50 protein-coding genes (2 of these 50 cut by a window edge) are annotated in these 57,419 nt (G+C 69.6%); 21 read left to right on the top strand and 29 right to left on the bottom strand.

The genetic code is table 11. The features are described from left to right. The 8 genes from SLUN_RS30435 to SLUN_RS30400 form a co-directional block, all read right to left on the bottom strand. Positions 1-1,175: the 5' portion of an aldehyde dehydrogenase family protein gene (locus tag SLUN_RS30435; protein ID WP_108153161.1), read on the bottom strand. Its footprint begins 208 nt before the window's first position; 1,175 of the gene's 1,383 nt are visible here — the first part of the coding sequence; it begins with the start codon at positions 1,173-1,175; the stop codon falls past the left edge of the window. After that, positions 1,172-2,176, bottom strand: a complete 1,005-nt coding sequence (locus tag SLUN_RS30430; RefSeq protein WP_108153160.1) for a proline racemase family protein — start codon at positions 2,174-2,176, stop codon at positions 1,172-1,174. The genes SLUN_RS30435 and SLUN_RS30430 overlap by 4 nt, the downstream gene beginning before the upstream one ends. 29 nt (positions 2,177-2,205) lie before the next feature. Then, positions 2,206-3,114, bottom strand: coding sequence for a dihydrodipicolinate synthase family protein (locus SLUN_RS30425; RefSeq protein ID WP_108153159.1), 909 nt, complete (start codon positions 3,112-3,114; stop codon positions 2,206-2,208). A gap of 71 nt (positions 3,115-3,185) precedes the next feature. Next, the gene (locus SLUN_RS30420; RefSeq protein ID WP_108153158.1) at positions 3,186-4,649 is read right to left on the bottom strand and encodes an FAD/NAD(P)-dependent oxidoreductase; all 1,464 of its coding nucleotides are present in this window, start codon (positions 4,647-4,649) and stop codon (positions 3,186-3,188) included. Further along, the gene (locus tag SLUN_RS30415; protein ID WP_108153157.1) at positions 4,630-4,944 is read right to left on the bottom strand and encodes a (2Fe-2S)-binding protein; all 315 of its coding nucleotides are present in this window, start codon (positions 4,942-4,944) and stop codon (positions 4,630-4,632) included. Before SLUN_RS30415 ends, SLUN_RS30420 begins: the two co-directional genes overlap by 20 nt. A 26-nt stretch (positions 4,945-4,970) precedes the next feature. After that, positions 4,971-6,125 (bottom strand): NAD(P)/FAD-dependent oxidoreductase, encoded by a 1,155-nt coding sequence (locus tag SLUN_RS30410; RefSeq protein ID WP_108153156.1) that lies wholly within the window; start codon positions 6,123-6,125, stop codon positions 4,971-4,973. Positions 6,126-6,304: 179 nt separating this feature from the next. Further along, on the bottom strand, positions 6,305-7,699 hold the full coding sequence (locus tag SLUN_RS30405) for an NAD-binding protein (protein WP_108153155.1): 1,395 nt from the start codon (positions 7,697-7,699) through the stop codon (positions 6,305-6,307). A 440-nt stretch (positions 7,700-8,139) separates the two neighbouring features. After that, entirely contained in the window at positions 8,140-8,706 is a 567-nt protein-coding gene (locus SLUN_RS30400) for an ATP-binding protein (RefSeq protein ID WP_254709872.1), read from the bottom strand. A gap of 406 nt (positions 8,707-9,112) precedes the next feature. On the opposite strand from SLUN_RS30400, the gene SLUN_RS30395 reads away from it, so the two are divergent. The 8 genes from SLUN_RS30395 to SLUN_RS30365 all read left to right on the top strand — a co-directional run bounded on the left by SLUN_RS30395 (position 9,113) and on the right by SLUN_RS30365 (position 18,519). Next, complete coding sequence (locus SLUN_RS30395) at positions 9,113-10,339, top strand: metallopeptidase domain-containing protein (RefSeq protein ID WP_170146621.1); 1,227 nt, start codon at positions 9,113-9,115, stop codon at positions 10,337-10,339. 254 nt (positions 10,340-10,593) lie between these two features. Continuing rightward, positions 10,594-12,255, top strand: a complete 1,662-nt coding sequence (locus SLUN_RS41625) for an ABC transporter substrate-binding protein (protein ID WP_254709873.1) — start codon at positions 10,594-10,596, stop codon at positions 12,253-12,255. After that, positions 12,252-13,196, top strand: a complete 945-nt coding sequence (locus SLUN_RS41620) for an ABC transporter permease (protein WP_257153819.1) — start codon at positions 12,252-12,254, stop codon at positions 13,194-13,196. The genes SLUN_RS41625 and SLUN_RS41620 overlap by 4 nt, the downstream gene beginning before the upstream one ends. Beyond that, on the top strand, positions 13,193-14,185 hold the full coding sequence (locus tag SLUN_RS30385; RefSeq protein ID WP_108153154.1) for an ABC transporter permease: 993 nt from the start codon (positions 13,193-13,195) through the stop codon (positions 14,183-14,185). The genes SLUN_RS41620 and SLUN_RS30385 overlap by 4 nt, the downstream gene beginning before the upstream one ends. Continuing rightward, on the top strand, positions 14,182-15,027 hold the full coding sequence (locus SLUN_RS30380; RefSeq protein ID WP_108153153.1) for an ABC transporter ATP-binding protein: 846 nt from the start codon (positions 14,182-14,184) through the stop codon (positions 15,025-15,027). The genes SLUN_RS30385 and SLUN_RS30380 overlap by 4 nt, the downstream gene beginning before the upstream one ends. Further along, on the top strand, positions 15,024-16,010 hold the full coding sequence (locus SLUN_RS30375) for an ABC transporter ATP-binding protein (protein WP_108153152.1): 987 nt from the start codon (positions 15,024-15,026) through the stop codon (positions 16,008-16,010). The genes SLUN_RS30380 and SLUN_RS30375 overlap by 4 nt, the downstream gene beginning before the upstream one ends. Next, positions 16,007-17,287: an alpha/beta fold hydrolase gene (locus tag SLUN_RS30370; protein ID WP_108153151.1), complete on the top strand. Its 1,281-nt coding sequence runs from the start codon at positions 16,007-16,009 to the stop codon at positions 17,285-17,287. The genes SLUN_RS30375 and SLUN_RS30370 overlap by 4 nt, the downstream gene beginning before the upstream one ends. Positions 17,288-17,322: 35 nt before the next feature. Beyond that, the gene (locus SLUN_RS30365) at positions 17,323-18,519 is read left to right on the top strand and encodes a M6 family metalloprotease domain-containing protein (protein ID WP_108153150.1); all 1,197 of its coding nucleotides are present in this window, start codon (positions 17,323-17,325) and stop codon (positions 18,517-18,519) included. A gap of 99 nt (positions 18,520-18,618) precedes the next feature. On the opposite strand, the gene SLUN_RS30360 is transcribed toward SLUN_RS30365, so the two are convergent. Further along, a complete protein-coding gene (locus SLUN_RS30360) occupies positions 18,619-19,584 on the bottom strand; it encodes a LysR family transcriptional regulator (protein ID WP_108153149.1) in 966 nt (321 codons plus the stop codon). Between the two features lie 289 nt (positions 19,585-19,873). On the opposite strand from SLUN_RS30360, the gene SLUN_RS30355 reads away from it, so the two are divergent. From SLUN_RS30355 to SLUN_RS30325, 7 genes are all read left to right on the top strand, one after another. Then, positions 19,874-22,768 carry an ATP-binding protein gene (locus SLUN_RS30355; RefSeq protein ID WP_254708434.1) on the top strand — a complete coding sequence of 965 codons (2,895 nt, stop codon included), beginning with the start codon at positions 19,874-19,876 and terminating at the stop codon, positions 22,766-22,768. Positions 22,769-23,032: 264 nt separating this feature from the next. Beyond that, positions 23,033-23,503, top strand: coding sequence for a hypothetical protein (locus SLUN_RS30350; RefSeq protein ID WP_108153148.1), 471 nt, complete (start codon positions 23,033-23,035; stop codon positions 23,501-23,503). Positions 23,504-23,715: 212 nt separating this feature from the next. After that, a complete protein-coding gene (locus SLUN_RS30345; protein ID WP_257153818.1) occupies positions 23,716-24,915 on the top strand; it encodes a branched-chain amino acid ABC transporter substrate-binding protein in 1,200 nt (399 codons plus the stop codon). Between the two features lie 15 nt (positions 24,916-24,930). Beyond that, positions 24,931-25,824 carry a branched-chain amino acid ABC transporter permease gene (locus SLUN_RS30340; RefSeq protein WP_108153146.1) on the top strand — a complete coding sequence of 298 codons (894 nt, stop codon included), beginning with the start codon at positions 24,931-24,933 and terminating at the stop codon, positions 25,822-25,824. 68 nt (positions 25,825-25,892) lie between these two features. Beyond that, entirely contained in the window at positions 25,893-26,861 is a 969-nt protein-coding gene (locus tag SLUN_RS30335; protein ID WP_108155018.1) for a branched-chain amino acid ABC transporter permease, read from the top strand. Further along, positions 26,858-27,676 (top strand): ABC transporter ATP-binding protein, encoded by an 819-nt coding sequence (locus SLUN_RS30330; RefSeq protein ID WP_108153145.1) that lies wholly within the window; start codon positions 26,858-26,860, stop codon positions 27,674-27,676. The genes SLUN_RS30335 and SLUN_RS30330 overlap by 4 nt, the downstream gene beginning before the upstream one ends. Next, entirely contained in the window at positions 27,669-28,379 is a 711-nt protein-coding gene (locus SLUN_RS30325; RefSeq protein WP_108153144.1) for an ABC transporter ATP-binding protein, read from the top strand. The genes SLUN_RS30330 and SLUN_RS30325 overlap by 8 nt, the downstream gene beginning before the upstream one ends. Positions 28,380-28,463: 84 nt before the next feature. On the opposite strand, the gene SLUN_RS30320 is transcribed toward SLUN_RS30325, so the two are convergent. The 3 genes from SLUN_RS30320 to SLUN_RS30310 form a co-directional block, all read right to left on the bottom strand. Continuing rightward, complete coding sequence (locus tag SLUN_RS30320) at positions 28,464-29,522, bottom strand: vWA domain-containing protein (protein ID WP_108153143.1); 1,059 nt, start codon at positions 29,520-29,522, stop codon at positions 28,464-28,466. 299 nt (positions 29,523-29,821) lie between these two features. Then, positions 29,822-30,208: a nuclear transport factor 2 family protein gene (locus SLUN_RS30315; protein WP_108153142.1), complete on the bottom strand. Its 387-nt coding sequence runs from the start codon at positions 30,206-30,208 to the stop codon at positions 29,822-29,824. Between the two features lie 173 nt (positions 30,209-30,381). Next, a complete protein-coding gene (locus SLUN_RS30310) occupies positions 30,382-31,329 on the bottom strand; it encodes a helix-turn-helix domain-containing protein (protein WP_108153141.1) in 948 nt (315 codons plus the stop codon). Positions 31,330-31,534: 205 nt separating this feature from the next. Here SLUN_RS30310 and SLUN_RS30305 point away from each other — a divergent pair, with 205 nt between their 5' ends. From SLUN_RS30305 to SLUN_RS30295, 3 genes are all read left to right on the top strand, one after another. After that, on the top strand, positions 31,535-32,314 hold the full coding sequence (locus tag SLUN_RS30305) for a nuclear transport factor 2 family protein (protein ID WP_108155017.1): 780 nt from the start codon (positions 31,535-31,537) through the stop codon (positions 32,312-32,314). A gap of 152 nt (positions 32,315-32,466) precedes the next feature. Further along, positions 32,467-33,222: a nuclear transport factor 2 family protein gene (locus SLUN_RS30300; protein ID WP_108153140.1), complete on the top strand. Its 756-nt coding sequence runs from the start codon at positions 32,467-32,469 to the stop codon at positions 33,220-33,222. 118 nt (positions 33,223-33,340) lie between these two features. Continuing rightward, positions 33,341-33,769 (top strand): PPOX class F420-dependent oxidoreductase, encoded by a 429-nt coding sequence (locus SLUN_RS30295; protein WP_108153139.1) that lies wholly within the window; start codon positions 33,341-33,343, stop codon positions 33,767-33,769. Between the two features lie 127 nt (positions 33,770-33,896). Here the strand turns inward: SLUN_RS30295 and SLUN_RS30290 are convergent, their stop codons facing one another. The 5 genes from SLUN_RS30290 to SLUN_RS30270 all read right to left on the bottom strand — a co-directional run bounded on the left by SLUN_RS30290 (position 33,897) and on the right by SLUN_RS30270 (position 39,737). Continuing rightward, entirely contained in the window at positions 33,897-35,408 is a 1,512-nt protein-coding gene (locus tag SLUN_RS30290; RefSeq protein WP_108155016.1) for a PP2C family protein-serine/threonine phosphatase, read from the bottom strand. 166 nt (positions 35,409-35,574) lie between these two features. After that, positions 35,575-37,125, bottom strand: a complete 1,551-nt coding sequence (locus SLUN_RS30285; RefSeq protein WP_175313211.1) for an MFS transporter — start codon at positions 37,123-37,125, stop codon at positions 35,575-35,577. Between the two features lie 122 nt (positions 37,126-37,247). Continuing rightward, the gene (locus SLUN_RS30280) at positions 37,248-38,093 is read right to left on the bottom strand and encodes an alpha/beta fold hydrolase (RefSeq protein ID WP_108153138.1); all 846 of its coding nucleotides are present in this window, start codon (positions 38,091-38,093) and stop codon (positions 37,248-37,250) included. A gap of 64 nt (positions 38,094-38,157) precedes the next feature. Then, a complete protein-coding gene (locus SLUN_RS30275; RefSeq protein WP_108153137.1) occupies positions 38,158-38,556 on the bottom strand; it encodes a RidA family protein in 399 nt (132 codons plus the stop codon). After that, entirely contained in the window at positions 38,553-39,737 is a 1,185-nt protein-coding gene (locus tag SLUN_RS30270) for an acyl-CoA dehydrogenase family protein (protein ID WP_108153136.1), read from the bottom strand. The genes SLUN_RS30275 and SLUN_RS30270 overlap by 4 nt, the downstream gene beginning before the upstream one ends. Positions 39,738-39,890: 153 nt before the next feature. On the opposite strand from SLUN_RS30270, the gene SLUN_RS30265 reads away from it, so the two are divergent. Both SLUN_RS30265 and SLUN_RS30260 read left to right on the top strand, forming a co-directional pair. Further along, the gene (locus tag SLUN_RS30265) at positions 39,891-41,507 is read left to right on the top strand and encodes an AMP-binding protein (RefSeq protein ID WP_108153135.1); all 1,617 of its coding nucleotides are present in this window, start codon (positions 39,891-39,893) and stop codon (positions 41,505-41,507) included. Between the two features lie 4 nt (positions 41,508-41,511). Next, positions 41,512-42,318: a PaaX family transcriptional regulator gene (locus SLUN_RS30260; RefSeq protein ID WP_108153134.1), complete on the top strand. Its 807-nt coding sequence runs from the start codon at positions 41,512-41,514 to the stop codon at positions 42,316-42,318. 49 nt (positions 42,319-42,367) lie between these two features. On the opposite strand, the gene SLUN_RS30255 is transcribed toward SLUN_RS30260, so the two are convergent. Both SLUN_RS30255 and SLUN_RS30250 read right to left on the bottom strand, forming a co-directional pair. Then, entirely contained in the window at positions 42,368-44,878 is a 2,511-nt protein-coding gene (locus SLUN_RS30255) for a bifunctional salicylyl-CoA 5-hydroxylase/oxidoreductase (protein WP_254709877.1), read from the bottom strand. A gap of 2 nt (positions 44,879-44,880) precedes the next feature. Further along, on the bottom strand, positions 44,881-45,708 hold the full coding sequence (locus SLUN_RS30250; RefSeq protein WP_108153133.1) for an enoyl-CoA hydratase family protein: 828 nt from the start codon (positions 45,706-45,708) through the stop codon (positions 44,881-44,883). A 226-nt stretch (positions 45,709-45,934) separates the two neighbouring features. On the opposite strand from SLUN_RS30250, the gene SLUN_RS30245 reads away from it, so the two are divergent. Continuing rightward, entirely contained in the window at positions 45,935-46,369 is a 435-nt protein-coding gene (locus tag SLUN_RS30245) for an ATP-binding protein (RefSeq protein ID WP_254708296.1), read from the top strand. A 17-nt stretch (positions 46,370-46,386) separates the two neighbouring features. Here the strand turns inward: SLUN_RS30245 and argF are convergent, their stop codons facing one another. The 10 genes from argF to SLUN_RS30195 all read right to left on the bottom strand — a co-directional run. Continuing rightward, the gene (argF, locus tag SLUN_RS30240) at positions 46,387-47,388 is read right to left on the bottom strand and encodes an ornithine carbamoyltransferase (RefSeq protein ID WP_108153131.1); all 1,002 of its coding nucleotides are present in this window, start codon (positions 47,386-47,388) and stop codon (positions 46,387-46,389) included. 102 nt (positions 47,389-47,490) lie between these two features. Continuing rightward, on the bottom strand, positions 47,491-48,723 hold the full coding sequence (locus tag SLUN_RS30235; RefSeq protein ID WP_108153130.1) for an arginine deiminase: 1,233 nt from the start codon (positions 48,721-48,723) through the stop codon (positions 47,491-47,493). A gap of 170 nt (positions 48,724-48,893) precedes the next feature. Further along, a complete protein-coding gene (locus SLUN_RS30230; protein ID WP_108153129.1) occupies positions 48,894-51,431 on the bottom strand; it encodes a polynucleotide kinase-phosphatase in 2,538 nt (845 codons plus the stop codon). Next, positions 51,428-52,921, bottom strand: a complete 1,494-nt coding sequence (locus SLUN_RS30225; RefSeq protein ID WP_108153128.1) for a 3' terminal RNA ribose 2'-O-methyltransferase Hen1 — start codon at positions 52,919-52,921, stop codon at positions 51,428-51,430. Before SLUN_RS30225 ends, SLUN_RS30230 begins: the two co-directional genes overlap by 4 nt. A 219-nt stretch (positions 52,922-53,140) precedes the next feature. Then, complete coding sequence (mmuM, locus tag SLUN_RS30220; RefSeq protein ID WP_217506072.1) at positions 53,141-54,046, bottom strand: homocysteine S-methyltransferase; 906 nt, start codon at positions 54,044-54,046, stop codon at positions 53,141-53,143. 33 nt (positions 54,047-54,079) lie between these two features. Continuing rightward, a complete protein-coding gene (locus SLUN_RS30215; protein ID WP_108153126.1) occupies positions 54,080-55,003 on the bottom strand; it encodes an LLM class F420-dependent oxidoreductase in 924 nt (307 codons plus the stop codon). 85 nt (positions 55,004-55,088) lie between these two features. Continuing rightward, on the bottom strand, positions 55,089-55,679 hold the full coding sequence (locus SLUN_RS30210; protein ID WP_254710345.1) for a DUF6099 family protein: 591 nt from the start codon (positions 55,677-55,679) through the stop codon (positions 55,089-55,091). Between the two features lie 180 nt (positions 55,680-55,859). Then, positions 55,860-56,192 carry a nucleotide pyrophosphohydrolase gene (locus tag SLUN_RS30205; protein WP_108153125.1) on the bottom strand — a complete coding sequence of 111 codons (333 nt, stop codon included), beginning with the start codon at positions 56,190-56,192 and terminating at the stop codon, positions 55,860-55,862. Further along, positions 56,189-57,337, bottom strand: a complete 1,149-nt coding sequence (locus SLUN_RS30200) for an AAA family ATPase (protein WP_108153124.1) — start codon at positions 57,335-57,337, stop codon at positions 56,189-56,191. Before SLUN_RS30200 ends, SLUN_RS30205 begins: the two co-directional genes overlap by 4 nt. 56 nt (positions 57,338-57,393) lie before the next feature. Then, on the bottom strand, positions 57,394-57,419 hold the 3' end of the coding sequence (locus SLUN_RS30195; RefSeq protein ID WP_108153123.1) for a cell division protein SepF. It continues 370 nt past the right edge of the window; the window shows 26 of its 396 coding nt (coding positions 371-396); its start codon lies beyond the right edge, outside the window; the stop codon is at positions 57,394-57,396.

The raw sequence follows: 57,419 nt of genomic DNA, 5'->3' as shown, positions 1-57,419 counted from the left end.
GAGTGGACCGAGGTGACCAGGCCGTACGGGACCAGGTTGGTGATCCGTACCGCGTGGGCGAGATCGTCGGCGGGCAGCAGGGCCGCGACCGGGCCGAAGACCTCCTCGCGCAGCAGCCGGTGACCCGGGGGCACCTTCTCGACCAGCGTCGGGGCCGCGTACCAGCCGGGGAGGTCGGGCACGGTTCCGCCCGTGAGTACCGAGAGCCCGCCCCAGGCACTGCTGACCTGATCGCGAGCATGTTCGTCGATGAGCGGCCCGCACGCGGTGGCCGGGTCGGCCGGGTCACCGACCGACACCGAGCGCAGGGCCTCCGAGAGCGCATCACGCAGGGGGTCGATGGCCGCGCCGACCGCGATCACACGACTGGTGGCCGTGCACTTCTGGCCCGCGTATCCGGCGATCGAGGCGGCGATGTGGACCGCGGCCTGCTCGATGTCCGCGTCCGGGAGGACGATGGCCGCGTTCAGGCCACCCATCTCGGCCTGGACCGGGATACCCCGGGCCGTGGCGGCACGCGCGACCGCCTGGCCGACGGTCGTCGAGCCGGTGAAGGAGACGACATCTGCGGCGAAGACGAGTGCGTTGCCCTCGGTCGCTCCGCCGGGCAGCACGGTGAACACCTCAGCCGGCAGGATCTGCTCGACGATGGAGGCGAGGCGTTGGGCGCAGGCCGTCGCCTCGGGGGCGGGCTTGAGGACCACCGTGTTGCCCGCGGCGAGCGCCGGAGCCGCCTTCCAACTCGGAATGGCGAACGGAAAGTTCCAGGGGGTGATGAGGCCGGCGACACCATATGGACGGCGGCGGGTCAGGAGCAGGCCCGGGCCGACGGCGGTTTCGTGGACGGTGCCGGTGGGTTCGTAGGGGGCCTGGGCGTGGTATCTCCAGATCGCGACGGTCCTGGCGACCTCGGCGCGCGCCTCGGCGAGCGGCTTGCCGACCTCACGTACAGCGAGGGCGGACAGTTCGTCCGCAGCCGCCTCGATGGCGGCGGCGACCGCGCCCAGGGCGGCCGAACGGGCGGCAGCACCGCCGATCAGCCAGCCGGGCTGGGCCGCGCGGGCCCGCTCGACGGCATCCACCGTGGCGAAGGCTCCGGGGGCCGGTATCTGCACGAGCACGTCGGAAGGATCGGCCGGATTGCGGGAGGTGACGGAAGGTACGGTGGTGGTCACAGGAGGAATCCTCCGGGGAAGGGGTCGTCCGGGTCGAGGAAGTACTGGGCGGTGCCGGTGATCCAGGCGCGGCCGGTGACGGTCGGTACCACGGCGGGCAGCCCGCCGACCTCCGTTTCGGCGACCAGTCGGCCGGTGAAGCTGGTCCCGATGAAGGACTCGTTGACGAAGTCACGGTCCAGGGGCAGTTCACCGCGGGCGTGCAGCTGTGCCATCCGTGCCGAGGTGCCGGTGCCGCAGGGCGAGCGGTCGAACCAGCCCGGGTGAATGGCCATCGCGTGCCGCGAGTGGTGGGCGTCCGAGCCGGGGGCGGCCAGATAGACGTGCTTGACCCCGGCGATCTCCGGTTGCTCGGGGTGGACGGGCCGGTCCGCGGACGCGTTGATGGCATCCATGACGGCCAGCCCTGCGGCCAGCAGGTCGTCCTTGCGTGCGCGGTCGAACGGCAGCCCCAACGCGCCGAGTTCGACGAAGGCGTAGTAGTTGCCGCCGAAGGCGAGGTCGTAGGTGACGCTCCCGTACCCCGGGACGTCCACCTTGCGTTCCAGGCCGGCACAGAACGCGGGCACGTTGGTGAACGTGACCGACTTCGCCGCACCGTCCTGTACGCGTACGTCGACGGTGACAAGGCCGGCCGGTGTGTCGAGCCGCACCGGTGTGATCGGCTCGGTCACGGGCACCATGCCCGTCTCGACGAGGACGGTGGCGACCCCGATGGTGCCGTGCCCGCACATCGGCAGCAGCCCGGAGACCTCGATGTAGAGGACGCCGAAGTCGGCGTCGGCGCGGGTGGGCGGCTGGAGGATGGCGCCGCTCATGGCGGAGTGTCCGCGCGGCTCGTACATCAGGAGCGTCCGGATGTGGTCGAGGTGCTCGATGAAGTGGAGCCTGCGCTCGGCCATGGTGGCGCCGGGGATCACACCGACGCCACCCGTGATCACCCGCGTGGGCATGCCCTCGGTGTGCGAATCGACGGCGTGGAAGACATGACGCGTACGCACGATGAGTCCTTTCGGCAGCGGGGTTGCGGTCAGCGGTGGCCGTCGGCGACGGCCTTCTCGGTGTCGGCCCGGACTTCGGCCTCGATCTCCCCCGTGAGCGGGAAGCGCGGCGGGCGGGTGGGGCCACCGCGGCGGCCGACGATGTCCATGGACAGCTTGATGCACTGGACGAACTCCGTCTTCGAATCCCAGCGCAGCAGCGAGTGCAGGGACTTGTAGAGCGGCAGGGCGGTGTCCAGGTCACCGGCGACGGCGGCGTTGTACAGCTCGGCGCAGGTGGTGGGGAAGGCGTTGGGGTATCCGGCGATCCAGCCGACCGCACCGGCCACGGCGAGTTCGAGCAGGACGTCGTCCGCACCGATCAGCAGGTCGAGCTCCGGGGCGAGTTCGGCGAGCTGGTACGCGCGCCGTACATCACCGCTGAATTCCTTGACCGCGACGATGCTGCCGTCCTGGTGCAGCCGGGCCAGCAGCCCGGGCGTCAGATCCACCTTGGTGTCGATGGGATTGTTGTACGCGACGACCGGCACCCCCGCCTTCGCGGCCTCGGTGTAGTGGGCGCGGACGGCCTGCTCGTCGGCACGGAAGGCGTTCGGGGGCAGCAGGAGGACCGATCCGCAGCCCGCTTCGCCCGCCAGCTCCGCCCAGCGTCGGGCCTCGGCGCTGCCGTAGGCGGCGACTCCGGGCATGACCCGCGCGCCGTCGCCCGCCGCATCGACCGCGGTGCGCATCACACGGGCCCGCTCCTCGTCGGTGAGGGTCTGGTACTCGCCGAGAGAGCCGTTCGGTACGACGCCGTCGCAGCCGTGCTCGATCAGCCAGCGGACGTGCTCGGCGTACGCGTCGTAGTCGACGGACAGATCGTCGCGCAGGGGCAGAGCCGTGGCGACCATGATCCCGCGCCAGGGGCGGGTGTTGTTCCAGGTGGTGGCGGTCATGGCAGTGAACCCTTCTATAATATGTGACATTTTACTAGGGCTTTGCGGCGCCCACAAGGGCGGACCGCGGGTCAGTCGTCGACGCCCGGGGCGGCATCGGGCCGGATCCCGGTGGGTTCGTCGAGCGAAGCGAGTGCCGAGAGCGGAACGGGCACAGCGAACGGACGGCGTTCAGCAGGTGGTTCCACGGCGCCTTCGCGTGCCGCGAGGCAAGCCACAGCAGCCCCGCACATCCGCCCCTGGCACCAGCCCATGCCGGCCCTGGTGAGGAGTTTGACGGTGCGTGCGTCGCGGGCCCCGAAGTCGGTGACGGCTTCGCGGATGCTTCTTGCGGTCACTTCCTCGCAGCGGCACACTTCCGTGTCGCCGGTCAGCCAGCCCGTCCAGCCCGCTGCCGGTGCATGACTGATGGCCATCGCATCGGCGAAGGCCCGCATCCGGTCCCGGCGACGTTGCAGCGCGCGAACGCGCTCCTCGCGGACGGGGTGCCCGTACAGTCTGCCGGCTGCCGCGAGCCCGGCCAGCTCCCCCTCCGAGCGGGCGAGCTGCGCGCCACCGATGCCCCCGGTCTCCCCCGCCGCCCAGAGGCCACGCACCGAGGTTTCCTGAAGGCCGTCCAGGGCCAGGGCGGATGTCCCGTCAGCCACGGGGCGGGTGGCGCAGCCGAGTGCGGTGGCCAGTTCGATCTGCGGTGCAAGGCCGTGCCCCACAGCGAGCGCGTCGCACTCGATCTGCCGGCTCGCCCCCCGTACGGGCCGCCAGTCGCGGTCGAGCCGGGTGACGGTGACGGCCTCCACCCGGTCGGTGCCGTGCACCTCGGTGACCGCGCTGCGGGTGCGCAGCCGCACCCGGTGCCGCAGCAGAGCGGCACCGTGGACCGCCGCCTCGACCAGTTTGTGCGGGTTGGCCGCGAGCGCGCGGGGATGGCGTGCGTATCCCAGATAGCCGGACGCCTCGATCACGGCCGGGACCTGCGCGCCGGCGGCGGCGAGCGAGGTGGCGACCGCGAGGAGCAGGGGGCCGCTGCCCGCCACGACAACGCGCTTACCGGGCAGCACCAGGCCGGACTTGAGCATGGCCTGCGCTCCCCCGGCACCCACGACACCCGGCAGGGTCCAGCCGGGAAAGGGCAGTTGACGTTCGTACGCCCCGGTCGCGAGCAGGACCGTTCGGGCCCGCACCCTCACCGACCGCTCCGCGGTGCCGTCGACACCGGTGACGGCGTGCACCGCCCAGGGACCGTGATCCTCCTTGGTGACCGTCCAGACATGGTGTCCGGACAGGTGGCTGACGTCGCTCCGCTCCAAGCGTCGGCGCAGCTCGGCGAAGGCAGCCCAGTCGTGGTGCAGGGCCTCGGGCCGCGCAGCCCCCATACTGGGCGCGGGATGCCGGTAGAACTGTCCGCCGTGCTGCGGCGATCCGTCCAACAGGGCGACGGACAGGCCGAGTTCGGCGGCGGTGACGGCACCTGCGAGACCCGCGGAGCCCGCTCCGATCACCGCGAGGTCGTACGGGTCAGACGCTGAGGCGGGCATGGCCGTGTCCCTCCTGGGTGATGATCACGTCGCCGGGGCGGGCAGGCACCAGGCAGGCCCTGCGGTTGGGCTCCCCATTGATGGTGGCAAGGCAGTCGTAGCACTGTCCTATGCCGCAGAAGGCACCCCTCGGGCGGTCGGTGTGGCGAGTGGTGCGCCAGGCGAGGATGCCCGCGGACCACAGGGCTGCGGCGACGGACTGCCCGGGCAGGGCGGTGACCGGACGGCCGTCCATCGTGATCTCGAACGACGGGCCGGGGTTCGCCCCAACCAGTTCGGCGGGGGTGCGGGCCACTGCGGGCCTCCTCTCATAGCGGACGGTCAGACGGCAACGTCGAAGCGGGCAGGGCTGAACGGCCCCATGTCCAGGGGAAGTTCACCACCGCCCATGGCCAGCGCGATGAGCAGCCCGGTGGCCGGGGCGAGACCGACCCCCGCGCCTTCGTGACCGCAGGCGTGCAGCAGGCCGGGCACCCGCGGATCCGGTCCGATGGCCGGCAGATGGTCGGGCAGGTAGGGGCGGAACCCCGAATACGTCCGGATCGCCCGGACCCGGGCCAGGAACGGGAACAGTGCGGTGGCCTGGGCCGCCAAGCGGCGCAGCACCTCGGTCGACAGCGTGACGTCGAAGCCGACCCGTTCCCGGCTGGCACCGATCAGGACGGGGCCCGCCCGGGTGCCCTCGACCACCGCCGAGGTCTGCAGCGCCGCCGAGCCGCTGGCGACGTCGGCAACATAGTCGGCCGCGTACACCTTGTGCCGCACCACACGCGGCAGCGGCTCCGTGACGAGGACAAAGCCGCGGCGGGGCAGGACGGGGAGCTCGACGCCCGCGAGCCGGGCGAATTCACCGCCCCACGTGCCGGCCGCGTTGACCACGTACGGGGCATGGAGGTCACCGGCCGTCGTCCGAACCCCCCGCACCTCTCCCTCTGCCGCAGTGAGCAGACCGGTGACCTGCTCGCCGAGCCTGAGATGCACCCGATCGCCGCCCGCCCGCAGCAGATGGGCGGCAGCCAGAGCCGGCATGACCTGGGCGTCCTGCGGATAGTGGAAGCCACCGGCCAGGCCGGGGGCCAGATGCGGCTCCAAGTCGTTCAGCCTGTCTTCTGCGACCTCCTCCGCCCGGACACCGGCCTTCTCCTGTCCGGCCGCGAAGTCGCGCAACGCTGCCATCCCGGCTTCACCCGAGGCCACGACGAGGCCGCCTTTGGGCTCGTACTCGATCTGCGGCGGGAGCAGTTCGGCCAGCTCTCGCCACAGCGCGGTGGAGAGAAGGGCAAGGTCGAGCTCGGGGCCGGGCTCCTTGTCGGAGACCAGCAAGTTGCCCTCCCCGGCACCCGTGGTGCCGCCCGCGACGGGGCCACGGTCGATCACGGTGACGGTCAGGCCGGCGCGCGCTGCGTAGTAGGCGCAGGCCGCGCCGACCACGCCCGCTCCGACGACGATGACGTCCGGGGTTCTTTTCGTGGGCACAGCAGTAATATTTCACATTGCACAGCCCATTATCAAGGGTTTCATGCGACCGGTTTCGGATGAACCCTCCGGCAAAGCACCCGTACACGCCTCGACGGCGTCGGGCGCCCTGATACGACGCACGCCCGCAGCGCCCGGGCCGACGCCCTTCTCGCATTGGACGTCCTGGAACCTGAGAACTACTCATGGCCGCACCGGTCCGCCTGTGGCCAGGGCACGAAGTCTCCGTCCGCACGTTCCACCAGGAGGCGCTTTCCGTGTGCCACCACGCCGCGCGGCTGCAGTCCGCACAGGCTTGCGCTCGTGTACGCGGCACACAGGCTGTTGAGGTCGTGGACGAGGCCGATCCTGAACAACGAACGGGTCTCTGCGATGGCCTCGTGGTCGCCTGCGCGCATGACCACGCGCAGATCAGGCGCGACCGCCAGCGCGGCCACGGAAACCGCGATGTTGTCCAAGTCGTCCGAGGCGACGGCGGCCATCGCCTGCGCCTTGTGGAGGCCGAGTTCGCGCAGCACGAACCTGTCCGTCGCGTCCGCGACGACGACGGGCACGCCAAGCGCCCTGGCCAGCCGGAGGTTGGGAGCTGCCGGGTCCCGCTCCACTGCGACCACGCCGATGCCCAGGTCCTGTACCTGGGTGCAGAGCCGCAGACCCACCTGGCCCAGCCCGACGACCACCACATGGCCCGCCCGAGGAAGGGCCCGGGGACCCACGATGCCGACCGAACGCGGAGCCAGCAGACGATCGATCAGGCCTGCGGTGAACACGGCGGTGAACACGATGCTGAGGAGCATCGAGACGCTGGAGAACACCAAATACGCGTCCGAACCGTGCGCGGACACGGGGCCGACCGTCGACACCGTTCGCGCCGCCCCGAACAGGGCCTCGATCGGCGGTCGGTGGTGGAGAGTCACAGACCAGAGCCAGTCCAGGAACAGCACCGCGAGAAGCCCGGCGAGGCCCGTCAGCGTGATCCGCGAACTGCTGTCGTGCGGCCGAAGCTGCCCCCGCATCCTCCCCAGCCGTGCCCGATACCTCAGGGAGCGCGGTGGCCTGTAGGGCTCGAGGCGGACACTGTCCCCCTCCAGGCGGGCGGCGACGTGGCCGGAAGAGGTCCGGGTGAGGGCCAGTAGGCCGGACTCGACGCATGCGGCCAGGAAGGTCGGCGCGACGACATCCGCCGGGGAGGTGACCCGGCAGTTCGGGACCACGCGTACCAGTTGCTCGGCAACCGTCCGGTCGAAGATCGTCACCACCAGCGGGACGTTTGGACGAATATGCTCCACTGCAAGGGCATAGCGCAGGGACTCGACATCGTCATCGAGCAGGATCGCGACGCCTGCCACCTCCCGATCCAGCGCCCGGCGCAGATCCTCGTCCGTGGGCTGAGCCAGGTGGCACACCTGGTGACCGGCCGACTTCAACGAGCCGCAGACCCTGCGCGCCACGTCGCTCCCGACGACGATGAAGCACTTTCCCGGTCCACCTCCCGTCGGGAGTGAGCCACCGGCCGGGTCCTCCTCGGTAGCGGCGCCGCCGCGGGAAGGCTCAGAGGCCGAAGTTGCAGTCATCGGAACGGTAGGGGTCGCAATCAAGGCAACGCAGGGCCTCGCAACCGTCGCAGCAGACCAACCACTGCCCGCAATGGCATGCGGAGTCATGCGTGTCGGCGGATCGGGGTGCAGCGGCGGTGTTCCGAACGTCCGTCAAAGGCCGCTGCCCGCCGGCGCCAGGGCCGGTCTTGGCCGTCTCTGCGGGATCGCAGGCAATGCTCATCGGTACTCCCATCACGAGGTGGTTATGAGCGTCCCGGCCGACCATGGAGGCCAGAGCTTCAGGGACTGCCAGGCAGCCGTTCTCCCTCATGCGGAAGGTACTGTCCGTGGGCGTCGACCTGCCCTCGGCTCGTGGGTGAAACCGGTAAGGAGGCACAGTGTCCGAGCGGCGTGGCTCGCTCAGCATCTGGCCACTGGTGCGCCGTCGGGGAGATCTCGAAAGCCCATAACCGGAGTTATGCGATTGCCGACTGGCACTTCAGCGGCGGGGCCGAAAGCGGTGTCGGGACGGAGGCTTCGGCCAGGCCATGAGCCTGCAGCTCGAACCAGACCGTCTTTCCTCGGTGAGCCGGACGGACGCCACAGCGGTGGGACAGCTCATGAAGCAACTGCATGCCTCGACCGGATTCGTCGTCGGCGCCGGCTGCCTTGGGACAGGGGAAAGCCGGATGCGCATCAGTGACTTCGCACCGCAGTGACGTGCCGCGGACAGTAACACTGAGCAGGATCGGCCCGGCTCCGTGGCGCACAGCATTGGTAACCAGTTCGCTGACGAGCAGCTCGACGGTTTCCGATTCCTCAAGGGGCTGTTCGACCAGGGTGTCGCGGGTGAAACTCCGAGCGGCGGCCACGGAGGCCGGGTGGCGATCGAACCATTGAGACCTGGTCTCACCTCGGTATGGCCTGGGAACCAGGCGGGTGAGGTGGGCCAGGCCGTGGGCCGGGCGGCCGATCAGCGGGCCGTCCACTTCATTGATCGTCATGATCTTGCCGCCCTTTCGCATTCCGGATGTCCTGAACATCTGTCTCCACAGAACGCCGACGGCCACTAAGAGATCAACGCGTAAGCGCACCCATTAAGTGGAGGAAACGATGGGTAGCGCATGGCGGTAGTCAAATGGGGCTCTCAAGCAGTGACCGGGCATGCACGTACGGTGCGCCACAGGCAGCGGAATTCCAGGTTCATAACGCCATGTGATGAACAGGTGAGAGCTGCCCGAGGCGCTGACCGGCCCGCACCATGTCCCCTGACCGACATTCAAGCGGATCCTGCTCAGCGGTAATTCCAGGCGGCACCCAGCCCGGACGGGCAGGTACGCTCCGCGATCGCCCAGTTGATCCGGAGGTTGAACCTCCGACGCCGGCGCGATCCCGGGAAGGTCGCAGCTGCCGGGCCCGAGCCCGGACCACTCCCCCCGGAGGCATACCTTGCGCTCTTCGACCAAGCCGCGGCGCCCACTCCCCGCGGCGCCCCTGATCGTCCTGTCCGCCCTGCTTGCTCTGCTTGCCCTGGTCACCGTCCCCGCCGGCCCCGCCCATGCATTCAACGGGAGCACCTCCGCGTGTGCGCTCCAGGGGACGACCGGCTACACCGATGAGGGCCAGCAAACCGACTACAACCGGTTCCAGAACCCGGTCGGCACCAAGCGCGTAGGAGTGATCTACGTGGACTTCCCCGACGCCGTCGGGACCACCACGCCTCTCACCCCTTACTACAACCAGATTTCCGGCGCAGCCAACTGGCTGTGGAATGCCTCCAACGGCAAGACCTGGCTGGACATGCAGGCCCCACACGGCAATTGGGTGCGCATGCCGAAGAACTCCACCGACTACAACTGGGCGCGCGGGTTCTCCTGGGACACGCACCGGATATATGTGAAGGACGCGCTCGCCGGTGCCGCCGACGCAGGCGTCAACCTCGCCAACTACGACACGTTCCACATCGTGCCGACCAGCACCGCGGCCGCGATCACTCACACCCCCACCTGGGTCCAGGACCCCGCCAATCCGACCTGGGTCTGGAACAAGGCGACGAACGCCTGGGTGACGATCAAGTGGGCGGTGACCTTCGGACAGGACATGTGGCACTGGGGCTACAAGGTCGCCGCCCACGAGACCGGCCACACCTTCGGCCTGCCCGACCTCTACGCGTTCAACGGCGATCAGCACCAGTACGTCGGCGGCTGGGACGTCATGGGCAAGGTGAGCGGCCCGGCCCCGCAGTTCCTCGGCTGGCACGCGTGGAAGTTCGGTTGGATCACCGACAGCCAGGTCTCCTGTCTGTCAACGAACGGCACGTACTCCACCACCCTGAACGGGGTGGAGTACGGGGGCAGCGGCTACAAGCTGGCGGTGATCAGGACCAGCGCCACCACGGCCTACGTCGCCGAGTCCCGCAAGGCCGCCAACAACGACTCCAACGCCTGCGCCACCGGCGTACTGATCTACAAGGTCGACACCTCGGTCGCCAGCGGCAGTGGACCGGTCCGCGTGGTGAGCAACCCCAACGCCGCCGCACCCACCGGGAACTGCACCGCGCTGGACATGCAGACCTGGAAGCCGGGCCAGTCGTTCCAGGACGACACCGCCCGCATCCGGATCTACGTGAACAGCTCCGACTCGTTCAACGACACGGTCTGGACCTACAAGTGGTGACCGCATAGCGCGGGTTGCTTCTGGTCAACGGGCGGTGTGGTCGGCGCGGCATGCGCCGCCACACCGCCCCCGGCGTGCCGTCGAGCGCTCTCGGCAGTCGACCCGGCAGCGCCGGGGCCAGGCTCCATAACGCGAAGTTATGGAGATATGGGAGCTAGCCGTAAGGACTGGTCGCATTCAACCTTGTCCCCACTCTGTGAAATGTCACATGGCAAAGGGAGTCTGTTGTGAGAACACGACGAGCCAGGATGGTCATGACGGCGGCCCTTGGGCTCGTCGCCGTGGCCGGTTGCGGGGGAACCGGCCAGGGCGGCGACGGTGGGCAGGCCAAGGCTGCGGCCAAGGGCGGCACACTTCATGTGCTGTCCAGCATCGACCTGGAGCACCTCGATCCGGCCCGCAACTACGTCACCTCGTCCCAGGACGTCGGCCGGCTTGTCTACCGGACGCTGACGACGTTCGCGGCAGCACCCGGCCGGGCCGGGGGCAAGATCGTGCCGGACCTGGCGACGGACAACGGGCGACCCGGCGATGGCGCCCGAAGCTGGACCTTCACTCTCAGGGCAGGGGTGAAGTTCGAGGACGGCCGGCCCATCACCAGCCAGGACATCAAGTACGGGGTCGAGCGGACGTTCGCCGCGGAGCTGCCCGAAGGCCCGCCGTACGGCCGGATCTGGCTGGCGGGCGGCAAGGCGTACAAGGGCCCCTACAAGGACAAGCACGGGCTCGCCTCGATCGAGACCCCCGACGACAAGACGATCGTCTTCAAGCTCAACCGCCCGGTGGCCGACTTCGGTTCCGCGGTGTCGCTGCCGATGTTCGCCCCGGTACCGAGAGACAAGGACAACGGCGTCAAGTACGACTCCAGGCCTTTCTCCTCCGGGCCGTACAAGATCGAGAACTTCGAAGCCAAGAAGCAGCTCACACTCGTCCGCAACACCCACTGGAGTCCGGACACCGACTCGGTGCGCAAGGGACTCCCGGACAAGATCGTGATCGATCTCAATCTGGATCCGGCCGTGATCGACCAGCGGCTCATCGCCGCTGGGGGCGAGGACGCCAACGCGGTCGCTCTCGAGCCGGTCGGTGCCGCCTCCATCGGGCCGGTGATGTCCAACCCGGCAGTGCGTCAGCGACTGGTCAGCGGAGAATCGATCAACACGCGCTTCCTCAGCATCAATACCAAGCACAAGCCGCTGGACGACGTCCGGGTGCGGCAGGCGATCGCATACGCGCTGGACAAGGACGCGCTGCGCACCGCTCGGGGCGGCCCCATCGCAGGGGAGCTGGCCACCACTCTGCTGCCGCCGTCGCTGCCCGGTTCCGTTTCCGAGGACCCGTACCCGAGCCCGGACGGCAAGGGGGATCCGGCCAAGGCCAAGGCGCTGCTCGCACATGCCGGTCACGCCCCGGGCCTGGCTCTCACCCTCGACACTCCGGCAACCGCCACCGGCAAGACGCAGGCCGAAGCGGTCCAGGCATCCCTGGCCCGGGCCGGCATCACGGTGAAGATCAACGCGATCAGCTCGTCGGCGTACTACAGCACGGTGGGCAACACGGCCCAGGAGCACGACCTGGTGATCGACGGCTGGACGCCCGACTGGCCCGGCGCCTCCACCTACCTGCCGATCGTGTTCGACGGCCGACAGATCACCGCGGAGGGCAACAACAACCATTCGCAGTACAACTCCGGCAAGGTCAACGCGCGGATCGACGAGATCGCCAAGGTGCGCGATCCGGCGTCCGCCGCGACGGCCTACGGCGAGCTGGCCAAGCAGATCATGCGGGACGCGCCGGTCGTGCCGTTCCTCTGGGACAAGGCGGCCGTCCTCGTGGGGCCCAACGTCGCCGGGGCGTACGGGCACACCGCCTACGTCGGACGTCTGGATCTGGTCTCCCTGGGGCTGCGCAAGTGACCACGACGCTCCCCACCTCGGTCCCGTCCGACGTGACACACCGCGTCGGACGGCACCAAGTGTCCCTGTTGCGGCGGCTGTTGAAGCAGCCGTCCGCGGCGGCCGCGCTCACGGTGGTTGTCGCACTCGTCCTGATCGCACTCGCGGCCCCGCTGATCACCTGGGCAGCCGGTACGTCGCCGACCGAGTTCCACTCCGATGCGGTGGATCCGGCACTCGGTGGACTGCCGCGAGGAACGGCGGGCGGGATCAGCACCACGCACTGGCTCGGAGTCGAGCCGGGCAGCGGCCGGGACATCCTCGCCCGTGTCGTGTACGGCGCGCGGGTCTCGCTGCTGATCGCCATGCTCGCCACCGGTCTGTCGGTGGTGCTGGGAACGGCGCTGGGCTTGGCCGCGGGGTACTTCGGCGGCTGGACCGACGCCCTCGTCGGCCGGCTGATGGACCTGCTGATGTCGTTCCCCAGCCTGATTTTCATGATCGCGTTGATCTCCGCGGCGCCCGGCGTGGACCGGCAGTTGCTCCTGGTCGTCGTGCTCGGCTTCTTCGGCTGGCCGTACGTCGGGCGGATCGTGCGCGGGCAGGCGATGGTGCTGGCCCGCGGGGAGTTCGTCGCGGCCGCCCGGGTGCTCGGCGCCTCCCGGCGCGTCCTCCTGGTACGGGAGGTGCTGCCCAACGTGACCGGGCCGATCCTCGTCGTGGCGACCATGGCGATCCCCAGCTGCATCGCCACCGAGGCGGGCCTGTCCTTCCTCGGTGTCGGGGTGGCCCCGCCCACCCCCTCGTGGGGCCAGATGATCGCCTCCGCGGTGCCGTGGTACGCCGCCGACCCCGTCTACTTCCTGATCCCAGGCGTCTTCCTGTTCATCACCGTGCTCGCCTTCAACGTGCTGGGCGACGCGATACAGGACGCACTCGACCCCCGGAGCCGGCGACGATGATTCTCTATGTCCTGCGCAGACTGGCCGCAACGGCGACGATCCTGCTGGTGATCTGCGGCACCACCTTCGCGATCTTCTACCTGATGCCCGCTGATCCCGCACTGGGGGCCTGCGGCAAGGCGTGCAGCCCGGAGCGGATCGCGCAGATCCGCGCGACGCTCGGCCTGGACCACTCGCTCCTTGTGCAGTTCCGCGACTACCTCGTTGGCATCGTGGCCGGCCGGAGCTACGGCACCGGTGAACAGGCCGTGACGTGTCCCTTCCCCTGTCTGGGGTTCAGTTTCCAGACGAATGAGCCGGTCTGGCAGCTGCTTGTTCACCGGCTGCCGATCAGCATCTCGATCGCGGTGGGCGCGGCAGTGCTGTGGCTGGCCGTCGGCGTCACGGCGGGCGTGCTGTCCGCGCTGCGCCGCGGCAGCGTGTGGGACCGGGCGGCGATGACGGCCGCGCTCGGTGGCGTCTCGTTGCCGATCTATTTCACCGCCCTGGTGCTGCAGTACCTGCTCGTCGTCAAGCTCGGGCTGCTGCCCTATCCGCAGGCGGTCCCGATCACCGCGGACCCGCTCGGCTGGGCGCAATCGATGATCATGCCGTGGATCACGCTGGCGATGCTCTACGCCGGGGTCTACGCCCGGATCACCCGCATCGAGATGCTCAACAGCCTGGGTCAGAACTACGTCCGCACCGCCCGCGCCAAGGGCCTGCCCGAGCCCACGGTGATGCGTCGGCATGCGCTGCGCCCAGCGCTGATGCCCATCGTGACGATCTTCGGGATGGACCTCGGTGCGCTGCTCGGCGGCGCACTCATCACCGAGTCGGTGTTCGGCCTGCCCGGCGTGGGCAAGCTCGCGGCCGACGCGATCAACAGCGCTGACCAGCCGGTGATCCTCGGGGTGACCCTGTTCGCCGCGTGCTTCGTGGTGCTCGCCAACGTCGTTGTGGACCTGGTCTACGCGGTCCTTGACCCGAGAGTGAGGGCCGTGGGATGACGTTGCTGACAGTACGTGATCTGACCGTGGACTTCGGTTCCGGGACACGTGCCGTGGACGGACTGGACCTGGATCTGGAAGCCGGCGCTGTGCTCGGCGTGGTCGGTGAGTCGGGCAGCGGAAAGTCCGTCACCAGCCTTGCGGTCCTCGGTCTGTTGCCGGACGCCCGCGTCACCGGTGAAATCCGGTTCGACGGACAGGATCTGACGGGATTGGGCCGACGTGCGCTGCGCAAGCTGCGCGGGGACCGGATCGCGATGATCTTTCAGGATCCGCTGTCCTGCCTGAACCCCTACTATCCGGTGGCGTTCCAGATCGCCGAGGCATACCGGGCGCACCGCGGGGCCGGGCGCCGCGAGGCCCACCGCGTCGCGGTGCGGATGCTGGACCGGGTCGGCATCCCCGAGCCCGAGCGGCGTGCCCGCGCCTACCCGCACGAGTTCTCCGGCGGCATGCGGCAGCGGGTGATGATCGCGATGGCGCTGTGCCTGGAGCCCGACCTGCTCATCGCCGACGAGCCGACCACCGCGCTCGATGTGACCGTACAGGCCCAGATCCTGGAGCTGCTCCGGGAACTGCGGGAGCAGTCCGGCACCGCAATCATGCTCATCACCCATGACATGGGGGTGGTTGCCGGACTGGCCGACGAGGTTGTCGTGATGTACGGCGGCCGTGCGGTTGAGCGAGGCGGGGTACGCGATGTGTTCTACCGGCCGCGGGACGCCTACACCAAGGGTCTGCTCGCCTGCGTGCCACGCGTCGACGGGCCGCTGCCGCACCGTCTTCCCACCTTGCACACGCCGGTCGCGGCACCGGTCGGAACACCGGAGGTGACGCCGTGAACGCACCGCTGCTCGAAGTCCAGGACCTCGTCAAGCACTTCCCGGTACGGCACGGCCTGACCCGGCGGCTTGCCGGTCATGTCACGGCAGTTGACGGTGTATCGCTACGGGTGGAGGCCGGGGAGACGCTCGGCGTGGTCGGCGAGTCCGGCTGCGGAAAGTCGACGGTCGCCCGGTTGATCACCCGCTTGATCGAGCCCACGTCCGGCACGATCCGCATGGCCGGCCGGGACCTGACCTCGATGGACGAGTCGGCGATACGTCCGGTCCGCCGGGACCTGCAGATGATTTTCCAGGATCCGTTCTCATCGCTGAACCCCCGGAAATCCGTCCGGCAGATCCTGGCTGCTCCGTTCCGCTACCAAGGGCTCACGCCGGACGAGCCGGTGGAGCACCTGCTGAAGCGGGTGGAGCTGCGGCCGGAGCACGCCGACTGCTATCCGCACGAGTTCTCCGGCGGTCAGGCCCAGCGCATCGGTATCGCCCGGGCGCTGGCGCTGCGGCCGAAGCTGGTGGTCTGCGACGAGCCGGTCTCCGCGCTCGACGTGTCGGTGCAGGCGCAGATCCTCAACCTGCTCAAGGATCTTCAGGAGGACTACGGGCTCGCTTACGTGTTCATCGCGCACGACCTCGGGGCGGTCCGCCAGATCAGTACCCGCATCGCCGTCATGTACCTCGGCACGGTGGTGGAAACGGCCGACCGGGCCACGTTGTTCGATCGGGCCGCGCACCCCTATACCCATGCCCTGCTGTCGGCGGTGCCCCTGCCCGACCCGGACGCCGAGCGGTCCCGCGAGCGGATCGTGCTCGGGGGCGACCTGCCCAGTCCGCTCAATCCCCCCAGCGGCTGCCCGTTCCGCACCCGGTGTCCCAGGGCGGCCGAGCGCTGTATCGCCGAGCGGCCCGCCCTGCGGTTGATCGCTCCGGGCCAGGAAGTCGCCTGCCACTACCCCGAGCCGCTCTCGGCAGGGAGGACCCCATGAGCCGCACCTATCGCCTCCCCGGGCTCGCGGTGACCGATCACGTCGTCACGGTTCCGCTCAATCACGCCGACCCCACCGGCGCCTCGATCGAGGTGTTCGTACGGGAGTTGGCCGACCCGGCCCTGGCCGGGAAGAAGCTGCCGTGGCTGCTCTATCTGCAGGGCGGGCCGGGAGGCAAGTCGCCGCGGCCGCTCAACGCCACGGCCGGCTGGCTCAGCCATGCGCTCAAGACCCACCGGGTGCTGCTGATGGACCAGCGAGGTACCGGACGCAGCACCCCGGTGACTGCCCGATCGGCCGAGCGGTTCTCCTCCGGCCGGGCGCTGGCCGACCATCTCGCCTTTTTCCGCGCCGACTCGATCGTCGCGGATGCGGAACTGATCAGGCATCAGTTGTGCGGCGGCGAGCCGTGGGAGACGCTCGGCCAGAGCTACGGCGGCTTCATCACCCTCACCTACCTCTCGCATGCCCCCGACGGGCTGCGCGCCTGCTACGTCACCGGCGGACTGCCCGGACTGGACGTCACCGCCGACGACGTCTACGCCGCGACCTATCCACGGGTCAGGGACAAGGTGACCGCCTACTACGACCGCTGTCCCGGTGATCGTGAACTGATCCGGCGGATCGCGGATCTCCTGGACCGCGGGACCGTCCAACTCCCCGACGGCGACCAGCTCACCGTGCGGCGGCTGCGCACCCTCGGCCTGATGCTGGGCATGGGTGACGGCTTGGAACGCCTGCACTGGCTGCTGGACGAGGCGTTCGGCCCCGACGGCGAGCTGTCGGCGACATTCCTGTACCAGGTGATGAATCTGACCGCCTTCGCCGACAACCCGCTCTTCGCCGTATTGCAGGAATCCATCTACGGCCAGGGAGGCAAGCCTGCCGACTGGGCGGCCGCCCGCCTCATGGCCGCCTTCCCGGAGTTCGACGAGGAAGCCGATCCGCTGCTGTTCACCAGCGAGATGTTCTACCCCTGGATGTTCGGGGAGATCGCGGGCCTGCGCCCCTTCGCGGAGGCGGTCGAGCTGCTGGCCGAACGGTCCGACTGGCCCGAGCTCTACAACCTGCCACGGCTGGCGGCCAACCAGGTACCCGTGGCCGCGGTGATCTACCACGACGACATGTACGTGGACGCAGACCTGTCGCTGCAGACCGCGCACTCGGTCGGAGCGGTGCGCGCCTGGGTCACCAACGAGTGGGAACACGACGGGGTCACCGCCTCCGGTGACCGCGTCCTGGCCCGCCTTATGAACATGGCTGCCGGACGCACCTGACGTCCGGCAGCCACCGCAAGAAGGGAATTGAGGAAATGCACAGACACACCCGCAAGGTCCGGCGGCTCGGAGTCGCGTTGACCGTGCTCATCCCCCTGGCGGTGGCCACCCCAGTGGCGAGTGCCGTCTCGGAGCACCCGGCCACCACCACCTCCCCCGCCGACTGCGCTCTCCCCGGCAGGACAGGCTGGACCGACGAGGGTCATGACACCGACTACAACCAGTTCCAGCGGCCCATCGGCACCAAGCACGCGCTGATGCTGTTCGTCGACTTTCCCGACGCCCAGGCCACCGACTCCACCGCCGGCTACTACGACGAACTCGCCCCGGCGGCCGACTGGATGCAGAAGGACTCCTACGGGCGAGTCAAGCTCGACATCACCCCGGTGGACCGCTGGCTGCGGATGCCGCAGGAATCCACCACCTACGGCTTCGACCGCGGGATCACCTTCGAAGAGCACGAGTTGTACGTGCGTCAGGCGGTCCAGGCCGCTGATCCGGATGTCGACTTCTCCCAGTACGACATGGTCTACATCGTCCCGACCAAGGCCGCGAAGGCGATCAAGTTCTCCCCGACCTACCTGTACGACCCCGCCACTGCCGGCATCGTCGCCGACGGCAAGCGCGTCAAGTGGGGGGTGACGTTCGGCCAGGACATGTGGCGCTGGGGCCACAAGGTCGTCAACCACGAGACCAGCCACATCTTCGGGCTGCCCGACCTGTATGCCTTCACCGGCACCGACTACCACCGCTACGTCCACGGCTGGGACCTCATGGGCAATATCGCCGGTCCCGCCCCGGCGCACGTCGGCTGGCATCGCTGGAAGTTCGGCTGGATCGACGACAACCAGGTCGCCTGCCTTTCCGCGGGCGGCAGCCGCGCCGTCCACCTGAAGGCCGTCGAGAGCCCCGGCGGAACCAAGATCGCGGTGATCCGCACCGGCGAGACCACCGCGTACGTCGCCGAGTCCCGCAGGGCCATCCGCGGCGATGCCAAGGCGTGTTCGACCGGAGTGCTCATCTACAAGGTCGACTCGTCCACCCAGACGGGCTACGGTCCGATCCAGGTCGTCAACGGCAACCCCGAGGCCACACCGCCGTCGGGCTGCCTGCCGCTGGACATGGCCGCGTTCCGACCCGGACAGTCCTTCACCGATCCCACCACCGGAGTCCGGATCGACGTCAAGAGCAGCAGTCCTCTCCACGACGACATATCGATCACCAAGCAGTAGGCCGCTGCGGTGGATGGCGACCGTAGTGTCCTCGGTCGCCATCCACCGCGGCCACTGCCCGTACCCCGTCGCCCCAGGGGTCGGCGGCCGGGCAGTGGTTCAGTCCAGCAGCCGCACCGAGCGCGGATGGCGTTCGCGCCACCGTGCGTACGCCGGAGTGGCGGCGCAGGTGGCCTGATAGCCGTTGCCGACCCTGCGGAAGATCTCGTCGCCGTGTGCGGCGAGCGGGCCGTCGCGACGCCAGGCGAGCACATGGCGGTACCAGATCGGATTCCCGGCGAGAGGGCGGACCGCGACGCCGGGCACCGCGATGAACGTGGCCTGGCAGAGGCTGACGGCCAGGCCCGCTCGTACGAGCTCGATCAGCTGCCGGCCCTCCGCCTCGAAGGGCGTCTTCGGTTGGCGGTCCGCCAGGGCGAAGACGGACGCCCAGTATTCCCGGGTGCGGTCGGTGTCCGGGTGGGGCACGGCCCAGTCCTCCTCGATGAGCTGGTTCAGGCTCACCTCTTCCTGCTCTGCGAGCGGGTGGGCGGACGGGAGCAGGGCGAAGACGGGCTCGGTGGCCAGTGGACGCAGTACGACTTCATCGCGTGGCGAGAGCTCCTGGCCAGGGTTGTCACCGAGGACCGCGCCCTCCAGGCGTCCCGCGGCGAGGTCGTCGAGTAGTGGCGACGGGGAGTACTGGCATCGGACCGTCACCTCCGATCGGGGCGTCAACTCCCTTACCGCCACGATGAGATCGGCAAGCACCGGGGCGCCCACCGATCCGAGGCGGACGCGGTCGGGTGTCGTTCGGCAGCGCGCGGCGCGGGCGGTGTCGGCAAGCATGCCGTCGATACCCGGCAGGATGGCACGTGCTCGCGTGAGCACCAGCTCGCCGAACGTTGTGGGGACGGCACCGGCTTGTCCACGGTCGAAGATCGCCCCGCCCAGCATGATCTCGATGCGCCGCAGCTGGGCGCTGAGCCCTGGCTGGGTCATGCCCAGCGATGCAGCGGCGCGGGTGAGACTCCCGGCCTCCGCAATCGAGCAGATCACTCGCAAATGCCGTACCTCGAGATCCATGGCGCGGATGTTAAGGACGGCAGGGGCTCCCGAACAGGGGAGGGACACCGTTAGTAGCATGTGAAATGTCACATGCGATTCATGCAGACGCCCGAGGCAAGCGCGAGGACACTGCGCCCGGGCCGAAAGCGAGAGTCTTCTTGATCAACGAGGCCGCGATCATCTGACGGTCGTCCCTTTCGCGCTTCTCGGGAGCTGGATTAGCGTGGTGTCTACGAGGTTGCGGGAAGATGCGGGATGTAACGGGCAGCCGCCCGGCCCGTGGCCGTGGTGAACGGCTGGGTGCGTCATGATGATGGGTCTCGATCCCAGCCCCCGCGCCGCGGGCGGCGGGGGTTTCGCCTTTGTGGGCCGTCGACGGGAGTCCGGTCTGCTGCGGGGCGCTCTGCAGCATCCACCCGCAGTGGTACTGATCGAGGGAGAGGCTGGGGTCGGCAAGTCCCGCCTGGTCAGCGAGGTGACCGTCGACTTGGTCGGCCAGGGCGGGCGGGTCCTGTACGGGTCCTGCCACCCGCTGCGCGAACCTTTTCCCTATGGGCCGGTCATCGACGCTCTTCGCCAGGCCGGCCCCTACCTGCCGTCGGCCCCCGAGATGTCCCCGCTGGCCGGCGTGCTGTCGCCGCTGCTGCCGGAACTGACCGACCATTTGCCTCCCGCCCCTGCCGACGTGCAGGAGACCGGGGCTGAGCGCTACCAGCTGGTACGGGCGGTGCGCGCGGTCCTGGAGGCCTGCGGCACTGCGATCCTGGTCATCGAGGATCTGCACTGGGTGGACGAAGCCACCCGCGAGCTGCTCCTTCTCCTGGCCCGCGACCTGCCACCGCACCTGGGCCTGGTGCTCACCTACCGGCAGGAGGAGCTGCCGCCGCGCGCACCTGTCCTGGGCGCGGCCTATCGCCGCCCGCCGGGCACCAGCGGCGCGGAGATCCACCTGGCACCGCTGACCGAGTCCGACATCCATGCCTTGACCGCTGCCGCCATGGGCCCGCGCGCCACTCACGCACTGGGCCGCATCCTGTTCGAGCGCAGTGCGGGCTTGCCCTTGGTGGTCGAGGAGGACCTGATCACCTTGAGTGAACAGGGACATCGGGGCTACCTGAGCGTGGAGGTGGTCGATCCGGTGACCAGGCTCGACCAGGCGGTGGTGCCTCGAGGACTGCGGGAGGCGGTCACCACACGGGTGCGAGGCCTGGCGGCGCCGGCCGTAGCAGTGGTGGAGGCCGCCGCGGTGCTGGCGGTGCCCACCGCCGAACCCGTGCTGACTCAGGTCGCCGGTCTCGACCCCGAACAGGGCATGGAGGCCTTGATGGAGGTGCTGGGCGCCGCGGTGCTGCGCGAGAGTCAGCCGATGCAGTACGGGTTCCGCCACGCTCTCGCCCAGCAGGCCGCCTACCAGACCATCCCGGGTCCGCGGCGTCGCCGCCTGCATGAGCAGGCGATCGCGGCCCTGCGCACAGTGGACAGTCCCCCGCTGGTGCAGATCGCCCATCACTTCCGTGCCCTGGGCGACCAGGAGGGCTGGCTCACACAGGCCGAGGCGGCCGCCGCTCAGGCGCTCGGGCTGGGTGACCAGGGCACCGCCGCCGCTCTTCTGCACGCCATCCTCGCCGAACCCGGGCTGGATGAGGACGTGCGTACCCGCGTAGCCCTGGCCCTGAGCCGCACCGCCACGTACAGCGTCGAGTACACGGCATCGGTGGCGGTCCTGCAACGAATCCTGGCCGACCCTCAACTGCCCACCGCCACCCGCGGTGAGATCCGCGTCGGACTCGGCCTCATCCTCACCAGTCAGGCCGGCGATCCGGCAGGCATTCGGGAACTCGAAAACGCCATCGAGGAACTCGGCGAGCAGCGGCCCGAGACAGCGGCGCACGCCATGAGTCATATAGCCCTGTTCGCGACGTTCAGAGGGCAGCCCGCCGCGGAAGCGCTGGCCTGGATCGAGCGCGCTGAGCGCACGGTGCAGGCCAGCCCCGATGAGGCGGCGCGGGCCACGGTGCACGCCGACAAGATCGCGGTGCTGACCCAGATCGGACATCCGGAGGTGTGGGAGCTGGTCGACCGCCTGCCCCGGGAAGGCAGAGACCTGGCCGTTCTGAGGCAGACCGCCAGGGCGCTGTACAACGCGGCCGACGCCGCGCTGGATCTCGGCCACGACGATCGGGTCGGCGCCCTGCTCGAACAGAGCCAGGAACTCGCCCACCGCACCGGTGCCCCGCATCTTGACGCCATCTGCCGCGTTCTGCGCCAGGAACTCGCCTGGTACGAGGGCGCCTGGGGCGACCTGGAGGCCGCCTACGCGTCCTTGTTCGATCAGATCCAGGACATCCAGATGCTGGAGATCGAGGGATCGCTGGTTCTGGGGGCGCTCGCCGAGGCGCGCGGACAGTGGAGCCAGGCCCTGAAGAGGTACACCACCGCGAGAGACGCGGGTGACTACGCGGTCTGGAGCGCTGATGCGGCCGCCGGTATCGGCCGGGTCAGGCTTGCCCAGGGTGAGCCCGAGGCAGCGTGGGCGATCAGCGCCCCGGCAACGGACAGCCTGCGAAACAACGGGCCCTGGCTCAGATCCTCAGCCGTGGTTCCGGTCGCCGTTGAGGCCGCCCTGGCCACCGGGCGGCCCGAGTCGGCCACGGAGCTGACCAGGGAGTTCGAGCGCGCAACCGAAGGCCATGACGCGCCTGCCGCCATCGCCCACCTTCACCTCTGCCTCGGACTGCTTCTGCGCGACGACGACCCGGCCCGGGCTCGCGATCACTTCGACCGTGCTCGCGCCACCTTCCAGGGCATCGGCCGCCCCTACCCCGCAGCCCAGGCCGCCGAACACGCCGCCCGCACCCTGATCCCCACCACGCCTCACCGTGCCGCGCAGGACCTGACAGAGATCGACGAGACCTACAGGCGCCTGGGGGCCACCTTCGACGCCGCCCGCTGCCGGCGCACTCTGCGAGACCTCGGCGAAGCTCGCCCCTCGGTCGGACGCCGCGGCTACGGCGGGCAGCTCTCCCCCCGCGAGCAGGAAGTCGCGGGCCTTCTCGCCACCGGCGCCACCAACCGCGACATCGCCCATGCCCTCTTCCTCTCCCCCCGCACCGCAGAACACCACGTGGCCAGCGTCCTCAAGAAACTCGGCGTCACCAGTCGCCAAGCCGTCCGCGACGCCCTGACCACCAACAACCCATAAGTCGCCGCGGTACCTCATGCGTGTGCCACCCGGCCCCTACCCCGGCTTCGGCCGCTGCGGCCGGCCCAGTAGGCACACGTGGGCTCTGTACTACGTAGCGTTCCATTCCACGGGCGGTACCCCCTACCCAGGGATCCCCGGTACGGGCCGCCATCGGTGACCGGACTGTGTTCGTCCGGCGATGGACTTGGCCGCCTTCTCTCCGTCTCCTGGAATCACCGGCCGCATACATCAGGTGAAATCCCCTTATGGCCGGAGAATCTGATGGCGGAGGAGGAGTTCGTGGACCTCGACATTACCGAGCGGGGCACAGTCAGGATCGCAGGCTACCTTCGGTGCTTTCCCTTCGATACCTGGGCAATGGAGCCGCATCGGGTCGCACTTCGCAGGTATGCCGGAGAACTCGGACTGCCTGAGCCCTCGATCTACCTGGACAACGGCTTGCGCTCCCGAGGGCCGCTGCCGGGCCTGGAAAGGCTTATGGACGTGGTGGCTTGCGGCATCTACGACGTGCTGCTGATACCCGGGCCGTTCGTCTTCTCCGTGCACGATCTCGAGGCCTCCGCAAGCGTCAGACGGATCACCGGCTTCGGCTGCATGGTGCTGGAACTCCCGCCCCTTCACGTCCCGAGGCGCTGCGGACCGGAGCCGCCCGGTTTGATGGCGCCATCATCGGCATGCGCCGCCGATGACGCCAAGGCCCGGCAGAGGCTTGCGAGAGACCGGCCGGGATAACGGTCGGGATAACGGTCGGGTTCCAGCCATTGACCGACCACTCCAGTGCGATGTGAAATGTCACATGCCACATGGTGTCGGCGCGGCTTATGGCCCTGCAGAGACAAGAGCCGCGTTCTGAGCCGGCTGCCACTCACCGTGTCGCCCGCTCAGCGATCCCCCCAGGTCCTCACACCCGACGTCCGCATTACCTCGCAAAGGAGCGTGCCCCCGTGAAGAGACCCGCCATCCCCGCTCTGCCCGCAACCGCCCGCACCACGTCCCGAGTCGTGGCGCTGACCTCGCTCCTTGCGGTGGCCGCACTGTCCACCACGGGCTGCAACGGACTGGTCGGCGGCAGCGCCGAAGGGGACGACAAGGGCCCCATCGTGCTCGGCATGGCCATCCCGATGTCCGGCAGCAGTGCGGACACCGGTCCGTACATGAAGAACGGTGCGCAGCTCGCGGTCGACGAGATCAACGCCAAGGGCGGCATCCTCGGCCGGAAGCTGCGGCTGCAGGTGGAGGACGACGCCTGCGACCCGAAGACCGCGGTCGCGGCGGCCAACAAACTGGTCGCGGCGCACGCGGCCGTCTCGGTCGGCGGCTACTGTTCGGGCGCCACCCTGCCCACGCTGCCGATCTTCGACAAGCGGAAGATCCCCATGGTCATTCCGGCGGCCAACTCCAACCAGCTCGTCAGCCAGCACCTCAAGCATGTCTTCCTCATCAACGGCACGGGCAGTCAGCAGGCTGCCGCCGCGGTCGCCTGGCTGAGCAAGGACGGGGCCAAGAAGGTCGCCGTCATGAACGACAACACCAGCTACTCCAAGGACATCGCGGACCTCACCTGGGCCAAGCTGGGCACCACGGGCGCTCCGGCCAAGGCCGTCGAGGAAGCGGTCAACCCGGGTGAGAGCGACTACAGCCCCAATGTCACCAGCGTGCTGAAGTCGTCCCCCGACTACATCTACTGGACCGGCTACTACCAGGAGGGCGGTCTGCTGATCCGGCAGTTCCGCCAGGCCGGGTACAAGGGCAAGTTCCTCGTCGGCGACGGATCGGTCGACCCGAAGCTCGTCAAGATCGCGGGCGCCGAACACGGCGAGGGCGTCCTCGCGACCATGACCCAGACCCCCCAGACCACTCCGGGCGCCGGGAGCTGGATCGCTTCCTACAGGGGGGAGTTCGGTGCCGAACCCGGCCCGTACTCCACCCAGTCCTACGACGCCGTCCGGGTCGCCGCCGAGGCCATCACGAAGGCCGGCAGTACCGACGGCGACAAGGTCACCGCGTCGCTCGAGGCGATGGACGGCTTCAAGACTTTTTCCGGTCCCCTGAAGTTCACCGCCGACCACACGCTGAGCAACGGTGGCTTCGTGATTCTCGGCGTCGAGGACGGGCAATTCGTCCTGCGGGATTCCCTCAAGTAGCCCGGAGGGGTTCGCATGGCACAGCTCATCTGGAACGGGCTGTTCGTCGGCTCGTTCTACGCCCTGGTCGCCCTGGGCTACAGCATGGTCTACGGGATCATCAAGCTGCTCAACTTCGCCCATGGTGACCTCTATATGCTCGGAGCGTTCTCCGGGTTCGCGATGCTCGGCGCGCTGGGCGGCTTCGTCCCCTCAACTTCGCTGCTCTCGCTCTTCGTTGTGCTCGTAATGACGATGCTGGCGACCGGCCTGGGCGGCGTCGCGCTGGAGCGGGTGGCCTACCGGCCGCTGCGGGGGGCGCCGCGCCTCTCGCTGCTCATCACCGCGGTGGGCGCGTCGTTCGCGCTGGAGTACGGCGTCCGCATCGTCGCGGGCCCCAACCCGAGGGTCTATCCGGTACGTCTCGACGGCACCGCCGTGGAGGTGCTCGGTGCCAAGATCACCGTTCAGCAGCTCGTACTCATGGTGATCGCCGCCGGGCTGATGGTGGCGCTGAACGCCCTGGTCACGCGCAGCCGCCAGGGCCGGGCGATGCGCGCCATCGCGCTCGACCCGAAAGCCTGCCTGCTGATGGGCGTCAACGTCGACGCGGTCATCTCCCGCACCTTCTTCATCGGTTCGGCCCTGGCCGGCGCCGCCGGAGTCATGTCCGGCGCGTACTACGGAAAGATCGACTTCCTGATGGGCTTCATCATCGGGCTCAAGGCCTTCACCGCGGCCGTCATCGGCGGCATCGGCAATATGAAGGGCACCATGCTGGGCGGCCTGGTCCTGGGGCTGCTGGAGTCCTTCGGCACCGACTGGCTCGGAGGCCAGTGGCGCGATGTGTTCGCCTTCGGCTTCCTCATCCTCTTCCTGACCGTGCGGCCGACCGGCCTGCTCGGCGAGCGTGTGACGGAGCGAGTGTGATGACCGCCGTTCAGAACCCACCGGTGAAGCCCGTCAGAGGTCGCGGTCCCTCGATCGTCACGCGGCTGATGGAAAGCCGAAGGCTGGGCTGGGCCGGGCTGATGACCGCCCTGCTCGCCCCGTTCGTCATCGCCACTCCGTACGCGATGAACGTGATGACCAGCGCGGTCATCTTCGTGATGCTCGCCGTCGGTCTGAACATCGTCGTCGGCTACTGCGGTCTGCTCGACCTCGGCTTCGCCGCCTTCCTCGCGGTCGGCGCATACACCGGCGGGGTACTCGCGACGGAGCTGAAGGTCCCGCTCCTGGCCACCGTACCCGTCGTCATCGTGGTGACCGTGGTGGCCGGAGTGGTGATCGGAGGTCCCACGCTGCGGCTGCGCAGCGACTATCTGGCCATCGTGACGCTCGGCTTCGGGGAGATCATCCGGATCGTCGCGAGCAACCTGGATATGACCGGTGGTCCCTCAGGGATCTACGGCATCCCCGGGCTGTTCGGTGACACGCTCTCCGACCCGGTCGTCTTCTACTACACCGCCGTACTGATCGTCTCGGTCGCGGTGCTTTTCGCCGCGCGGCTCGGCCGCTCCCGTATCGGCCGCGCCTGGCGATTCGTCAGGGAGGACGAGGACGCTGCCGAGGCCAGCGGAATCCATACCTACCGGGTCAAGTTGGCGGCCTATGTCGCGGGTGCCGTCTGGGGCGGACTCGCGGGCGTGCTGTTCGCCGGCCAGCTCTCGGCGATCTCCCCGGCCAGCTTCACCTTCCTGCAGTCCGCCCTCGTCCTGATGGCGGTCGTGCTCGGCGGTATGGGCTCCACCCCCGGCGTCGTGGTCGGCGCCGTGGTCATCAGTCTGCTGCCCGAACTGCTGCGGGGCCTGGCCGACTACCGCTACTTCGTGTTCGGCGTGCTGCTCATCGTCGTGATGCTGCTGCGCCCGCAGGGCCTTTGGCCGCACCGTTCGCGCGAGCCCGGCTACACGGCGGCGCGGAGCACGCCCGGCGCACCCGGCGCGCCGGCGAAGGAGGAAGAGTGATTCTCGAGGTAACGGATCTGCGGCTGGCTTTCGGCGGAGTCCGCGCCGTCGACGGCCTCACTTTCTCGGTCGATGAGGGCGAGATCGTCTCGATCATCGGCCCCAACGGCGCGGGTAAGACCTCAGCGTTCAACTGTGTCAGCGGGTTCTACCAGCCGACCGGGGGCGCCGTCCGGCTGGCCGGGGAGTACGTGACGGGCCTGCGCCCGTCGGCGGTCGCCGCCCGCGGCCTCGCCCGCACCTTCCAGAACCTGCGGCTGTTCGGCGAGCTGTCGGTTCTGGACAACGTACGGGCGGGCACCCATCTGTGGCTGAGGCAGAGCGCCTTCGACGCGGTGCTGCACACCCCCCGTTACCGGCGCAGCGAGCGCGAGAGCACCGACGAGGCCCACACATGGCTGGACTTCGTCGGGCTCCGCGGCGACCGGGCCGGTCTTGTGCGTCACCTCCCGTACGGCGAGCAGCGCCGGGTGGAGATCGCCCGCGCCCTGGCCAGACGACCGAAGCTGCTACTGCTCGACGAGCCGGCCGCCGGGCTCAACCACGGCGAGAAGGCCGAGTTGCTCACCCTCATCCGCCGGATCCGGGAACTGGGCATGGCGATCGCGCTCATCGAGCACGACATGGGACTGGTCATGGAGGTGTCCGAGCGGGTGGTCGTTCTGAACTTCGGAAAGGAGATCGCCGACGGTCCTCCGGAGGAGGTACGGCAGGCCCCGGCCGTCATCGAGGCCTATCTCGGCCAAGCGGCCGACGATGACGAGGTCCATGCCGCTCGCGCCGGATTCGAAGAGGAGGGGGCACACCATGCTTGAGATCCACGGCCTCGACGTCCGTTACGGAGGAGTGCAGGCGCTGCGGGGGCTCGACCTCACCGTCGCCGAAGGGGAGACGGTCGCCCTTCTCGGCAACAACGGCGCCGGCAAGACCACCACGCTGTCGGCGGTGTCCGGGCTGGTCCGACCCGCCGCAGGCCGGATCGTGCACGCGGGTGAAGACATCACGAGGACCGCTCCGCCGAAGATCGTCGCGCGAGGGGTGGTGCACGTCCCCGAGGGGCGGCGGATCTTCAGTACGCTGACAGTGCATGAGAACCTGCTGCTCGGCGGCTATCTGGTGCGCGACGGCGCCGAACTCGCCCAACGGGTGGAGGAGGTCTACGAGTTGCTGCCCCGGCTGGCCGAACGGCGGTTCCAGCACGGCGGGACGCTGTCCGGTGGGGAGCAGCAGATGCTCGCCATCGGCCGGGCCCTCGTCGCCCGCCCCGGCCTGCTGATGCTGGACGAACCGTCGATGGGCCTGGCCCCGCTCATGGTCGCCGCGGTGATGCAGGTGATCAGGGACATCAACCTCGGCGGCACAGCGGTGCTCCTCGTCGAACAGAACGCAACGGCTGCGCTGAAGATCGCACATCGGGGATATGTGATCGAGAACGGGGAGACGGTGTTGGAGGGCACAGCGGCCGACCTGTCCGCCGACCCCCGCGTCGCCCAGGCCTATCTGGGCGGCGTTTCGTGACCGGCTACGCGCTGACCTGCGGATCCGGCACCGGCACCGGCCGAGGGAAAGGTGCCCACGCTTGGCTGACCCTTCTCGTGAATTTCAGAGCATGATGAGCAGACGCGTCTTCGGCTTGAGCTTTCTGTTCACCGAACGACTCTGCACGTATACCTCCAACTTGGGATTACGCCCCGCCTTCACGGAGACGGTGCCCTGGATACCCGTGCCGAACAGAAGACTGCGTGCCGCGTCGCCCGTGTATGCGCGGTCAGTGTCCTTCTCGACCACGATGACTTCCTTGTCGGGCTGAACCTGAACCCGGGTGCCCAGCTGGTAGTAACACGACCCGCGTTCGTACGTCACGCCCGGATGCGAATCAACGAAGGATCGAATCTCGACCTCCGTGTCGACCTTCAGGAGTCGATACTTGTCGGCCGGGACCGGTTCGAGGTTCGCCCGCACGTCGTCGACCGATATGTCCTGGCCGACCGCGAACAGGTTCTTCGTGCCGCGCACGCCCTGCTCGCGGCCACGGAGGAAGCTGGTGGCGGCAGCGCGCACGGTACCGATCGCCTCCTCGACACCCTCCTGGGAATCCGCATCCCAGATGGCGATGTTTCCGGCCGGGAAGCCGTAGTTCTGGGCGGTTCGCTTCGCCAGGGAGTTCGGAACGAGGATCGCGGAAGTCCAGTGGCCCGGAAGCCCACCCATCTTCGCCGCGATCTTGTCGAGCCAGGGGCCGAGGATGGCCATGTCGCCGTCGTGCCGTCTGTCGCCGCCGGAGGCGTTCTCCTCGCCGTCCGTCACCACGATCTGGAGGAAGCTGTGCTCGCCGTACGCCTCCCAGATGTGGCCCAGGTCGTCCAGGGACTTCAGAGAGGCTTCGATGAGGGCCGTAGCGCCATTGTTGACCTTGTACAGACCCCGCATGGACGGCAGATGCTTCACGTCCATGTCCCAGACCAGGTTCTCCACCTTGTGGTCGAAGGAGTAGAGGCTGATCCGGGTCTCATGACCGAGGTTGTCCGACTCGGCCTTCAAGCCCGCCACGAACTCGTCCACGACGCGGACGAGTTGACTCTGGTGCTGATGCATGGAACCCGAACAGTCCACTACCAGCGCGACGTGATTCACCTTGTGCTGGATCTTGTTGGCGGACACGTTTCTGCTCCTTCTCCGAGGCTCCCCGAGTGATGTCTCCACACTATGGGGAGGCACTGACAACGGAGCTTGACGGACGATCACCCGCCAGACGCCCGTGTTCCGAGCACACGGCCTGCACAGGGTGAACTTTCCCCGCCTCCTTCCTCACGTCCACGCGATGCGCTTGACCGGTTAGCAGCACAGGCGGGTGCCGTAGAGGTCGAGGGCATCGTCGGGGTCCGTCGCGTAGTGACGACGGCCCCGCCGCAGGTGAGGACAGGCCGTGGGCCCGTGTTGGCGTCGGACGGGTTCGCGTCTCAGAACATGGTGTTGGGGTTGGTGGAGTCGGCGGGGATGGCCTGGAGCACGTCCCAATGCTCGACGATCTTGCCGCTGTCGTCGAAGCGGAAGATGTCGATGCCGGCGTACTCCGCGTCCGGCCACACCTGGTGGCAGTGGAGAACGACATGATGTCCCTCGGCGATGGCGCGCTTGAACTCCACACGTTTGCCCGGGTATTCGGCAGTCATCCGATCGAAGTAGTCGACGAAGTTCTGTCTTCCGTCGCTGCCGAGGGGGTTGTGCTGGATATAGGTGTCGCCCACGTACGTGTCATACGCTTCCGCGGGACGGCACTCGTTGAACAACAGGTCGTAGAATGCCTTGGCCGTGGCCTTGTTTCGTTCGAGATCGAGATCGGTCATGGCAGCCACGGTAGGCATTACCGCTAAGTAGCCAAAGCATCAATTCGCAGGAATTTGCGCCTTGGCTCAACACCGGCGGAACTGTCGGCCCGACCTTCAGCGGTGTCGGCTTGTGACCATACGAGCCCCGCTGTCTCGGCGCCGGCACCCGCTGCCGCATTCGGCCCGGGGCCTCAGCCCCCGGTCGCCGGTGGTCCTGAAGGCGAGAGTCCATACGGTGCCTGGTGGTGGCGTCCGCGCGAGGAGCGGCGGAAGGCGATCGGGGTCTGACCGGTGTGCTTGTGGAAGTACTTGCTGAAGTTGGTGGCGCTGGAGAAGCCGAGCTGGGCCGCGATCCGGGCCGCGGACAGATCGCTGTGCGCGAGCATGCGCTTGGCCTCCAGGACGACTCTGCGGTCGATGAACTCCTTCGCGCCGACGCCGGCGGCGGCGAGCGTGGCCCGGGAGAGCGTGCGTGCGGAGTAACCGAGCGCCCGCGCATAGTCCTCCAGGCACCGCGTGCCGGCGAATTCGCGCTCCACCGCGTCACGGAAGCGCACATACGCCGAGTCCGGTTCGGGCGCCGTACCGCCGGCCGGCGCGGCGAGATGGGCGAGGCGCAGGACGAGGACGGCCAGCAGATGGCGCTCCACCGCGACGTGGACATCGACCGGCATGCGTATCGGGGAGTGGAACTCGCGGTCCAGGTGGTGAGCTGCCATGTTCAGCGCCTCGATGTCCTCGCCGTGTGGTGTCCGTACGACCGGGGCATGCGGTTCGTCCAGGCGGGCGGCGGCCGCGGTGGCCGGGTCGGGAAAGTCCCGTTCGAAGAGGATCAGCGTGCCCTCGGCCTGGGTGATGTCCCCCCACTGATGCACCTGGCCGGGCCGCACCCACAGCCACGAGCCGAGGCTGAGGGTGTGCCGAGTGAAGTCCACGGTCTGCCTCAGGGAGCCGCTGGTCAGGGTGACCAGGACGTGGAAGTCGTGCCGGTTGGGCCCCGCCAGCCGCTCGGGTCCGGCGCGTGCCCGCAGGTCCGCAAGCGACAGGACCTCGACCCCGGCGGAAGTGCCGACAGGCGGGGTGAAGGCAAGCTCGGTGATCATCCGCGAGCCTCTGGCCTCTTGTCGGCTTTCGACCATCACGAGTCACCAGCGTACCTGTTTGGCTCCTGTGTGCACGCCTAGCGTGGGACGGAATACGGGAGGCGAAGGACCTGCACTCCACGCGAAGACCGTGGGATGACGTTTCCAGGAGCTGCAAGGCCCGTTTTCCGGAAGAATGGCCAGCGAAGCAGGAACGTATCCGTACAGCCTGCTGATGATTCACGAAGGATCTTTACTGCTCATGACAGCCAAACTGGACAGCGCGCGGGGGCTCTATCTGGAGGGAATCCTCGCGGGCAACATCCAAGAGGCCCTCGACGCGTATGTGGGTGACCGCTACACGCAGCACAGCACCGGTGTCGCGGATGGGAAGGAAGGGTTCCGCGCCTTTTTCGAGCCTTTTCTGGCACGTAATCCGCAGCGGGAAATAGAGGTGGTGCGGGCCATCGAGGACGGCTCGTACGTCTTTCTGCACGTTGCCCAGAAGCTCGGCGGATCGGCCCAGTGGGTAACCGCCGACCTGTTCGACACCGACGAGAACGACCGCATCGTCGAGCACTGGGACACGATCGCGCCCGGCGGGCGGACCACGCCCTCGGGACACACCCAGACCGACGGCCCCACCCAGGTCACCGATCATGAACGGACCGCGGAGAACAAGGACAGGGTGGCGGAGTTCATCGCCGTGGTCCTGCAGGGCGGAGAGACCGAACTGCTGCGGGAGTACGTGTCCGCGGCCCAGTACGTGCAGCACAACCCGGACATCGCCGATGGCATCGAAGGATTCGAGGACTTTGCGGCCCGCCTCGCCGAGGAGGGCAAGGCGATGACCTACGTCAAGGTGCACCGCCTGGTCGGCCAGGGGAACTTCGTCGTCGCCCTCAGCGAAGTCGACTCGGGGGGTACGTCCCTGGCCGTCTTCGACATCTTCCGGCTCGAGAACGGCCTGATCGTCGAGCACTGGGACAACGCCGAACCCGTCCCCACTCCGGCGGTGGCCAACAGCAGCGGCAAGTTCTGACCACCCGGCAGCCCTCCCGCCTCCCCACGCACGCGGGTGCGGGTAGGCGTGCACGATCAGGCATCCCCAGGTGGACCGGCCAGGCGCTCCAGGCCCTGCGCCAAGGTCCGTTGAGGCCCCGTAATAGCGAAGAAGGATTGGACAGGCGCGTCATGAACAACAAGGATCTGGTTCTCAAGGCCGTGGGTGAGCTTTTCGGCGGCAGGGATCCCTCTGCGGTGGACCGCTGGGTCTCCCCGACGTACAAGCAGCACAGCGCGATGGCCGACGACGGCCCCGAGGCGCTGCGTGAACTGATCTCCTCGCTGCCGGCGGAGTTCCGTTACGAGGGCGTGCGGGCCATCGCAGACGGAGATCTGGTCGCCCTGCACGGGCTCTACTACGGCTTCGGCCCCGACCCGCTCGTCGCCTTCGACATGTACCGCGTGGAGAACGGCCGGCTCGCAGAGCACTGGGATGCTCTGGTGCCGTTGGTCGAGGAGACCGCCAGCGGCCGCTCCCAGACCGACGGCCCCACCCAGGTCAGCGACCTGGAGGCCACCGAGGCCAACCGCGAGCTGGTCGCCGAGTACGCCGAGAAGGTACTCAAGGGCGCCGACTACTCGGTGTCGACCCACTACACCTCCGCCGAGACCTACCACCAGCACAACCCGGAGGCCGGTGACGGACTGGACGGGTTCGGCACAGCAGCCGCCGCCTGGGCCGAGCAGGGCAAGAGTGTCCTCTACACGACGATCCACAAGGTCATCGCCGAGGGGGACTTCGTCCTCGTGCTGGCCGAGGGCGAGTTCGGCGTGCCGGTCGCCTACTACGACCTCTTCCGGCTCTCCAACGGGAAGATCGTCGAGCACTGGGATGTCATCCAGCCGATCCCTGCCGAACCCCTCCACGACAACGGCATGTTCTGACGCGGTTGTTCCACATGCGGCTTCGGAGCCGGTGGCGGCAGACGCTTCCGGGAGCCGGAGGGCCCTCACCGTCTCCGGCTCACATCGCAGCCCACTCTTGCGAGGAAACACAGGACTCATGGCAGCACCCATGACCGATGCCGAATGGCGCGCCTTCGTCAGCCGAGGCACCCGGACAGCGAAGATCGCCACAACCCGCGCCGACGGACGGCCACATGTGGCACCCGTCTGGTTCCTGCTGGACGGCGGCGACCTTGTCTTCAACACCGGCAAGGACTCCGTCAAGGGCCGCACCCTGATCCGCGACGGGCGGCTCGCGATCTGCGTGGACGATGATCAGGCGCCGTTCTCCTTCGTCGTCATCAACGGCCGGGCGAAGGTGAGCGAGGACACGCCGCAAGTGCGCGACTGGGCGACCCGGATCGCAGCCCGCTACGTGGGAGAGGACCGCGCAGCCGAGTACGGCGTGCGCAACGGCGGGCCCGGGAGCCTCCTGGTGCGGGTGTCGATCAACAGGGTCCTGGCGGTCCGCGGCATATCCGACTGACCCGGGACCGGAGCCTGCCGGCCCGGCGTCGCCAGGCTCCGGTCCCGCCCCGGGGAGCGTCCAGGCTCACGCATTCGTGCTCCCTGAGCCGTCCCTCCGCGAAGCCAAGTTTCCGGACGGTCCCCCGTCACTGATCGTCCGGTGCCTGCTTGCGCCTGATGCGGACCGCCATGAGCGCGACGTCGTCCTCCGCGTGGGCGGCGTCGAGTTCGGTCAGGACCTCGTCGACCAGACCGTCGAGCGTGCCGCCCGGGTCGGGACGGACGCGGGCGAGGCGGTCGAGGGAGACGTCGATGTCCTCTCCGCGCCGTTCGACGAGGCCGTCGGTGAACATCAGCAGGGTGTCACCGGGCTCGAAGCTGTGGGAGGTGATGTCGTATCCGCCCACGCCGGTTCCGAGCGGCGGGCCGACCTGCACGGGGATCACCTGGGCCACGCCGTCGTGGCCGAAGACGACGGGCGGCAGATGGCCGGCGCTGGAGAAGGCGGCGAGCATACGCGCGGGATCCACCCTCACGAGCAGGCAGGTGGCCGAGCGTCGGGTGGCGACATCGGAGATGTCCCGGTCCAGTCGGCGCAGTACACGGTGCGGCGGGAGGTCGGCGGCCGCGACGTCGCGGAGCGCGGCGCGGTAGCTGTTCATGTCGACCGCGGCTTCCACGCCGTGGCCCATCACATCGCCTATCACCAGCAGAGTCCGCCCGAAGTGCAGGCGTACGGTCTCGAACCAGTCCCCGCCGACCAGGTCGCCGCCGCCCGCGGGCAGATAGCGCGTGGCCAGCTGGAGGTTCGGGTGCGGGAGCCCGGGGTCGGTGAGCAGGGCCCGCTGGAGCTCGACGGCCGTGCGCTGTGCCTGACCGAACATACGGGCGTGCTCGATGGCGACGGCGGCCCGCCGGGCCGCCGACTGGGCGATCAGCACATCTCGGTCGCCGAAACTGCCGTCCGCCCGTACGAGCAGCAGGGCGCCCAGCACGCGGTCGTCGACGGTGAGCGACAGCGCGAGGTGCCGTTCGTCGAGGGCGAGCCGCCCGCGCAGTACGGCGCGGGGCGGGTACGGGGGAAGCAGTTCCGCACGGCCGGCCACCGCGGCACGCCGCAGACCCGGCCCGCCCATGGCAGGCGGCTCCTCAGGCAGCAGGTCGACCGCGACGGCGTCGGCCAGTCCGGTACCGAGGTAGCTCACCACCTCCTGGCACGTGGTCACCTCGTCGAGGGTCGTGCCGATCCGCTCGGCGAGGTCCGCGGCCTCGGGGCGGGCGGCCGGGGAGGTGGTCTCGACGAGCAGCCCCACCAGGCCGGCCACCTCGCCGTGGATGGTCAGCCGGTGCCAGGTGCAGCGGCTGACCGACGTCACATGCACGCGGGAGTGCCCGTCGGCGAGCGCGGCGGCCAGGAACTGCGCGGGGCCGACGCTCAGCTCCGCCCGCGGGCTGACGGCGCGGCCCTCAAGACCCGCGCGCACCTCCCCCGCGATGCGGCAGTAGACCGCGTCCGCGAAGAGGTATCTGGTGTCCGTACCGAGCACCGCAAGCCCCACCGAAGCCGCGGCCTGCGAGAACGCCTCCCCTGGCCCGTCAGGCGAGTCGGCACGCACAAGATCACCTCCTCCCTCGCGGGCGATGTCCTCAAGTCTCATGCGCCCCACGGTCGCGCGCATCACCGATTACCCCCAGTAATCGTCGGATCGGGGAGGCCGGCGGCCCGGGCGGTGTCGTACGCGGCCCCCGGCCATGCCCTGCCCCCGCATGCCTGCGACCCGCACCTCGGCAAGGACGCGGGCCGGGTCGTGGCAGGGCGGGGCCTCAGGGCTGTCCCGGGGTGACCCCTCCCTGGAGGCGTTCCAGGTCGGCGGGACGGACCTGGATGGCCAAAATGGCGATCACCGCGGCGATCACCGTGAAGATGGCGGCCACGATGAAGGCGGCGGCGACTCCCGAGGTCAGCACCTCGTCGCCCCAGGGCGGGGGGAGCTGTCCGGTGCGCTGGAAGTTGAGCTGTTCCACCGGGGTGGCGTTGGCCATGAAGTTCGGTATCTGGTCCTCGGCCTCGTTGCGGCTGGCCGTGCCGTAGACCGTGACCAGGATGGACAGGCCCAGCGAACCGCCCACCTGCTGGGTGGCGTTGAGCATGCCGGATGCCGCACCCGTCTCGTGCGTGGGCACTCCGGAGACGGCCATCAGCGTCAGCGAGACGAAGTTCATGCCCATGCCGAGGCTGAAGATGAGCATCGGCCCCAGGACGCTGCCCAGATACGTGGAGTGGATATCGGTCAGGGTCAGCCAGGACAGACCCACCGCGGCCAGAATCGAGCCGGTCACCATGAAGGGCTTCGGGCCGTACTTCGGCAGCAGTTGGGAGGCGATGCCCGCGCCCACCGCGATGAGCGCGCTCACCGGCAGGAAGGCGAGCCCTGCCTGTAGCGGGCTGAAGTCCAGTACGTTCTGCACGAAGAGCGTGAGGAAGAAGAACATGCCGAAGATCGCGGCGGCGAGGCTGAGCATGATTCCGTAGGTGCCCGATCGATTGCGGTCGGCGAACATGTGCAGCGGCGTGATCGGCTGCTTCGAGCGGCGCTCGACCATGATGAAGGCAGCCAGGAGCACCACCGCCGCGCCGAACGACGCGAGCGTGAGCGGGTCGCGCCAGCCTTCCTGGGCAGCACGGATGAAGCCGTAGACCAGCGCCACCATGCCGAGGGTCGATGTCAGCGCACCGGTCAGGTCGAAGTGGCCCGGATGGCGTTCGGACTCCTTGATGTGGCGCGGGGTCGCCAGAACGATGAGCAGGGCGATCGGCACATTGACGAAGAACACCCAGCGCCAGTCGAGCCATTCGACGAGGATGCCGCCTGCCAGCAGGCCGATGGCGCCACCGCCCGCGGAGACCGCCGCGAAAACGCCGAACGCCCGGTTGCGGGCAGGGCCTTCGGTGAAGGTGGTGGTGATCAGCGCGAGCGAGGTCGGCGACGCGATGGCGCCGCCCACGCCCTGCAGGGCGCGCGCGGCGAGAAGCTGGCCGGAGTTCTGGGACAGGCCGCCGAGCAGGGAGGCGAGCGCGAACAGCAGAACGCCGAAGATGAAGACACGGCGCCGGCCGAGGATGTCACCGGCGCGGCCGCCGAGCAGCAGCAGACCGCCGAAGGTGAGCGTGTAGGCGTTGACGACCCAGGACAGACTCGTGGTGGAGAAGTCCAGCGAGCTCTGGATCTGCGGGAGCGCGATGTTCACGATGGTGATGTCGAGGACCACCATCAACTGGCACGAGGCGATGACGAGGAGCGCGATCCCGTTGCCGCCGCCCTTCTTCTCCGAGGCGGCGGTCAACGAGGTTGGTGTCGGCTGCGGGGTCGTCATGGCGCATCGAGCCCTCACGAGAGGGTCAGCAGACGGTTCCGTCCACTAATCGACCGTAAACCCGGGGCAGGACCGCCACCAGTCGGGCGAGAACACCACCGCAGTTGCGGATCACAGGTCGGTCAGGACCGCTCCCCGGCCGGCTCCGCGACGAACGTACGCAGCGCCTGCGTCAGCCGCTCCGGCTGGTCCTCGGCGATCAGCGTGCAGCTGTCCTCGATCTCCAGCAGCCGCCCCCGCGGCAGCAGTTCGGCGAGCCGCCTGCCGTGTTCCCGCGGCATCATCCGGTCCTCCGTCGCCCACACCACCAGCGCCGGCCGGTCGAACTTCCGCAGTCCTTCCACCGCTTCGAGCAGCTCGGTCCTGCGTACGCCCGCGTTGTAGCGGCGGAAGTCGTGCCTGATGGCCTTGTCGGTCAGCAGCGGGCGCAGCCAGCCGTCGGCGATCTCGTCCGGCACCGGGCGCTTGGTGAGCGCGCCGAAGCCGATGGGCAGCCGTCGCAGCGGCTTCAGCCCCAGGACGCGGGCCATGACCGCGATGCCGCCCGGCACCTTGCAGACGAGCGAGATCATCTTGCCGGGTACACCCGGCGGATAGTTGTCGAAGGCCTCGCAGGAGATGAGCACCAGCCGGGCGAGCCGCTCGGGGTGCCGTCCCGCGACCGTCTGGGCGCGGCCGCAGTCGTTCTCGACGAGGGTCACCTCGCGCAGGTCGAGGCGGTCCAGGAACTCCGCGATCAGCTCGTTGACGGAGTCGGGGCTGAGCGGGACGTCCGCGCGCATCGGGGTGCGGTGGGCGCCGTAGGGCAGGGTCGGCGCGATGCAGCGGTGGTCCCGCCCCAGGCCGGCGACGACCTTGCGCCAGACCGTCGCGTCGTGGACCAGCCCGTGCAGCAGGACGACGACGGGGCCGGAGCCTCCCGTGTCCTCGTACGCGATGGTCCCCGCGCTGAGCTCGATCTCCGGCATGGCGACTCCCCTCGAGTGACAACGATGCTATGCGTCGGCTTGGGGGGCGCCGCCGGCACACGGCCTAGGGGAGCACCGCGGTCCCGTCCAGCTCCACCAGAGCCTCGTCGTCCCAGAGCCGTGCCACCCCGATCACCGCCATCGCGGGGTAGTCGCGGCCCGCCAACCGCCGCCAGACTCGGCCCAGTTCGGGGGCGTGCGCACGGTAGTCGGCGACATCGGTGGCGTAGACCGTGACGCGGGCGAGGTCCTGCGGGGCGCCGCCGGCGGCCGCGAGGGCGGTGAGGAGATTGGCCAGCGCCGTCTCGAACTGCTCGGGCAGCGTCTCCCCGACGATCTTCCCTCCGGTGTCCAGCGCGGTCTGTCCGGCCAGGAACACCAGCCGCGAGCCGGTGGCGGTGATGGCGTGGGAGAAGCCGGTGGGCGGCGAGAGCTCGGCCGGATTGTGGCGGTGCAGGCTCATGCGTGCGGCTCCTCTGTACGGGACTCCCCTGTACGGGACTCCTCTGTGTACAGCTCCCCTGTGTGCGGCGCCTGTGCGTACAGCTCCTTGGCGATGATCGTGCGCTGGACCTCGGTGGCGCCCTCGTAGATCCGGGGCGCGCGGACCTCGCGGTACAGATGCTCCAGCAGATGGCCGCGCTGGAGCGCGCGCGCCCCGTGCAGCTGGACGGCGGCGTCGACGACGTACTGAGCGGTCTCCGTGGCCAGCAGTTTCGCCATGGCGGACCGCTTCGGCACGTCGGCGGCGCCTTCGTCGTACGCGGCGGCCGCGGCGTACACCAGAAGGCGGGCGGCTTCGGTGCGCGTCGCCATCTCGGCGACCTGGTGCGCGACCGACTGGAGGTCCTTGAGGGGGCCGCCGAAGGCGGTACGTCGCGCGGTGTGGCCGATGGTGGCGTCCAGGGCGGCCTGGGCCATGCCGACGGCGAAGGCGCCGACGCTCGGCCGGAAGAGGTTGAGGGTGTTCATGGCGACTCGGAAGCCGCGGTCCCGCTCGCCGAGGACGTCGTCGGGGGTGACGGGCACGTCGTCGAAGGTGAGCGCGCCGATGGGGTGCGGGGAGAGCATCTCAAGACCGGTCCCGCTCAGCCCCGGCCGGTCGGCGGGGACGAGGAACGCGGTGACACCACGGGCGCCGGCGCTCTCGGTCGTACGGGCGAAGACGGTGTAGAAGTCGGCTTCCGGGGCGTTGGAGATCCAGCGCTTCTCGCCGCTCAGCCGCCAGCCCCCCTGGTCCGGTACGGCTCTGAGCGCGAGGGCCGCCGCGTCCGATCCCGCGTCCGGCTCGCTCAGCGCGAACGCGGCGACGGCCCGCCCGGCGATCACCTCGGGGAGCCAGCGCTCCTGCTGCGCGGCCGAGCCGGCCTGGACGACGGGGTAGGTGCCGAGCCCCTGCAGGGCAAGGGCGGTCTCCGCCTCCGTGCAGCCGTACGCCAGCGATTCGCGCAGCAGACACAGCTCGAGCGCACCGGCCCCGAACAGGCGCTGGAGCAGGCCGAGTTCGCCGAGGGCGGCGACCAGTGGGCGGTTGACGCGGCCCGGCTCGGACTTCTCCGCGAGCGGTCGCAGCCGCTCGGCGGACAGGGTGCGCAGCTGCGCACACCAGGCGGTCTGTGCCGGATCGAGCGAAAATACGGGCATTGGTGCCCCCACTTCGTGCGGTCGGGGTCCGGGCCACGCGGCGGAGCCGCAGATATCGACGTCCCTGGAAAAGCACGGTATCGCGGACCGTTGACTGTCGTCACCTTCACGATACGCTCGATTCGCGACCCCACCACGAGAAGGGGGCGAACCATGGAGCTGACACCCTCGGCCCACCTCGACACCTTTCCGCGCGACCACCTCCCGCCCGCCGGGCAGTGGCCGGAACTCCTCTTCGACCTGCCCGAACTGAACTATCCGCAGCGGCTCAACTGCGGCGCCGAACTGCTGGACCGTACGATCGAGCGCTTCGGCGCCGGCCGGCCCGTCTTCCGCACCGGGGGCGGCGAGGTCTGGACCTACGGAGAGCTGCGCGACCAGGTCGACCGGATCGCGCATGTCCTTACCTCCGGCCTCGGTGTGGTCCCCGGAAATCGCGTCCTGCTGCGCGGTCCGACGACGCCGTGGCTCGCGGCCTGCTGGCTGGCCGTGCTGAAGGCGGGCGCGGTGGCGGTCACCGTACTGGCCCAGCAGCGGGCCAAGGAGCTGGCCACGGTGTGCGAGATCGCGGCCGTCAGCCACGCCCTGTGCGACATCCGGTCCGTCGACGATCTGGCGATGGCCGAGGTGCCGGGGCTGCGCATCACCTCGTACGGGGGTGACTCCCCCGACGATCTGCTGCGGCTGGCCGCCGAGCGGGCACCGGAGCCGTACGCGCCGGTGGCGACCGCGGCCGACGATGTCGCGCTGATCGCCTTCACCTCGGGCACGACCGGCCGCCCCAAGGGATGCATGCACTTCCACCGCGACGTGCTGGCCGTCGCGGACACCTTCTCCGCGCGCGTACTGCGGCCGGAGCGCGACGACGTCTTCGCGGGCAGCCCGCCGCTGGGCTTCACCTTCGGGCTCGGCGGCCTGGTGATCTTCCCGATGCGGGTGGGGGCCTGCGCGCTGCTGCTCGAACAGGCGGGCCCCACACAGCTGTTGCCCGCGATCGCCGAGCACCGGGTATCGGTCCTGTTCACCGCGCCGACCGCGTACCGCGTGATGCTGGACAGTCTCGACGCGCACGACACCGGCTCGCTGCGGCGCTGTGTGTCGGCCGGTGAGAATCTGCCCGCCGCGACCTGGCAGGCCTGGCAGGAGCGGACCGGGCTGCGCATCATCAACGGCATCGGCGCGACCGAGCTGCTGCACATCTTCATCTCGGCGGCGGACGACGCGATCAGACCGGGGACGACCGGAATCCCCGTTCCGGGGTGGCACGCGCGCGTGGTGGACTCCACCGGCTGTCCGGTGGCGGACGGGGAGCCGGGGCTGCTGGCCGTGCGCGGCCCGGTGGGCTGTCGCTATCTGGCCGATCCTCGCCAGGAGGACTACGTGCGCGATGGCTGGAATCTCACCGGCGACACATATGTGCGCGAGCCCGACGGCTACTTCCGCTATGTCGCCCGCGCCGACGACATGATCATTTCGGCCGGGTACAACATCGCGGGACCGGAGGTCGAGGACGCGCTGCTGCAACACCCGGATGTGTCGGAGGCGGCGGTGATCGGCCGTTCCGACGCGCTGCGGGGACAGATCGTGGTGGCGTACGTCGTACTGCGGGAAGGGGTCCCGACCGGCGACGACACCGTCACCGCGCTAAGGGACTCGGTGAAACGGCGGCTGACTCCGTACAAGTGTCCGCGCGAATTCGTCTTCCTCGATGCGCTGCCGCGCACCCCGACCGGCAAGCTGCAGCGCTTCCGCCTGCGGGCCCTAGAGTGATCGCGTGGCCGAGCAGCACACCCCCCGATCCCTGATCGTCACCCTGTACGGCGCGTACGGACGCGAACGGCCGGGCTCCCTTCCCGTGGCCGAACTCATCCGTCTGCTGGCGGTTCTCGGCGTCGACGCTCCGTCCGTACGCTCGTCGGTCTCCCGGCTCAAACGCCGCGGCCTGCTGATCCCCGAGCGCACTCCGGACGGCGCCGCCGGCTACGCCCTGTCGGACGATGCCCGCCAGCTGCTCGACGACGGCGACCGGCGGATCTACACGCGCCACTCGCCCCAGCTGTCCGAGGGCTGGGTGCTCGCCGTCTTCTCCGTGCCGGAGGCCGAGCGCAGCAAGCGTCATCTGCTGCGTTCACGTCTTGCCCGGCTCGGTTTCGGGGCGGCGGCGCCCGGTGTGTGGATCGCGCCGGCCCGGCTGCACGAGGAGACCCGGCACACGCTGCGACGGCTGCGGCTCGACCCGTATGTCGAGCTGTTCCGCGGCGAGCACCTCGGCTTCGCGGCGACGGCGGAGGCGGTGGCGCGCTGGTGGGACCTGGGGGCGATCGCCAAGCAGCACGAGGAGTTCCTGGATCTGCACGAGCCGGTGCTGCGGGCGTGGGAGGCGCGCGACGAGGTGCCCGCGCGGGAGGCGTACCGGGACTATCTGCCGGCGCTGGACTCCTGGCGGCGGCTGCCGTACGTGGATCCGGGGCTGCCGGCCGAGCTGCTGCCGCAGGGCTGGCCGGGGGAACGGTCGGCGGATGTCTTCGCGCGGCTGCACGCGCTGCTGCGGGACGCGGGTGCGCAGTTCGTGGAGACGTGAGCGGTGGGCGGGCGTTGCAGGCAGGCCTCGCGCGGGCGTTGCAGGGGCCTCACTTCAGCGTGAGTCTCGGTTTCGGCGCGTCCGTGCGGCCGGTCGGCGGCTTGCGGCTGCCGGCCCCGTACGGGAGGGGCCAGGGCGCGCCCGGTCCTGCGTAGTCCTGCTCGGCCGCCGCGTGCAGCGTCCAGTGGGGGTCGTAGAGGTGGGGCCTGGCCAGGGCGCAGAGGTCGGCGCGGCCCGCCAGCAGAAGCGAGTTGACGTCGTCCCAGGAGGAGATCGCGCCGACCGTGATGACGGGGATGCCGAGGGTGTTACGGATCCGGTCGGCGTACGGAGTCTGGTACGAGCGGCCGTACTCGGGCTGTTCGTCGGCGACGACCTGTCCCGTGGAGACGTCGATCGCGTCGGCGCCGTGGGCGGCGAAGGCGCGGGCGATCTCGACCGCGTCCTCGGCGGTGGTGCCGCCCTGCGCCCAATCCGTGGCGGAGATGCGGACGGTCATGGGCCGGTCGTCGGGCCAGATGCCGCGCATCGCGTCGAAGACTTCGAGGGGGAAGCGGAGGCGGTTGTCGAGGGAGCCGCCGTAGGAGTCGGTCCGGTGGTTGGTGAGGGGCGAGAGGAAGCCGGAGAGCAGATAGCCGTGGGCGCAGTGGAGTTCGAGGAGATCGAAGCCACTGCGGGCGGCGCGCTGGGTCGCGGCGGCGAACTGGTCGCGGATGTCGTTCAGTCCGGCGCGGTCCAGGGCGTGCGGGACCTGGTTGACTCCGCTCCGGTACGGGAGCGCAGAGGCGGCGGAGAGCGGCCAGTTGCCCTGGTCGAGCGGCTGGTCGATGCCTTCCCACATGAGCTTGGTGGAGCCCTTGCGGCCGGAATGGCCGAGCTGGACGCCGATCGCCGTGCCCGGTGAGTTGTGGTGCACGAAGTCGGTGACGCGGCGCCAGGCCGCGCCCTGTTCGGCGGTGTAGAGGCCCGTGCAGCCGGGGGTGATCCTGCCCTCCGCGCTCACGCAGACCATCTCGGTCATGACGAGACCGGCCCCGCCGAGCGCCCGTGCGCCGAGGTGGACGAGATGGAAGTCGCCGGGGATGCCGTCGGCAGCGCTGTACATGTCCATGGGTGAGACGACCACGCGGTTGCGCAGGGTCAGTCCGCGCAGCCGGAGCGGCGTGAACATGGGGGGTGTGCCCGGCGGGCATCCGAAGTCGCGCTCGACCAAGTCGGTGAAGGCCGGGTCGCGCAGCCGCAGATTGTCGTGGGTGACACGGCGGCTGCGGGTGAGCAGGTTGAAAGCGAACTGCCGGGGCGGCTGGTCGAGACAGGTGCCGAGCTCCTCGAACCAGCGGAGGCTGGCGGCCGCCGCGCGCTGGGTGGACTCGACGACCGGGCGGCGCTCGGTCTCGTATGCGGCGAGTGCCTTGTCGAGGCTCGGCTGCTCCTCGATGCAGGCGGCGAGCGCGAGCGCGTCCTCGACGGCGAGCTTGGTGCCGGAGCCGATGGAGAAGTGGGCGGTGTGGGCGGCGTCGCCGAGCAGCACCGTATTGCCGTGGGACCAGCGGTCGTTGACGACAGTACGGAAGGCGATCCAGGGCGAGGGGAATCCGGGGGGCCCGCCGGAGGACACAGCGTTGCCGCGCAGCGGGCGGCCGCCGAGGGCGTCGGCGAAGATCTTGGCGCACTGGTCGGTGGACTGCCGCTCGTCGCAGGCGTCGAGACCGGCGGCGCGCCAGACCTCCTCGCGCATCTCGACGATGACGGTGCTGGCGTTGGGCGCGTAGGGGTAGCCGTGGAGCTGCATCGGGCCGTGCTCGGTCTCGGCGATCTCGAAGCGGAAGGCGTCGAAGGCGAAGTCGGCGGCGAGCCAGATGTAACGGCAGCGGTGGGTGGTGACGCGGGGCGCGAAGGCGTCGGCGTGCGCCTCGCGGGTGAGGCTGTGCACGCCGTCGGCTGCGATGACGAGGTCGTACGACTCGGCCAGCTCGGCGGCGGGTGGCGCGGGGGTGCGGAAGCGGAGCCGTACGCCGAGGGACGCGCAGCGCTCGTGCAGGATCTCCAGCAGCCGGCGCCGCCCGAGTGCGGCGAAGCCGTGCCCGCCGGAGGTGAGGGTCCGGCCGCGGTGGACGATGTCGATGTCGTCCCAGCGTACGAACTCGTCCTGGAGGGCGCGGTAGACGGCGGGGTCGGCGTGCTCGATGCCGCCGAGGGTCTCGTCGGAGAGGACGACCCCGAAGCCGAAGGTGTCATCGGGCCCGTTCCGCTCCCAGACGGTGATCTCACGGGCGGGATCGAGCCGCTTGAGGAGGGCGGCGGCATAGAGCCCGCCGGGACCGCCGCCGATGACGGCGACCCGGAGGGCGGGGCGGGACCGGGGCGCGGGAACGGTATTGGGCTCGGGGGCGATGGCGGGCGGCCCGACCGCAGGAGCTGGGGTGGTCGAACCCGTACCGCCTTCGGCCGTGTCCTCAATCGCCGGACGGGCTGAACGTGCCGGACCGGCAGCCTCGAGCCCCGCCGGCGTTTGAGGCGCGGGCTCTGGCGCGGAGTCCCAGCTGGGGCGGCGCGGCATCGTCAGCGCCCCTGCCACTTCGGCCGGCGCTTCTCCGTGAACGCCGCATGGAACTCCGCGTAGTCCTCGCCGTTCATCAGCAGCGCCTGCGTCGCCGCGTCCAGCTCCACCGACGCCGCCAGCGGCATGTCCAGCTCGGCCGTGAGCAGCGCCTTCGTCTGGGCGTACGCCAGAGCAGGCCCCTCCGCGAGGCGTCGGGCCAGCGCCGCCGCACGGGCGTCCGCCTGGCCCTCCTCCGTCAACTCACTGAGCAGGCCGATCCGTTCGGCCTCGGGAGCGCGTACCGGTTCGCCGAGCATCAGCAGGCGCGTGGCATGTCCAAGACCGACGACCCGCGGCAGCAGATACGCCGCGCCCATGTCGCCGCCCGACAGGCCCACCTTCGTGAAGAGGAACGCGAAGCGGGCGGACGGGTCCGCGATACGGAAGTCCGCGGCCAGCGCGAGGACCGCGCCGGCCCCCGCCGCGACGCCGTGCACCGCGGCGATCACCGGGAAGGGGCATTCGCGCAGCGCCCGTACGACCTGGCCGGTCATCCGGTTGAAGTCGAGGAGCTGGGCGGTGTCCATGGAGAGCGTCGCGCCGATGATCTCGTCGACGTCCCCGCCGGAGCAGAACCCGCGCCCTTCCCCGCCCAGCACCAGCGCCCGTACCGACCGCTCGCGCGCCAGCTCGGCCAGCAGATCGCGCAGGTCCGCGTAGGCGCCGAAGGTGAGCGCGTTGAGTTTCTCGGGACGGGCGAGGGTGACGGTCGCGACCCCGTCCTCCGTCGTGAGCCGCAGATGCCGCCAGTTCTCGGTACGCGGCGCGGAGCCGGAAAAGGGGCTCATGGAGTGTGGCCTCCCTCAGCGGGCGGACTGCTGCCTGCCTCTCGAAGCTATCACCCTTACGTGACTTCCGTCACGAGTGCGCGATATGCGCTTGTACTACCTCGGCAATGATCCAGTAGCAGTTGTGGCACAGGTCCCATTACGGGCGGCCCGAAGGCCCTTGTTTACCCCCTTGCCGTTCGTAAGGTTGAAAGCAGGACGTCACACCTCGAATGGACCGCCCACGTTGCTCGAAACCTCCGGCCCCGCCTCATGGCGCATCACGCTGCCGCACACCACGGCCGCTGTGCCCATCGCCCGCGCCCTGATCCGTACGGCGCTGGCGGACATCGCGGTGTCCGCGGACAGCGCCACGGCCGAGCTGCTCACGGCCGAGCTGGTCGCCAACGCGGTCGAGCACACCAGCGGAAGCTCCCCCATCGAGCTGGTGGTGGAGCTGCTGGAGACGGGCTGCCAGGTGGAGGTCCATGACGGCGACCCGGCCCCGCCCGGTGATCTGTCCCGTCCCGCGCCGGGCGCCGAGCCGGACCCCTGGCATGAGCACGGCCGCGGGCTGCTGCTGATACGCGCGCTGAGCTCGGACTGCGGGCACCGCCCCACCGAGCAGGGCAAGGCGGTCTGGTTCACACTCCCGGCACGGAGCCGACCCGCCGGCCACTGACCGCTGCCCCCGCCGGGCTATCCGGCGAGCGTGGCCACCATGATCGCCTTGATCGTGTGCATACGGTTCTCGGCCTCGTCGAAGACGACCGAGTGGTCCGACTCGAAGACCTCGTCGGTGACTTCGAGCTCGGTCAGGCCGTGACTCTCATGAATCTCACGGCCGACCTTGGTGCCCAGGTCATGGAAGGCCGGAAGGCAGTGCAGGAACCTCACGTCCGCATTTCCGGTCGCGCGCAGGACATCCATGGTCACGGCGTACGGGCCGAGCAGGGCGATCCGCTCGTCCCACACCTGCTTCGCCTCACCCATCGAGACCCATACGTCGGTGGCGACGAAGTCCGCCCCGCGAACACCCTCGGCGACGTCCTCGGTGAGGGTGACGCGGGCACCGGACACCTCGGCCAGCCCGCGCACCAGCGCCACGATCGTGTCATCGGGCCATAGCAGCCGCGGCGCGACGATCCGTACGTCCATGCCCAACAGCGCGCCGGTGACGAGGTAGGAGTTGCCCATGTTGTAGCGGGCGTCACCGAGATAGGCGTAGGTGATCTGATCGAGCGGCTTGTCGGTGTGCTCCGTCATCGTCAGCACGTCGGCGAGCATCTGGGTGGGGTGCCACTCGTCGGTGAGCCCGTTGTACACGGGGACTCCGGCGTGCACGGCGAGCTCCTCCAGGACGCCCTGCCCGTGCCCGCGGTACTCGATGCCGTCGAACATCCGGCCGAGGACGCGCGCGGTGTCCTTCACGGACTCCTTGTGCCCGATCTGCGAGCCGCTCGGGTCGAGGTAGGTCGTCGCGGCGCCCTGGTCGGCAGCCGCGACCTCGAAGGCACAGCGGGTACGGGTGGAGGTCTTCTCGAAGATCAGCGCGATGTTCTTGCCGCGCAGCCGCTGGACCTCGGCGCCCGCTCGCTTGGCGGCCTTGAGCTCGGCAGCCAGATCGATCAGGCCGCGGAACTCCTCGGCGGTGAAGTCCAGCTCCTTGAGGAAGTGGCGGCCTTCGAGATGTATCGCCATGGTGGCTGCTCCTGGGTCGCGTGCACGGTGACCTTGGAAGTATATACGGGCACTTGCATTGCTATACGGCGCCCCTGTGGCAGGTATGCACCCCTGTGGCGGCTACACAGCATCGCGCTCGAACGGACAGCTCATACAGCGAGGTCCTCCCCGGCCCCGGCCCAGTTCGCTGCCGGGGATCTCGATCACTTCGATGCCCTGCTTGCGCAGATGGGTGTTGGTGGTGACATTGCGCTCGTAGGCGACGACGACGCCCGGCTCGACGGCGAGGACATTGCAGCCGTCGTCCCACTGCTCGCGCTCCGCCGAGTGCACGTCCTGGGTCGCTGTGAGCACCCGGATCTCCTTGAGCCCCAGCGCGGCGGCGATCGCACTGTGCATGTGCTCCGGCGGATGGTCTGTGACCCTGAGCGCCTGGCCGCCCTCGGCCGGTTCGATGGTGTACGAGCGGAGCATGCCGAGCCCCGCGTACTGGGTGAAGATGTCGCGGTCGACCATCGTCATGACGGTGTCCAGGTGCATGAAGGCCCGCCGCTTGGGCATGTCCAGCGCGATGATCGTCCGGGCGGAACCGGCCGCGAACATGCCGCGGGCCAGCATCTCCACGGCCTGCGGCGTGGTCCGCTCACTCATCCCGATCAGTACCGCGCCATTGCCGATGACCAGGACGTCGCCGCCCTCGATGGTGGAGGGATAGTCGTCCTGCCCCTCCGACCAGTGGTGGAACTCTCCCGCCTCCGGACTGGTGAAGAGCGGATGGTGCTTGTAGATCGCCTCGAAGTGGACGGTCTCGCGCTGCCGGGCCGGCCAGCGCATGGCGTTGATGGAGACGCCGTCGTAGATCCACGCGGAGGTGTCGCGGGTGAAGATGTGGTTGGGGAGGGGGCCGAGGAGGAAGTCGTCGAGGTCCATCACGTGGAAGCGGACTGATGTCGGCTCGGAATGACCGGCAAGGAACTCCCGCTTGGTCATCCCGCCGACCAGCGCCTCGACCAGGTCGGCCGTGGGCAGCTCGTCGAACGCGGCTCTGAGGTGGTCGGTGGCGAGCGGCCCGTACTCCTTCTCGTCGAAGACCCGGTCCAGGACGAGCTTTCTGGCCTCCGGGATCTCCAGCGACTCATTGAGCAGATCGCCGAAGAGGTGCACCCCCACCCCGCGGTCGCGCAGTACGTCGGCGAAGCCGTCGTGCTCCTGCCGGGCACGACGGACCCACAGCACGTCGTCGAAGAGCAGAGCGTCCTTGTTGCTCGGCGTGAGGCGCTTCAGCTCCAGATCGGGCCGGTGCAGTATGACCTGGCGCAGCCGCCCGGTCTCGGAGTCGACATGGAATCCCATGCCCCCATCCTCACCGCGCGAGCCGCCGTTCACCCGGCGAATGACCACTCAGCAGGGGCCGATCTCAGCCGATCCCCCGTGCGCCCCGCTCACCCGCCCCACTTCCGGCGAGTGATCACGGTCTGTGGGGAGGCACTGACAGTGCCTCCCCACAGGCCGCGCGGCGGGGTTCACAGCCGGGGGTCGACAGGCTCCGACTCCAGTGCCAGCACGGCGAAGACCGCTTCGTGGACCCGCCACAGCGGCTCGCCCTCGGCCAGCCGGTCCAGCGCCTCGAGCCCCAGCGCGTACTCGCGCAGCGCCAACGACCGCTTGTGGTTCAGGAACCGGTTGCGCAGGCGCTCCAGGTTCTCCGGGCGCGTGTACTCGGGGCCGTAGATGATCCGCAGGTACTCGCGGCCGCGGACCTTGATGCCCGGCTGCACGAGCCGGCCCTTCCCGTCCCGTGCGAGTGCCTGGAGCGGCTTGACGACCATGCCCTCGCCGCCCCTCCCGGTCATCTCCAGCCACCAGTCGATGCCGGCGCCGACGGAGGCCTCGTCGCCGGTCTCGACGACAAGGCGCCGGGTGACCTGGAGCAGGCCCGTGGGATCGTGCTCCACCAGCCGGTCCAGCCACGCCAGTTGCTCGTCGTGCGGTACGGAGGCGAGCGAGCGCCCGTTCACGGCGAGGATCTGGAACGGCGCGAGACGTACCCCCTCCAGCCCCTCGGTCGTCCAGCAGTAGCGCCGGTACGCCTCGGTGAACGCGGCCGCGTCCGCAGCGCGTTCACGCTGCTTGGCCAGCAGTCCGTCGACCTCCACGCCGCGCGCGACGGCAGCCTCGAGGGCCGCCGTGGCACCGGGGAGGACCGCGCCGGATGCGGCGCCGACCGCCGCGTACTGCGAGCGGAGCAGCCCGGACGCCTTGAGCGACCAGGGCATCAGCTCGGCGTCCAGCAGCAGCCAGTCCGTGTCGAGTTCCTGCCAGAGCCCGGCCTCCGTGACGGCCGCGCGCAGCCTGCCCAGGATCTCCTCGGTGACGGCCTCGTCGTCGAAGAAGGGGCGTCCGGTACGGGTGTGCAGCGCGCCGGTGCGGCCCTCGACCCCGAACCGCTCGCGTGCCGCCTCCGCGTCACGGCAGACGAGCGCCACCGCCCTCGAGCCCATGTGCTTCTCCTCGCACACGACCTTCGCCACGCCGTCCGTCCGGTACTGGGCGAAGGCCTCGGCCGGGTGCTCCAGGTACCCCTCCTCCTTCGAGGTCGCGGTCGGCGACATCGTCGGCGGCAGGTAGGCGAGCAGCCGCGGGTCGACCGCGAACCGGCTCATGACCTCGAGCGCCGCCGCGGCGTTCTCCTCGCGCACGCCGATGCGTGCCATGTGCCGGGTCTCCACGACCCGCCGGCCCTGCACATCGGCGAGGTCCAGCGGACGGCCTTCGCGGCCGCCCGGCGCCTCGGTGGTCAGCGGCCTGGCCGGCTCGTACCAGACCTTCTCGGCCGGTACGTCGACGAGCTCGCGCTCCGGCCAGCGCAGCGCGGTCATCCTGCCGCCGAAGACCGCTCCGGTGTCCAGGCAGATGGTGTTGTTGATCCACGAGGTGTCGGGCACGGGCGTGTGGCCGTAGACGACGGCTGCCCGCCCTCGGTAGTCCTCCGCCCAGGGGTAGCGCACGGGCAGGCCGAACTCGTCGGTCTCGCCGGTCGTGTCCCCGTACAGCGCGTGCGAGCGGACCCGTCCCGAGGTGCGCCCGTGGTACTTCTCGGGCAGGCCCGCGTGGCAGACGACCAGCTTGCCCTCGTCGAGCACGTAATGGCTGACGAGTCCGTCGATGAACTCCCTCACCTGCTCGCGGAAGGAGTCGTCCTCCTTCTCCAGCTGCTCGATCGTCTCGGCGAGTCCGTGCGTGTGCTGGACGTTGCGGCCCTTGAGCCAGCGTCCGAGCTTGTTCTCGTGGTTGCCGGGCACGCACAGGGCGTTGCCGTCGGCGACCATGCTCATCACGCGGCGCAGCACGCCGGGGCTGTCGGGTCCCCGGTCGACGAGGTCGCCGACGAAGACCGCCGTACGCCCCTCGGGGTGCGCGCCGTCCACGTACCCGAGCTTGGTGAGCAGCGTCTCCAGCTCGGATCGGCAGCCGTGGATGTCACCGATGATGTCGAAGGGGCCTCTGAGGTGGGTGAGGTCGTTATATCGGCGTTCGAGGACGACCTCTGCGCTCTCGACCTCCTCGACGGTGCGCAGGATGTGCACTTTGCGGAAGCCCTCGCGCTCCAGTCCGCGCAGCGAGCGGCGCAGTTCACGCCGGTGGCGCTGGATGACGTGGCGGGGCATCCCGGCCCGGTCCGGGCGTGCGGCATTGCGTTCGGCACACACCTCTTCCGGCATGTCGAGAACGATCGCGATGGGCAGCACGTCGTACTGGCGCGCAAGTTGCACGAGCTGGCGGCGGCTCTCCTGCTGCACGCTGGTGGCGTCGACGACGGTCAGCCGGCCGGCCGCGAGCCGCTTTCCCGCGATGTAGTGCAGTACGTCGAAAGCGTCGCCGCTCGCGCTCTGGTCGTTCTCGTCGTCGGCGACGAGCCCACGGCAGAAGTCGGAGGAGATGACCTCGGTGGGCTTGAAGTGCTTGCGGGCGAAGGTGGACTTGCCGGAGCCGGTGGCGCCGATGAGGACGACGAGGGACAGGTCGGTCACCGGGAGCTTGCGGGTGCATTCGCTGGTCATGCGGCCTTCGCCTCCTTCTCGGTCGTACGGACGGTGGTCATGGAGAACAGAGCCATCTGGGTGGGCGGTCCGACTTCGGGGTCGTCGGGCCCGACGGGCACGAACTCGACCTCGTATCGGTGCCGTTGGGCCACGCCGTCCGCCCAGGCGCGGAACTCCTCGCGCGTCCACTCGAAACGGTGGTCGCCGTGGCGCACATGCCCGGCGGGCAGCGTCTCCCACCGGACGTTGTACTCGACGTTCGGCGTCGTCACGACCACGGTCTGCGGCCGGGCGGACCCGAACACCGCGTACTCCAGGGCCGGCAGCCGCGGCAGATCGAGGTGCTCGATGACCTCGCTCAGTACGGCCGCGTCGTAGCCCACGAGCCGCTTGTCGGTGTACGTGAGCGAACCCTGCATCAGCTTGATCCGCTCCGCCTGCCGCTCGCCCATCCGGTCGAGCTTCAGCCGGCGCCCGGCGAGGGTGAGCGCCCGCACCGACACATCCACGCCCACGATCTCGGTGAAGCGCACATCCTTGAGCAGCGCCTGCACCAACTGGCCCTGCCCGCAGCCCAGGTCGAGCACCCGGCTCGCCCCGGCCGTGCGCAGCGCCTGGAGAATGGCGTCCCTGCGCTGCTCCGCGAGCGGCACAGGCTTCTCCGAGCCCTCTTCACCATCAAACTCGGCCGTCGTCTCGTCCACGGCGTTGTCCACGGCCTCGACCTCGAGGTCGTCGGCCTCGGCCAGCCGCACCAGCTCAAGGCGCTCCATCGCCTGCCGGGTCAGCCCCCAGCGGCGGGCGAGATAGCGGCTCGTGATCAGCTTCTGCTCGGGGTGCTCGGCCAGCCAGCCCTCGCCCGCCCGCAGCAGCTTGTCCACCTCGTCGGGCGCGACCCAGTAGTGCTTGGCGTCATCGAGCACCGGCAGCAGGACGTACAGCTGCCGCAGGGCGTCCGCCAGCCGCAGCTCCCCTTCGAGCACCAGCTGTACGTAGCGTGAGTCGCCCCACTCGGGGAACTGCACGTCCAGCGCCACCGGCTCCGCCTCCACCGACGTCCAGCCCAGCGGCCCGAAGAGCTTCCGCACCAGTTCGGCGCCACCGCGCGCGGGGAGCGCGGGCACCTCGATACGCAACCGCATCGGGGCCTCGGCCCGCCCGGGCAGCGTGGCGCACACACCCCGCAGGGCGCTCTTGAACACGGTGCTCAGCGCCACGGCCAGCAGCGAGGACGCGGCGTAGGGCCGGTCGTTGACGTACTGCGCGAGCGCCGAATCGGGCGCGCCGCCGCGGCCCTTGCCCTTGCCGCGCCGCACGAGCGCCACCGGATCCACCTCCAGCAGCAGCGCGGCCGTGCAGCGCTCGGCGGACGCCTCGGGGTAGAAGACATGCGCCGTGCCGTGCGAGGTGGAGAACGTCTGCGCCTTGTCGGGATGCTTGTGCAGCAGAAAGCCCAGGTCGGTGGCGGGACGTTCGGGGGTGCCGGTCGTACTGATCGTCAGGAACACCCGTCCGAGTATGGCCGGAGCCGCCTCGCCTGACCAGGCAATTCCCGACGCGGAAGGTGCGGGCGGGGATGGCGCGACTGGTGGGCCGCGGGCATGGCGAGTGGTACGGGCAGCAAAGACGCGGCGCCGGTCGGGCGACCGCAGCGGCCGGCGGCCGGAGCGGGTGACCGCAGCGGCCGACAGCCGGAGCGGGTGACCGCAGCGGCCGGCGGCGGCTCGCTACCGTCCGCCACCCGCGAGTACAGCGAGTTCGGCGATCTGTCCCGGCCCGACCCGGCAGCAGCCACCTACCAGCCGGGCACCGGATGCCCGCCAGTCCCGCACCCTGGCCGGGTCGTACGTGACTGCGCCGCGCCACGCCCGCCCGCTCGCGTCCCATCGCTCCCCGCTGTTCGGGTAGACGACCACCGGCTTGCCGGTCACCGCCGCCGCGAGCTCCACCGCACGGTCCGCGTCACCCGGCTCGCAGCAGTTCACCCCGACAGCGATCACCTGGTCCCGGTCGGCGGCGAGAGCGAAGGCGGCCGGCAGCTCCTGGCCGGCCCGGGTCCGCTCGCCGGCGATGGTGTACGAGAGCCAGACCGGCACCCCGACCCCCTCGGCCGCCCGCAGCAACGCCTCCGCCTCGTCCGTGTCCGGCACCGTCTCCAGGGCGAGCACATCGGGCGCCGCCGCCGCCAGCGCCTCGATCCTCGGCCGGTGGAAGCGCTCCAGCTCCCGCACGGACAGCCCGTACCGCCCGCGGTATTCGCTGCCGTCCGCGAGCATCGCGCCGTACGGCCCCACGGAGGCCGCGACCCACACCTCCCGGCGGGCCGCCGCACCCGCGCTGCGCGCCAGCTCAACACTGCGGGCCAGCAGCCCCGCGGCCTCCTCCCGCCCGACACCCCGCCGCGCGAAGCCCTCGAAAGTCGCCTGGTAACTCGAGGTGATGAGCACCTGGGCCCCCGCCCCCGCATACGCCGTGTGCGCCGCCTCGATCTGCCGTGGATCGTCGGCGAGCAGCCGCGCCGACCAGAGGTCGTCGGACAGATCGCAGCCCTGCGCCTCCAACTGGTTGGAGAGCCCGCCGTCGAGGACGACGACCCCTTCGGCGAGCGCGGCGGCGAGTGTACGGGTGGGCATCACAGGTGCTCCCAGCTGCTCGGGTCGGCCGGCTCAGCCCAGCTGGGACTGGACCTGCGAGGAGATCAGGTCGAGGTGTTCCAGATCGTGGAGGTCCAGGACCTGGAGGTAGATCCGGGACGCACCGATCGCGCCGTACCGCCCGATCTTGTCGACCACTTCGGCGGGCGAGCCCGCCAGCCCGTTTGCCTTCAGCTCGTCCACCTGCCGTCCGATGACGGCCGCTCGGCGCGCCACCTCCGCGTCGTCCTTGCCCACGCAGACGACCAGGGCATTGGAGTACACCAGGTCGTCCGCCCTGCGCCCGGCCGCCTCGGCAGCGGCGCGGACCCGGCCGAACTGGCGCTCGCTGTCCCCGATGGACGCGAACGGCATGTTGAACTCGTCGGCGTACCGCGCGGCCAGCCGGGGGGTGCGGGTCGCCCCATGCCCGCCGATCAGCACCGGCACCTTCGCCTGGGCGGGCTTGGGCAGCGCGGGCGAGTCGGTCAGCTGGTAGTACGTGCCGTCGTACGAGAACGTCTTGCCGACCTCCGTTGCCCACAGTCCGGTGACGATCGCCAGCTGCTCCTCAAGCCGCGCGAACTTGTCCTTGGGGAAGGGGATGCCGTATGCCTTGTGCTCCTCCTCGAACCAGCCGGCGCCCAGGCCCAGCTCGACCCGGCCGCCCGACATCTGGTCGACCTGCGCGACCTGGATGGCCAGCACGCCGGGCAGCCGGAACGTACCGGCGGTCATCAGCGTGCCGAGACGGATCCGCTTGGTCTCGCGGGCCAGCCCGGCCAGGGTGATCCACGCATCGGTCGGCCCGGGCAGCCCATCGGCGGACCCCATGGGCACGTAGTGGTCGGACCGGAAGAAGGCGTCGAACCCGAGGTCCTCGGTGGCTTTGGCAACGGTCAGGAGGGTGTCGTAGCTCGCCCCTTGCTGGGGCTCGGTGAAGATTCGAAGATCCATGCATCCATCCTGCACCTTCGCCCGGCCGTCAACCCCACCGTCCCAGCCAGGCCCCGACACGGCTCGGTCGGGTGAAGCCAACCCGTCATGACGACCCCGCCGCCGAGTCCACTGCTTCCGCCGCATCCGCCGATTCGGAAGAGACCGATGCCCCGGGCGGCTTCGGCACATCCGCCGACACCGCCGCGGCCATCGGACCGGCTCTCCCCCGGACGGTGTCGGGCGGTCTGTCCGATTCCCGCACGGAGAGCCGGCGCAGCATCCCGCGCACCCGGTCGTTCGACTCGTCGGCGGCGTCTATCGCCTCGATGCACTGCCAGTACAGCCCCTCCTCGTCCGTCGCACAGGCAACCCCGACCAGCGCGATCCCCACATCCCCCAACAGCGCACTCAGCCCGGTCAACGTCCCCCGCGGATCCGCCACTTCGGACAGCTGCGCGGCCCGGACCCCGCCACTGCGCACCATCGGATGGTCGAGCACCCCGCACGCGCGCCCGCCGATCTCGCTGAGCCCGCGTGCCTCGCCTCTCAGCTCCGGTGGCCCTGCCAACACCAGCCGGCCGCCGATCGCCTGGGCGAGGGCCTGAGCCTGCCAGGCCTCCGCCACGATGTCCGGCACCGCCCGGCTCTGCGCCAGGGCACGTCGGCTGACCCCGATGAGCCGCTCTGCATCCATGTACGCCGCCCCCGTTCGTACGACTCTCTGCCCACTCAGTTCATTACCCAGAGTGAAGCTGCTTGAGCCTGAAAGCCAGGGGAATTCGGAAATCTGTGGATACCCAGGCCGTTGTGGATAACTCCACAACTCCGCAGAGTGACGAAGGCCTGGGTCAAGAGCCGCCAGACCGGGCGAAAATCACTTCGCGGGGAAGCGAATCTCGTTCCGGTCGATCTTGTCGGAGAGCGCCGCCAGCGCGTCGATACCGAGCACTTCGCAGAACTGCAGCAGATACGCGAGCACATCCGCGACCTCGTCCCGCACCCGGTGCGCCGACCCCTCCTTCTCCATCACCCGCGCCGACTGCTCGGGCGTCAACCACTGGAAGATCTCCACCAGTTCGGACGCCTCGACGCTCAGCGCCACCGCCAGGTTCTTCGGGGTGTGGTACGGCTCCCACTCGCGCGCCGCCGCGAACTCGGCCAGCCTGCGCTGCAACCCCGCCACATCCAGTCCGTCTTGTCTCGTCACGCCACCAGGTCTACCACCGTCACGCCGTCCACTCCGCGCGCGTACGAAGCGTCGGCGACCGCCCCCACCAGCCGGATGTGCCCCCGCGCGCACATCTCCGCAGCCAGCGACACCAGTTCGCGCGCCTGCCTCGGATCCAGGCAGCGGTCGAATCCGTCCGCGAGCACGGTGAGCGACTGGTACGCCGCCGGCACCTCGGCCGCCTGGTCCATGGCCAGCACCCCGGGCCCGGTGAGCAGCACCAGAGCGAGCGCCAGATACCGCAACTCGCCCTCACCCAGCCGCCCCAAGGGAGTCGCTCCCCGCGCACCGCCCCGGCCGAGCAGCGCCCGTACCGTACCGTCGCCGAGCTCCTCCACGGCCACGTCCGCCACGTCCCCCGCGCACCCCAACCGGGCCGCCGCGGCCAGTCGCGCGTGCCGCTTGGCGCACTGGCTCCGCGTACGGTGCAGCACCTCCGCCAGGTTGTCGCAGCCGCGCCGCAGCCGCCCCTCCCCCGCCGCCACCGGCTCGCGCATCCGCTGCGGCTGCGGATCGCAGGCGAAGACCGAGCGCAACGCGACCACCACCTGCTCGGCAGCAGCCAGAACCCGTAGCTGGCCCTCCGTCTTGCCGGCCACCCGCAGCGGCAACAGAGCCGTGCCCAGCCGGTCGTCCGGCAGCGGGGCGCGCGTCACCGTGGCTGCCCCGGCCGTGTGCCAGGCGGCCTGCACCGATGAGCGTCCGGGATCGCGCAGCGCGGTGGTCAGCAGGGTCCGGCCGCCGCTGGTCAGCCGCTCGCCCACCACTCTCAGTTCGGGTTCCGCCTGTACGGCGAGGTCGAGTTGTACGGGCCCGGCCGGGCCGTCCACGGTGCAGCCGATCCTGAATCCCCGCCGCCCCTGCCGGTCCGCCTCCGCCCACTCCGGCACGCACGCCGCCGGATCCGGGAAGGCCGCCTCGAGCTCATCGCCCGCGCCCAGCCGCGTCAGCGCCTCGTACACCTGCAGGGCGCTCGACTTGCCACTGCCGCTCGCACCCGCGAAGAGCGTCAGCGGGCCGAGGGGAAAGGACGCGCCCCGATGCGACTTGAAGGCGGAGAGCCGCAGTTCGGTGACGGTGGGGCGGGCGCTGTTCGCACCGTTGAGCGGGGTGTTTGCGTTCATGAACGGGACGGTACGCAGAGCGAAATGCGCCGAACCGTTCCGCCTCTACGTCCTTCCTACGAACGGGGGACGGCGGCCGCGA

Source organism: Streptomyces lunaelactis (genome assembly GCF_003054555.1).
GTDB classification, from domain to species: Bacteria; Actinomycetota; Actinomycetes; order Streptomycetales; family Streptomycetaceae; genus Streptomyces; species Streptomyces lunaelactis.
This window is presented reverse-complemented; position numbering and strand designations above follow the sequence as displayed.

Coding starts and splice junctions, on each gene's coding strand:
- SLUN_RS30425 (WP_108153159.1), bottom strand. CDS start 3,114: ATGACCGCCACCACCTGGAACAACACCCGCCCCTGGCGCGGGATCATG.
- SLUN_RS30420 (WP_108153158.1), bottom strand. CDS start 4,649: ATGCCCGCCTCAGCGTCTGACCCGTACGACCTCGCGGTGATCGGAGCG.
- SLUN_RS30405 (WP_108153155.1), bottom strand. CDS start 7,699: ATGACTGCAACTTCGGCCTCTGAGCCTTCCCGCGGCGGCGCCGCTACC.
- SLUN_RS30400 (WP_254709872.1), bottom strand. CDS start 8,706: ATGTTCAGGACATCCGGAATGCGAAAGGGCGGCAAGATCATGACGATC.
- SLUN_RS41625 (WP_254709873.1), top strand. CDS start 10,594: ATGACGGCGGCCCTTGGGCTCGTCGCCGTGGCCGGTTGCGGGGGAACC.
- SLUN_RS30385 (WP_108153154.1), top strand. CDS start 13,193: ATGATTCTCTATGTCCTGCGCAGACTGGCCGCAACGGCGACGATCCTG.
- SLUN_RS30380 (WP_108153153.1), top strand. CDS start 14,182: ATGACGTTGCTGACAGTACGTGATCTGACCGTGGACTTCGGTTCCGGG.
- SLUN_RS30370 (WP_108153151.1), top strand. CDS start 16,007: ATGAGCCGCACCTATCGCCTCCCCGGGCTCGCGGTGACCGATCACGTC.
- SLUN_RS30365 (WP_108153150.1), top strand. CDS start 17,323: ATGCACAGACACACCCGCAAGGTCCGGCGGCTCGGAGTCGCGTTGACC.
- SLUN_RS30360 (WP_108153149.1), bottom strand. CDS start 19,584: ATGGATCTCGAGGTACGGCATTTGCGAGTGATCTGCTCGATTGCGGAG.
- SLUN_RS30355 (WP_254708434.1), top strand. CDS start 19,874: ATGATGATGGGTCTCGATCCCAGCCCCCGCGCCGCGGGCGGCGGGGGT.
- SLUN_RS30350 (WP_108153148.1), top strand. CDS start 23,033: ATGGCGGAGGAGGAGTTCGTGGACCTCGACATTACCGAGCGGGGCACA.
- SLUN_RS30340 (WP_108153146.1), top strand. CDS start 24,931: ATGGCACAGCTCATCTGGAACGGGCTGTTCGTCGGCTCGTTCTACGCC.
- SLUN_RS30335 (WP_108155018.1), top strand. CDS start 25,893: ATGGAAAGCCGAAGGCTGGGCTGGGCCGGGCTGATGACCGCCCTGCTC.
- SLUN_RS30325 (WP_108153144.1), top strand. CDS start 27,669: ATGCTTGAGATCCACGGCCTCGACGTCCGTTACGGAGGAGTGCAGGCG.
- SLUN_RS30315 (WP_108153142.1), bottom strand. CDS start 30,208: ATGACCGATCTCGATCTCGAACGAAACAAGGCCACGGCCAAGGCATTC.
- SLUN_RS30310 (WP_108153141.1), bottom strand. CDS start 31,329: ATGGTCGAAAGCCGACAAGAGGCCAGAGGCTCGCGGATGATCACCGAG.
- SLUN_RS30305 (WP_108155017.1), top strand. CDS start 31,535: ATGACAGCCAAACTGGACAGCGCGCGGGGGCTCTATCTGGAGGGAATC.
- SLUN_RS30300 (WP_108153140.1), top strand. CDS start 32,467: ATGAACAACAAGGATCTGGTTCTCAAGGCCGTGGGTGAGCTTTTCGGC.
- SLUN_RS30295 (WP_108153139.1), top strand. CDS start 33,341: ATGGCAGCACCCATGACCGATGCCGAATGGCGCGCCTTCGTCAGCCGA.
- SLUN_RS30290 (WP_108155016.1), bottom strand. CDS start 35,408: ATGAGACTTGAGGACATCGCCCGCGAGGGAGGAGGTGATCTTGTGCGT.
- SLUN_RS30285 (WP_175313211.1), bottom strand. CDS start 37,125: ATGACGACCCCGCAGCCGACACCAACCTCGTTGACCGCCGCCTCGGAG.
- SLUN_RS30280 (WP_108153138.1), bottom strand. CDS start 38,093: ATGCCGGAGATCGAGCTCAGCGCGGGGACCATCGCGTACGAGGACACG.
- SLUN_RS30275 (WP_108153137.1), bottom strand. CDS start 38,556: ATGAGCCTGCACCGCCACAATCCGGCCGAGCTCTCGCCGCCCACCGGC.
- SLUN_RS30270 (WP_108153136.1), bottom strand. CDS start 39,737: ATGCCCGTATTTTCGCTCGATCCGGCACAGACCGCCTGGTGTGCGCAG.
- SLUN_RS30265 (WP_108153135.1), top strand. CDS start 39,891: ATGGAGCTGACACCCTCGGCCCACCTCGACACCTTTCCGCGCGACCAC.
- SLUN_RS30255 (WP_254709877.1), bottom strand. CDS start 44,878: ATGCCGCGCCGCCCCAGCTGGGACTCCGCGCCAGAGCCCGCGCCTCAA.
- SLUN_RS30250 (WP_108153133.1), bottom strand. CDS start 45,708: ATGAGCCCCTTTTCCGGCTCCGCGCCGCGTACCGAGAACTGGCGGCAT.
- argF (WP_108153131.1), bottom strand. CDS start 47,388: ATGGCGATACATCTCGAAGGCCGCCACTTCCTCAAGGAGCTGGACTTC.
- SLUN_RS30235 (WP_108153130.1), bottom strand. CDS start 48,723: ATGGGATTCCATGTCGACTCCGAGACCGGGCGGCTGCGCCAGGTCATA.
- SLUN_RS30230 (WP_108153129.1), bottom strand. CDS start 51,431: ATGACCAGCGAATGCACCCGCAAGCTCCCGGTGACCGACCTGTCCCTC.
- mmuM (WP_217506072.1), bottom strand. CDS start 54,046: ATGCCCACCCGTACACTCGCCGCCGCGCTCGCCGAAGGGGTCGTCGTC.
- SLUN_RS30215 (WP_108153126.1), bottom strand. CDS start 55,003: ATGGATCTTCGAATCTTCACCGAGCCCCAGCAAGGGGCGAGCTACGAC.
- SLUN_RS30210 (WP_254710345.1), bottom strand. CDS start 55,679: ATGGATGCAGAGCGGCTCATCGGGGTCAGCCGACGTGCCCTGGCGCAG.
- SLUN_RS30200 (WP_108153124.1), bottom strand. CDS start 57,337: ATGAACGCAAACACCCCGCTCAACGGTGCGAACAGCGCCCGCCCCACC.